Source organism: Micrococcus sp. PSi08, from assembly GCF_054960655.1.
In genome coordinates, this window is the sequence record NZ_JBHNYP010000007.1 from 1 (window position 1) to 57,671 (window position 57,671).

Annotated in this window: 48 protein-coding genes and 1 other annotated feature (1 of these 49 running past the window's edge); of the genes, 22 read left to right on the plus strand and 26 right to left on the minus strand. The window is 71.0% G+C overall.

Features of this window, described 5'->3' with window-relative positions:
• Positions 1–106 precede the first annotated feature (106 nt).
• From ACFI33_RS03360 to ACFI33_RS03370, 3 genes are all read left to right on the plus strand, one after another.
• Entirely contained in the window at positions 107–1,117 is a 1,011-nt protein-coding gene (locus ACFI33_RS03360) for a GIY-YIG nuclease family protein (protein ID WP_052001142.1), read from the plus strand.
• 45 nt (positions 1,118–1,162) lie between these two features.
• Positions 1,163–2,248 carry an endonuclease NucS domain-containing protein gene (locus ACFI33_RS03365; RefSeq protein WP_127434990.1) on the plus strand — a complete coding sequence of 362 codons (1,086 nt, stop codon included), beginning with the start codon at positions 1,163–1,165 and terminating at the stop codon, positions 2,246–2,248.
• Positions 2,249–2,478: 230 nt separating this feature from the next.
• On the plus strand, positions 2,479–2,988 hold the full coding sequence (locus tag ACFI33_RS03370; RefSeq protein ID WP_036338511.1) for a hypothetical protein: 510 nt from the start codon (positions 2,479–2,481) through the stop codon (positions 2,986–2,988).
• 7 nt (positions 2,989–2,995) lie between these two features.
• Here ACFI33_RS03370 and ACFI33_RS03375 read toward each other — a convergent pair whose 3' ends face one another.
• Genes ACFI33_RS03375 through dnaB form a run of 5 tightly spaced genes read right to left on the minus strand, consistent with a single transcriptional unit; the run spans position 2,996 to position 10,953 of the window.
• The gene (locus ACFI33_RS03375) at positions 2,996–6,448 is read right to left on the minus strand and encodes a DEAD/DEAH box helicase family protein (RefSeq protein WP_238692746.1); all 3,453 of its coding nucleotides are present in this window, start codon (positions 6,446–6,448) and stop codon (positions 2,996–2,998) included.
• A 56-nt stretch (positions 6,449–6,504) separates the two neighbouring features.
• Complete coding sequence (locus ACFI33_RS03380; protein WP_127445767.1) at positions 6,505–7,650, minus strand: restriction endonuclease subunit S domain-containing protein; 1,146 nt, start codon at positions 7,648–7,650, stop codon at positions 6,505–6,507.
• Positions 7,647–9,119, minus strand: a complete 1,473-nt coding sequence (locus ACFI33_RS03385) for a type I restriction-modification system subunit M (RefSeq protein ID WP_127434988.1) — start codon at positions 9,117–9,119, stop codon at positions 7,647–7,649. The genes ACFI33_RS03380 and ACFI33_RS03385 overlap by 4 nt, the downstream gene beginning before the upstream one ends.
• 3 nt (positions 9,120–9,122) lie before the next feature.
• A complete protein-coding gene (locus tag ACFI33_RS03390) occupies positions 9,123–9,554 on the minus strand; it encodes an ABC transporter permease (RefSeq protein WP_127434987.1) in 432 nt (143 codons plus the stop codon).
• 10 nt (positions 9,555–9,564) lie between these two features.
• Entirely contained in the window at positions 9,565–10,953 is a 1,389-nt protein-coding gene (gene dnaB / locus ACFI33_RS03395; RefSeq protein ID WP_010079804.1) for a replicative DNA helicase, read from the minus strand.
• Between the two features lie 732 nt (positions 10,954–11,685).
• Here dnaB and ACFI33_RS03400 point away from each other — a divergent pair.
• Entirely contained in the window at positions 11,686–12,861 is a 1,176-nt protein-coding gene (locus ACFI33_RS03400; RefSeq protein ID WP_127434986.1) for a CaiB/BaiF CoA transferase family protein, read from the plus strand.
• Between the two features lie 25 nt (positions 12,862–12,886).
• On the plus strand, positions 12,887–14,113 hold the full coding sequence (locus ACFI33_RS03405) for an acyl-CoA dehydrogenase family protein (protein WP_127434985.1): 1,227 nt from the start codon (positions 12,887–12,889) through the stop codon (positions 14,111–14,113).
• Positions 14,114–14,128: 15 nt separating this feature from the next.
• Here ACFI33_RS03405 and rimK read toward each other — a convergent pair whose 3' ends face one another.
• Complete coding sequence (gene rimK / locus ACFI33_RS03410; protein WP_123243984.1) at positions 14,129–15,364, minus strand: 30S ribosomal protein S6--L-glutamate ligase; 1,236 nt, start codon at positions 15,362–15,364, stop codon at positions 14,129–14,131.
• Between the two features lie 27 nt (positions 15,365–15,391).
• Here rimK and ACFI33_RS03415 point away from each other — a divergent pair, with 27 nt between their 5' ends.
• From ACFI33_RS03415 to ACFI33_RS03425, 3 genes are all read left to right on the plus strand, one after another.
• Positions 15,392–15,922, plus strand: a complete 531-nt coding sequence (locus ACFI33_RS03415; RefSeq protein WP_036314387.1) for an ATP-dependent zinc protease family protein — start codon at positions 15,392–15,394, stop codon at positions 15,920–15,922.
• Positions 15,919–17,034, plus strand: a complete 1,116-nt coding sequence (locus ACFI33_RS03420) for a succinylglutamate desuccinylase/aspartoacylase family protein (protein WP_127445768.1) — start codon at positions 15,919–15,921, stop codon at positions 17,032–17,034. The genes ACFI33_RS03415 and ACFI33_RS03420 overlap by 4 nt, the downstream gene beginning before the upstream one ends.
• Positions 17,035–17,239: 205 nt before the next feature.
• Positions 17,240–17,983, plus strand: coding sequence for an MBL fold metallo-hydrolase (locus tag ACFI33_RS03425; protein ID WP_462623765.1), 744 nt, complete (start codon positions 17,240–17,242; stop codon positions 17,981–17,983).
• Between the two features lie 14 nt (positions 17,984–17,997).
• Here ACFI33_RS03425 and ACFI33_RS03430 read toward each other — a convergent pair whose 3' ends face one another.
• From ACFI33_RS03430 to ACFI33_RS03465, 8 genes are all read right to left on the minus strand, one after another.
• Positions 17,998–18,948 carry an MFS transporter gene (locus ACFI33_RS03430; protein WP_238692793.1) on the minus strand — a complete coding sequence of 317 codons (951 nt, stop codon included), beginning with the start codon at positions 18,946–18,948 and terminating at the stop codon, positions 17,998–18,000.
• Positions 18,938–20,163, minus strand: a protein-coding gene (locus ACFI33_RS03435; RefSeq protein WP_127435427.1) for an IS3 family transposase whose coding sequence is annotated in 2 segments (ribosomal slippage) — positions 18,938–19,890 and positions 19,890–20,163 — 1,227 coding nt in all. Because the reading frame shifts where the segments join, the coding sequence is not laid out codon by codon here. The genes ACFI33_RS03430 and ACFI33_RS03435 overlap by 11 nt, the downstream gene beginning before the upstream one ends.
• Positions 19,758–19,891, minus strand: a sequence feature (AL1L pseudoknot). Its footprint overlaps the gene before it by 134 nt.
• 14 nt (positions 20,164–20,177) lie before the next feature.
• Complete coding sequence (locus tag ACFI33_RS03440; RefSeq protein ID WP_238692792.1) at positions 20,178–20,525, minus strand: MFS transporter; 348 nt, start codon at positions 20,523–20,525, stop codon at positions 20,178–20,180.
• A gap of 103 nt (positions 20,526–20,628) precedes the next feature.
• Complete coding sequence (gene rplI / locus ACFI33_RS03445; RefSeq protein ID WP_127435426.1) at positions 20,629–21,090, minus strand: 50S ribosomal protein L9; 462 nt, start codon at positions 21,088–21,090, stop codon at positions 20,629–20,631.
• A 28-nt stretch (positions 21,091–21,118) separates the two neighbouring features.
• Complete coding sequence (rpsR, locus tag ACFI33_RS03450; protein WP_002857788.1) at positions 21,119–21,358, minus strand: 30S ribosomal protein S18; 240 nt, start codon at positions 21,356–21,358, stop codon at positions 21,119–21,121.
• Between the two features lie 232 nt (positions 21,359–21,590).
• Entirely contained in the window at positions 21,591–22,190 is a 600-nt protein-coding gene (locus ACFI33_RS03455; protein ID WP_036338481.1) for a single-stranded DNA-binding protein, read from the minus strand.
• Positions 22,191–22,322: 132 nt separating this feature from the next.
• A complete protein-coding gene (gene rpsF / locus ACFI33_RS03460; RefSeq protein ID WP_002857790.1) occupies positions 22,323–22,628 on the minus strand; it encodes a 30S ribosomal protein S6 in 306 nt (101 codons plus the stop codon).
• Positions 22,629–22,945: 317 nt separating this feature from the next.
• The gene (locus tag ACFI33_RS03465; RefSeq protein ID WP_363932707.1) at positions 22,946–24,433 is read right to left on the minus strand and encodes a M18 family aminopeptidase; all 1,488 of its coding nucleotides are present in this window, start codon (positions 24,431–24,433) and stop codon (positions 22,946–22,948) included.
• Positions 24,434–24,539: 106 nt separating this feature from the next.
• Between ACFI33_RS03465 and ACFI33_RS03470 the strand changes: the two genes are divergently transcribed.
• Positions 24,540–24,869, plus strand: coding sequence for a hypothetical protein (locus ACFI33_RS03470; RefSeq protein ID WP_462623769.1), 330 nt, complete (start codon positions 24,540–24,542; stop codon positions 24,867–24,869).
• Here ACFI33_RS03470 and ACFI33_RS03475 read toward each other — a convergent pair.
• On the minus strand, positions 24,860–26,383 hold the full coding sequence (locus ACFI33_RS03475) for a glycosyltransferase family 87 protein (protein WP_127445923.1): 1,524 nt from the start codon (positions 26,381–26,383) through the stop codon (positions 24,860–24,862). The two genes, ACFI33_RS03470 and ACFI33_RS03475, sit on opposite strands and share 10 nt — an antisense overlap.
• Before the next feature lie 169 nt (positions 26,384–26,552).
• On the opposite strand from ACFI33_RS03475, the gene ACFI33_RS03480 reads away from it, so the two are divergent.
• Positions 26,553–27,638 carry an inositol-3-phosphate synthase gene (locus ACFI33_RS03480; RefSeq protein WP_127435535.1) on the plus strand — a complete coding sequence of 362 codons (1,086 nt, stop codon included), beginning with the start codon at positions 26,553–26,555 and terminating at the stop codon, positions 27,636–27,638.
• 106 nt (positions 27,639–27,744) lie between these two features.
• On the opposite strand, the gene ACFI33_RS03485 is transcribed toward ACFI33_RS03480, so the two are convergent.
• The 3 genes from ACFI33_RS03485 to ACFI33_RS03495 form a co-directional block, all read right to left on the minus strand.
• Positions 27,745–29,883, minus strand: a complete 2,139-nt coding sequence (locus ACFI33_RS03485) for an acyltransferase family protein (RefSeq protein ID WP_235188211.1) — start codon at positions 29,881–29,883, stop codon at positions 27,745–27,747.
• 143 nt (positions 29,884–30,026) lie between these two features.
• Positions 30,027–30,326, minus strand: coding sequence for a DUF7218 family protein (locus ACFI33_RS03490; protein WP_115165600.1), 300 nt, complete (start codon positions 30,324–30,326; stop codon positions 30,027–30,029).
• A gap of 52 nt (positions 30,327–30,378) precedes the next feature.
• Positions 30,379–31,830: a CCA tRNA nucleotidyltransferase gene (locus ACFI33_RS03495; protein ID WP_127435323.1), complete on the minus strand. Its 1,452-nt coding sequence runs from the start codon at positions 31,828–31,830 to the stop codon at positions 30,379–30,381.
• Between the two features lie 65 nt (positions 31,831–31,895).
• On the opposite strand from ACFI33_RS03495, the gene ACFI33_RS03500 reads away from it, so the two are divergent.
• From ACFI33_RS03500 to trxA, 5 genes are all read left to right on the plus strand, one after another.
• A complete protein-coding gene (locus tag ACFI33_RS03500; RefSeq protein WP_041102508.1) occupies positions 31,896–32,507 on the plus strand; it encodes an NUDIX hydrolase in 612 nt (203 codons plus the stop codon).
• A gap of 46 nt (positions 32,508–32,553) precedes the next feature.
• A complete protein-coding gene (gene murJ / locus ACFI33_RS03505; RefSeq protein WP_002857806.1) occupies positions 32,554–34,398 on the plus strand; it encodes a murein biosynthesis integral membrane protein MurJ in 1,845 nt (614 codons plus the stop codon).
• 65 nt (positions 34,399–34,463) lie between these two features.
• Positions 34,464–36,587 carry a hypothetical protein gene (locus ACFI33_RS03510; RefSeq protein ID WP_462623766.1) on the plus strand — a complete coding sequence of 708 codons (2,124 nt, stop codon included), beginning with the start codon at positions 34,464–34,466 and terminating at the stop codon, positions 36,585–36,587.
• A 148-nt stretch (positions 36,588–36,735) separates the two neighbouring features.
• Entirely contained in the window at positions 36,736–37,737 is a 1,002-nt protein-coding gene (gene trxB, locus ACFI33_RS03515; RefSeq protein ID WP_101967584.1) for a thioredoxin-disulfide reductase, read from the plus strand.
• 31 nt (positions 37,738–37,768) lie between these two features.
• Entirely contained in the window at positions 37,769–38,158 is a 390-nt protein-coding gene (gene trxA / locus ACFI33_RS03520) for a thioredoxin (RefSeq protein WP_323662986.1), read from the plus strand.
• 117 nt (positions 38,159–38,275) lie between these two features.
• Here the strand turns inward: trxA and ACFI33_RS03525 are convergent, their stop codons facing one another.
• From ACFI33_RS03525 to rpmH, 8 genes are all read right to left on the minus strand, one after another.
• Positions 38,276–39,598, minus strand: a complete 1,323-nt coding sequence (locus tag ACFI33_RS03525) for a ParB/RepB/Spo0J family partition protein (protein WP_095347379.1) — start codon at positions 39,596–39,598, stop codon at positions 38,276–38,278.
• Between the two features lie 2,515 nt (positions 39,599–42,113).
• Positions 42,114–43,058: a ParA family protein gene (locus tag ACFI33_RS03530; protein ID WP_049145027.1), complete on the minus strand. Its 945-nt coding sequence runs from the start codon at positions 43,056–43,058 to the stop codon at positions 42,114–42,116.
• Between the two features lie 74 nt (positions 43,059–43,132).
• Positions 43,133–43,861 (minus strand): 16S rRNA (guanine(527)-N(7))-methyltransferase RsmG, encoded by a 729-nt coding sequence (rsmG, locus tag ACFI33_RS03535; RefSeq protein WP_127435143.1) that lies wholly within the window; start codon positions 43,859–43,861, stop codon positions 43,133–43,135.
• Positions 43,854–44,438, minus strand: coding sequence for a Jag family protein (locus ACFI33_RS03540; RefSeq protein ID WP_095347377.1), 585 nt, complete (start codon positions 44,436–44,438; stop codon positions 43,854–43,856). The genes rsmG and ACFI33_RS03540 overlap by 8 nt, the downstream gene beginning before the upstream one ends.
• Positions 44,439–44,440: 2 nt before the next feature.
• Positions 44,441–45,439, minus strand: a complete 999-nt coding sequence (gene yidC, locus ACFI33_RS03545; RefSeq protein ID WP_049145020.1) for a membrane protein insertase YidC — start codon at positions 45,437–45,439, stop codon at positions 44,441–44,443.
• A gap of 5 nt (positions 45,440–45,444) precedes the next feature.
• Positions 45,445–45,813 carry a membrane protein insertion efficiency factor YidD gene (gene yidD, locus ACFI33_RS03550; RefSeq protein WP_002856440.1) on the minus strand — a complete coding sequence of 123 codons (369 nt, stop codon included), beginning with the start codon at positions 45,811–45,813 and terminating at the stop codon, positions 45,445–45,447.
• Complete coding sequence (gene rnpA / locus ACFI33_RS03555; RefSeq protein WP_002856442.1) at positions 45,814–46,212, minus strand: ribonuclease P protein component; 399 nt, start codon at positions 46,210–46,212, stop codon at positions 45,814–45,816. It lies immediately after the preceding gene.
• Positions 46,213–46,240: 28 nt separating this feature from the next.
• On the minus strand, positions 46,241–46,378 hold the full coding sequence (rpmH, locus tag ACFI33_RS03560) for a 50S ribosomal protein L34 (protein WP_002856443.1): 138 nt from the start codon (positions 46,376–46,378) through the stop codon (positions 46,241–46,243).
• Positions 46,379–46,720: 342 nt separating this feature from the next.
• Between rpmH and dnaA the strand changes: the two genes are divergently transcribed.
• The 7 genes from dnaA to ACFI33_RS03595 all read left to right on the plus strand — a co-directional run.
• Positions 46,721–48,268: a chromosomal replication initiator protein DnaA gene (dnaA, locus tag ACFI33_RS03565; protein WP_095347376.1), complete on the plus strand. Its 1,548-nt coding sequence runs from the start codon at positions 46,721–46,723 to the stop codon at positions 48,266–48,268.
• Positions 48,269–49,018: 750 nt separating this feature from the next.
• A complete protein-coding gene (gene dnaN / locus ACFI33_RS03570; RefSeq protein ID WP_170747710.1) occupies positions 49,019–50,134 on the plus strand; it encodes a DNA polymerase III subunit beta in 1,116 nt (371 codons plus the stop codon).
• 21 nt (positions 50,135–50,155) lie between these two features.
• On the plus strand, positions 50,156–51,370 hold the full coding sequence (recF, locus tag ACFI33_RS03575; RefSeq protein ID WP_036337311.1) for a DNA replication/repair protein RecF: 1,215 nt from the start codon (positions 50,156–50,158) through the stop codon (positions 51,368–51,370).
• A complete protein-coding gene (locus ACFI33_RS03580; protein WP_095347374.1) occupies positions 51,363–51,926 on the plus strand; it encodes a DciA family protein in 564 nt (187 codons plus the stop codon). The genes recF and ACFI33_RS03580 overlap by 8 nt, the downstream gene beginning before the upstream one ends.
• A 369-nt stretch (positions 51,927–52,295) precedes the next feature.
• Positions 52,296–54,446 (plus strand): DNA topoisomerase (ATP-hydrolyzing) subunit B, encoded by a 2,151-nt coding sequence (gyrB, locus tag ACFI33_RS03585; RefSeq protein ID WP_170747709.1) that lies wholly within the window; start codon positions 52,296–52,298, stop codon positions 54,444–54,446.
• Between the two features lie 66 nt (positions 54,447–54,512).
• Positions 54,513–57,209, plus strand: coding sequence for a DNA gyrase subunit A (gyrA, locus tag ACFI33_RS03590; protein ID WP_095353489.1), 2,697 nt, complete (start codon positions 54,513–54,515; stop codon positions 57,207–57,209).
• Positions 57,206–57,671 carry the 5' portion of a DUF3566 domain-containing protein gene (locus ACFI33_RS03595; protein ID WP_049145010.1) on the plus strand. Its footprint extends 35 nt past the window's final position, so only the first 466 of its 501 coding nucleotides appear in the window; it begins with the start codon at positions 57,206–57,208; its stop codon lies beyond the right edge, outside the window. The genes gyrA and ACFI33_RS03595 overlap by 4 nt, the downstream gene beginning before the upstream one ends.

The following is a 57,671-nucleotide window of genomic DNA, read 5'->3' on the forward strand; positions in this document are numbered from 1 at the left end:
GTCAGTTCGTACGTCATGGCTCCATGGTGGCGAACAGCCGGACGCGTTAGCGGCCCACAGCTGTGCTCGGGGTGCCCCGCTCGCCACAGCACGGCATCATGGCCCCATGGTCTCCGCCCCGTTGCCGTTCCGCCGCTGGGAGACCCCAGCAGGGCTGGCACCTTCGCTGATCTTCGAAGACGGGGTCGGCCCTGGGATCTACGTCCTCGAGTTCTCGAACGGGGATCAGTACGTGGGCCAAAGCATCCATCCCGCCACCCGGTTCGCGAGCCACCGCCGGCGGTGGCAGGACATCGTGGCCGTGAACTTCACCCCGGTGCCTCCGGAGGAGTTGGATCGGGTCGAACAGGCCATGATCACGGAGAAGCGACGCGCAGACGTCCGCCTTCGCAACCGCACGCTGCTCGCCCAGCCATTCGGAGACTCCCCCCTCGACTTCATCGTCACCCAGGAGGAACAGGCCGCGTGGATCGGGGATGATCCCATGAACGTGGAGCGGGAGATCGCCCCGCAGCGGATCGTTGAGGCCCGCGCCCGACGACGCACGGACAGAGGGCGCCTCCCTGAACCGGTCCGGGAGCACCCGCATCTCGCGGAGGCCGTCGACTCGATCGCCGGCTACCTGTACTACGTGATCCCCCTCCCCACGGAGACGGAAGGGCGCGGATGGGTGCTCAGCGCGTGGCCCTCCACGAACCGTGCGCGGAGCCACCGCCGGTTCGCGACCCTGAGCATCCAGAAGGTGGAGATGCTGTACCTCTACGAGGCCCGGACCGAGGACGGCGAGTGGGAGCAGACCATGGTTCTGAACGTCCACGACTCCTTGGAGATCGACGACGAACTCCGCCCCCTCTTCTTTCAGACCGCTTATCGCACGACTGGCCCGGTGTGGACCACCGCCGTTCACGGGTGGGAGGACATCGGCGTTCTCCTCGGCCACCCCGCAGTGCTCCTCGCCGCACGCAAGCTGGCTCTCTCGCAGCTGCGGAAGGGACGGGCGATGTTCTCTCGAGCCCACAGCTGGGCCCTCGCCGACGCGGCGTTCGCGCACATCGGGGACGTGCTGGACGAGTGGGCCACGGCCGGAAACGACCGAGCGGCTCGCCCCGGCTCGTGATTGGATGAAATTCGATTCCATGCAGCGGACTGAGGAGTAACCACCATGCCCGTCGAGATGAAGATGTGGCGCATGGACCAGCACGGTGCACCCCGTCCGCTGGACCAGGCCCGCATGCCTTCGGAGGCCGAGCTCCAGCGGTTCCTCGTCAAGGACCCCACGCTCCTTGGTGAGCCGCTGCTGGTGATCGGACGCGAGGTTCCCACGCCCTACGGCACCCGCATCGACATCCTCGCGATGGACGGGGAGGGCAATCTCCACGTCCTCGAGCTGAAGCGCGACCGCACTCCCCGAGCAGTGGTGGCCCAGATCCTCGACTACGCCTCGTGGACCTCCCAGCTCCCGCGAGAGGAGATCCGGGACATCGCACGGCGTCACCTCGGCACGGACCTGGAGACCGCCTTCGACGAGACCTTCGGTTCGAGCCTTCCGGACGAGCTCAACGGCGAGCAGCGCCTGACCATCGTGGCCGCCACCCTGGACAGCAGCTCCGAACGGATCGTGGCCTACCTGCGCACCTTCGGGGTCCCCATCAACGCCGTCTTCTTCTCCTATCTCGAGGACGAGGATCGCCGGTACCTCGCCCGTTCGTGGCTCGTCAGCTCCGACGAGACGACCGCTGCGTCCACCGCCGCCACGGACCGCGCGAAAAAGGCAGCATGGAACGGGGTCGACTGGTACGTGGTCTACGACCGCGAATGGGAGGACGCCCGCCGCTACGGCTTCGTCTCTGCTGGCGGCGGGCGATTCTACACACGGACCCTGCGCAACGTCCCTGTGGGCGCCCGCATCTGGGTCCACATCCCGCAGACGGGCTACGTGGGTGTCGGGAAGACGACGGGGCCCGCGATGCGCTTCGACGAGGCCATCCTGCCCACAGCCGAGGGCGAGCAAGCACTTGATGCTCTCCCCCTGAAGGGCGAGTACCGCCACGCCTCCGAAGCTAGTGACGACAACACCGAATGGGTGCTCCCCGTGCGGTGGATCGACACCAGGCCCGCCTCGGAGGCCTACTGGGAGAAGGGCATGTTCGCCAACCAGAACAGCGCCTGCAAGCTCCGCCAGGAGTTCACGCTTGCTCGCCTGGCGGAGGAATTCGACGTTGAGAGCCCCCAGTCCCGGCGGGGGTAGACCACCCGACGTGACCACGGCGACAGATGGCCTTGACGCCTCGAATGTGAGCGATCCATGTCCGAGGCCCCGCAGCTTGCCACTGCCACACGGGGGGACCTCAGGTCTGACTGGCACCATGTAGGAGGCCGAGTGTAGGCCGCGCATCCTGACACTCGTCCCTTCAGCCCGTTGCTGAGCAGGTGCCACAGCTGGTACCCACGCGCCGAGCCCTGCGGCATGCTTGGACCATGACGCGAACGGACGGCGAGCAGCCGGAGGACACCTCCGGCGACGACAGGCCTCAGGGACACCTCGACCCTCGGGAGTGGCGGATTCGCCTCGAGAATGCCCTCGACTTCCCTGCCACTGTGCGCGAGGCCCTGGACGCCGTGCGGGCAGCGTCCATCAAGACGCTGGAGACGAATGAGCAGAGCCGTCAGACACACGACTGGCTTCTCAGGAAGAAGATGGAGGTCATCGAAAGGGAGCTCGACAAGCCGGACCTCACGCGGGAGGACCGCGACCATCTGATGGCCATGGTGGACGACCTCATTGAGCGCGCCAACGCCAAAGATGAAGAGAACCGGCGCTTTCTCGCCGGCCTGACGCATGGGGGAATGAACGCGGCCGTAACTATTGCGGGCCTTGCCATAGGCACAGCCGGCGTCGTCGCAGTTACTGCCATCGCTGGCCCAGACGGTCTTAGGCAGGTCGGCCAGCTTCTGCCACAGATCGCTCAGCGGGCCCTCCGGAAGTAGTCACCCGCTACGCCGCGCTTCCTGCCTTCGACGGCGCCCCGGTGCCGTTTTCCACCTCGGCCCGCCGCCGGACGTCGGCCAACACGGCCACCACGGCGTCGGCCGCCTCGCCGGGATACACGGCGTCCACCCCACCCATCGCCAGATAGGGGTCCTCGTAGAGGCGCCCAGGAGACACCACACCGTTGCGGACCAGGTCGTCCACGAGCATGCGAGTGAAGTGGATCTGGTCAGCGTTCCACCGCCCCTCATCCAGGAAGCCTGCCAAGGCCTCCTCGGCGGCGCTGCGGTCCAGGCCGACCAGGCCTCGGATGAACACACCGAGTTCGTCCCCGGCCTGGTCGCGGACCCAGTCCAGTTCGGGACGCTCCGACCCGCCTGCCTCCACCAGCATGCGGCCGAGCTCGTCCAGGTCCGCCTCCGTCAAGGGCTGATTGCCGCGAAGCTTCCGCAGAGCCAGGGTGTCCCGCTCGCCCTGCAGGAAGGCCCTCGCCTTCCGCCGGTAGCGCTCCCAGTCCATGCCGGGCCTGGACGGCACGATCACCACTTCACTGGAGTCCAGGAGGGTGTCCACGAAGTCGGTGTAGACGGGGGACGAGGTTCGCCGGGGCAGCAATGCCACGAGGTCACGCAGACCCTCGCGCAGGGCCTCGACGTCTGCGAGCCCCGCGTCCTCCCACCAGAGGTCTTCGGCCACGCGGGACAGCAGGTCCTCCTTCTGCTTCACAGCGGGGATGCGCACCTGGCTCAACACAGCCCCGGCGATGTCCTGGATCGCCGTTCGGCACCGTTCGGCCGTGGTGAGGTCCTGGTCCAGGTCGGCGAGCTGCCAGCGCAGGGTGAGTAGATCGAAGCGTTTGGCGGCCTCGTCGGGGTCGCGCACCGCGGAGGGCAGTCCTGCCACGTGCTCGGCGAGTTCCTGGACGTCCTCGGCGCTCACGCGCCCCCAGGCTGCGGCGTCGGACCAGCGCTCCACCTGACGCCGGTGCTTGCGCACCAGGAGGTTCTGCCCGGGCATGGCCGCCACATAGGAGTGCAGCCAGTCGGCGTGACTGCGGCGCACGGCGTCGGCTGTCGCCTCCCGTTCGCTCCCCGGTTCGGTCTGTGCATCCAGAGCCGCGACGACGGCGGCCCGCGTCTCGAAGATCTGCTGGGTGAGGGGTTTCGGCTGGGATGCTTCCCGTTCGGGAAGGTCCTGGTTGAAGTACTCGAGATTTCCGCCGACGTCGATGACGGTGAAGGAGGTCTTGTCCCGCCCAGGACCGAAGAGGTCAGGGCGCAGGCGGGTGCCGCGGCCGAGCATCTGCCAGAACTTAGTCTTGGAGTGGACCACCTTGAACAGCACGAGGTTGACCACGTCGGGGATGTCCACGCCGGTGTCGAGCATGTCCACGCTGATGGCCATCTGGGGCATCTTGTCCGGGTCGGAGAAGTCGTCCAACAGGGCGCCGCTGTAGGCGGTCTTGCTGGTGATCACGCGGGCGAAGCCGCCGCCCAGTTCGGGGAAGCGCTCGTTGAACCGGCGCTCGATGAACTCGGCGTGCCGCTGGTTCTTGGCGAAGACGATCGTCTTCCCCAGCCGGTCTCCATCGGCCACCTTCTGCCCGCGCTCCATGAGCAGCTCGAGCACCTTGTCCACGGTGTCGTCGTTGAAGAGGAAGGCGTTGATCTCCTGGGAGTCCACGTTCTCCGGAGGTCCGTCCTCGCCCCAGTCGAGGGCATCCCACTCGGCCTTCTCCTCCTCGGAGAGGTCGTCGTAGCGGATGCCCCGGCGGAGGAACTCGGTCCCGGCAGACACCCCCTCCGGCGGCACCAGGTAGCCCTGCTCCACGGCCTCGGCGAGGTCGAAGGCGAAGGTGGGGACGCCGTCTTCGAGGTGGAAGAGGCGGTAGGTGTTGCGGTCCACCTCGTCCTTGGGGGTGGCGGTGAGGCCGATCAGGAGGGAGTCGAACCAGTCGAAGATGGCCCCGTACTTCTGGTAGACGGAGCGGTGGGCCTCGTCGATGATCACGAGGTCGAAGTGCCCCGCGCCGAAGCGGCGGGGTCCGTCCTGCCCGTCGCGCTGGAGCAGGTTGAGCATGGTGGGGTAGGTGGCGGCGTAGATACGCCCTTCGGCGGTCCTGTCATTGAGCAGGTTGACGACGGTCTCGTGCGGCAGGTGCCTCGTGAAGTTCTCGGCGGCCTGTTTCACCAGGGCGGTGCGGTCGGCGAGGACGAGGACGCGCTTGACCCACTTGGCACGCAGCAGCTGGTCGACGAGGGCGATGGCGGTGCGGGTCTTGCCGGTTCCGGTGGCCATGACGAGCAGGGCGTCGCGTTGGCGGGCGGTGAAGGCCTCGCCGACGGCGCGGATCGCCTCGAGCTGGTAGGGGCGCCCGGCGATCTCGGTTTTGGGAAGCACGGTGGCGAGGTCCTGGCGAGCGGTGCGGCGCTGGATGAGCCGCTCGAGTTCGTCTGCCGTGAGGAACCCCTCGATCTCACGGGGTGGGTAGCCCCCAGCGGGGCCGAAGGCGGCGTCATCCCAGAGCCAGTGCTCGTAGCCGTTGCTGTAGAAGATCAGCGGACGGCGGCCGTACTGCGCTTCGAGGGCGTCCGCGTAGCGGCGGGCCTGCTCCTGGCCTTCGTGGGGGCTACGGGTGGTGCGCTTGGCCTCGAGGACGGCAAGGGGAAGGCCGTCGGCACCCCAGAGGACGTAGTCCACCCGGCCGGTGCCGCCCTGGGTGGGCAGTCCGGTGACGGGGTATTCGCGGTCGCGGTCCTGGTCGAGGGGCCACCCGGCTTCGTGGAGGAGCAGGTCGATGTAGAGGGTGCGGGTCTCGGCCTCGGCGTAGTCGTAGGCGTGGAGGTCGGTGAGCTCACTGGCAGCCGCGGCTGCCTGGGCGGCGGCGATCTGCTCCCGCAGGGCGGCGATCTCCGCTTCGTAGGCAGCGGCCTGCTGCTCGCTCTCCTCGCGAAGGCGGGCGTTGGCCTCGTCCTGGGCCTTGAGCCGGGCGATGACCGCGTCGAGCTGTTCGACGGGCATGGCTGCCTGGCGCGGGGCCCGTGCGGGGTCGAACTGCGCCTTGGTGGGGACGGCCTCGGGGTGGGGGCCGTGGTGGAAGGCCGTCCAGACGAGCACGTGGAAGAGCTCACGGAGGATCGTCAGGGCAGCCCGGGAGTCCAGGGCGAGGTCCTTGTGGACGGCGTTGTTCCCCGCCTTGCGGAGGAAGTTCAGCTTGTCCACGATGCCCCGCCCGGCAAGCGTGCTGAAGGCGGGGGCGTTGATGCGGCCGGCGAGGTCGGTGCTGTAGGGGTCGTCCAGGCCACGGGTGGCGTAGAGGAACTCCACGATCCGCTCGACGGAGCGTCGGGCGTAGAAGGCGGCGGCGCGCGGGTCCGTGGTGAGGTAGGCCTCGGCCTGGGCGGCATCCCGATGGACGGCGGGGAGCGCCTGCGCCACCCAGTCCATGTTGCTTGCCATCGGCTCCTCCTTCGGTGCACGCCGCCACGCTGCGGCTGGGCTCTATCCTGCCGGGTTCACAGCTCGCCGCGGAATGCCCGGTACTGCAGGGACGCGAACAGCTCGTCCTCGAGGGCCAGCGCCCGCTCGATCCGCTCCCGTTGCGCGTCGATCTTCGCGACGACGGCGGCGAACTCGCGCTGGACGGAGACGGGTGGGATAGGAATCATGACCTGACCGAGCGCCTTCTGATTGACCTTGAATGTTCCATTGGTCGTCCGGGCCGCAGAAAGGATCTGCCGACGAACAAAGGGTTGACCCCACGCCGCCTCGAAAAATCGAGGATCCACTCTCGAAGTATCCAGCTCGGCAGCGATCACCGTATCCGGAAAAACAATCCCCTCGCCAGATTTCCCAGAAAATACCCCCACGCCGACAAGATTTTTATTTCCATTCCCACGCGCCAGGAGAAAATCATCAAGATGGACACGTTTCGCCCCTGAGGGAACCTCTCTAAATGCCCCACGCTTGATAAGCCTTGGATCAAATCGAGATTGAGTAACCGATGAGAGCGTGAGAACATCTTCTTCATGCAGTCCCCCTCGGTCGGGTGACTGCCCATTGCGAAGAGACAACCATGCTTCAGAAGCTGGCACCAGTTCCCCCGGAGCCTGTCGGGAGAAATCCTGGAATACCGCATGTATGAACAGATTCAGCCCTCGCAATTGCGCACGGCGACGCGACCGCCGCGCATCGGCCCGGTCCAGGATCGCCGCGATGCGCCGCTGCTCATCGAGTGACGGCAGTTCGGGAACGTGGAGACTCACAAAATCTTTTACCGATGTGCGACGCCTCCTCGGCACACTGCCAAATGCAACTGAATCATACCTCGCCACCATCCCTGGAGCAGAGAGAATCCTGTAGACATAGGATTCATCCAGCCCCTCTCGCACCCTAAATGTCGGATAGAGGGGGCTCGCCACCCCACTGAAACCTAGGTCATTCATTGCGAGAGCGCCAGCCCACAGCAAGTATGGATTAAATGCAAAAGTCCCAGGCTGGATAAGCTTATATCTTGAGGTGTCCTCTGTCGCAAGCCTTTTGCTGAAACGCTCACCCTGAAGAACGAACCCCCTCTTCTCCGTCAGAGTAAGAACCGGAATTTCCTCATGACCCCCGGGGCGTTCCGAAATTTCAAAGAGCAGATCTCCCACCGTCTTCACTGCAGCATCGCCTTCAGCTCGGCGGTCCCCGCGGCGATCTCCGCGTCGAGCTTCTCGAGGTCCGCGAGGATCTCCAGCGGGTCCCGGTGCTCGACCTCCTCGACCTCGATCTCCTTGTACCGATTGATCGAGAGGTCGTACCCCTGCTCCACGATGTCCGCCTTGGGCACCAGGAAGGACTGCGCGGTCCGCGGCCGGTCCTTCTCACCTGCCAAGTCCTGCCAGCGCTGCAGCACATCCGGCAGGTCGTTCGCCTCGGTCGGGTTCCGCTTGTCGTCCAGGCTGAACCCGTCCGCACGGACGTCGTAGAACCACACGTCGTCCGTGCCCCCGGAATCCGTGCGCTGGAAGAAGAGGATCGCCGTCGAGACCCCCGCATACGGCTTGAACACGCCCGAGGGGAGCTTCACCACAGCCTCCAGGCGCTGGTCCTCGACCAGCATCCTCCGCAGGTCCTTATGGGCCTTCGTGGAGCCGAACAACACCCCGTCCGGGACGATCACCGCCGCACGGCCCCCCGGCTTCAACAGCCGCAGGAACAGGGCCAGGAACAGCAGCTCCGTCTTCTTCGTCTTCACCACACGCTGCAGATCCGCGCTCACTCCCGCGGCATCCAGCGAGCCGGCGAACGGGGGATTGGCGAGGATCAAGCTGTACTTGCCAGCGTCGTCGTCGCTGGCCCCCTGCGCCAGGGAGTCCCGGTACGCGATGTCCGGGGCCTCCACCCCGTGCATCAGCATGTTCATGCTCGCGATGCGCAGCATGGTGCTGTCGAAGTCGTACCCGTGGAACATCCGCCGGTTGAAGTGCAGGCGAGCATGCGCGTTGTAGAACATGTCCGGGTGCGTCTCCCGGAGGTGCTCCGCCGCACCCACGAGGAAGCCCGCCGTGCCACAGGCCGGGTCCACGATGACGTCATCCGGGGTGGGTGCCGTCATCTGAACCATGAGGTCGATGATGTGCCGCGGCGTGCGGAACTGGCCGTTGACGCCCGCCGAGGCGATCTTCGAGAGCAGGTACTCGTAGAGGTCACCGGTGGTGTCTCGGTTGCCCATCGGCAGCTGGTCGATCAGATCCACCGCAGTGGAGAGCATGCGTGCGTTCGGGATGGTGAACCGGGCATCCCGCATGTGATGCGCGTACGTGGAGTCCTCACCGCCCACCTGCTGGCCCAGCTGCCGCAGGAACGGGAACACCTCCCGGTCCATGCGGGAGAACATCGTCTCCGCGGACTCGTTCTTCAGCTGCTGCCAGCGCAGATGCTGCTGCTCAGGGCCGAAGACCGGGTTCTCCACCGGCTGGCTCGTGCGCCGCGCCTTGGCCTCAGCCTGCGCCTGCCTCTCGTCCAGGCGACGGAGGAAGAGCAGGTAGGTGATCTGCTCGATCACCTCCAGCGGGTTGCTGATGCCGCCCGTCCAGAAGGCGTCCCAGACGCGGTCGACCTGGTTCTTGAGCGCTCCGGTAATCACGGGTCACATGCTACCGCGATTATCCCTGTCCTCAATCTCGTCTTCGTAGTCAGCCAGAACCTTTCTTAGGTATTCAGCCTTCTTACGATCCTTAAACTCTTTTCGGTTCCCAAGAGCGACCCCCCCGAAAATAGCTGCCAGGAGGAGAATGACACCGATGGCCCAGATGGCCTGCTGACCAGCAGGAAGGAAAAAACCAGAAAGCAACGCGAAGAGGCCGCTTGTAAAAGAGCTGGTAACGAAAGCAAGCGTCAGATCATAGCCCACCTTGGCGGATGCCTCAAGCGCGTCAAGCTGACGTCGGATGTGCCGTGCCTGAAGCTTGAGTCGCCTGCTATCAAGGCTCCTGGGGTCGGGGATCAGGTATCCGTGCTCATGGTGGCTATAATCAATAGCCTTCTCACTCGACTCGTTGTCGAACTTTTCGATCTCCACCCAGCTCCTCCTAGAACCCGCCCGAACCCCCGCCATCCTGTGCGAGGTTGCTGAAGCGACTGTAATGCCCCTGGAACCCCACCACAATCGTCTTCGTGGGCCCGTTGCGGTGCTTGGCCACGATCAGGTCGGCCTCGCCGGCGCGCGGGGACTCCTTGTCGTACACGTCCTCGCGGTGCAGCAGGATTACCATGTCCGCGTCCTGCTCGATCGACCCGGACTCGCGCAGGTCAGACACCTGCGGCCGCTTGTCCGTCCTCTGCTCAGACCCACGGTTCAACTGGCTCAACGCGATCACCGGCACGTCGAGCTCCTTGGCCAGCAGCTTCAAGGCACGCGAGAACTCGGCGACCTCCTGCTGACGGGACTCGACCTTCTTGCCCGAGCTCATGAGCTGCAGGTAGTCCAGCACCACCATCTTGAGGTTGTTCTTCTGCTTGAGCCGCCGGCACTTGGCGCGGATCTCCATCATGGTCATGTTCGGGGAGTCGTCGATGAAGAACGGCGCCTCGTTCAGCCGCCCCACGGTCGCGGCGATCTTGGACCACTGGTCGTCCCGGATGGTGCCCTTGCGCAGGTCCTGCAGCGCGATCGTCGCCTCGGCGCTCAAGAGCCTCATGGCGATCTCGTTCTTGCCCATCTCGAGGCTGAAGAACACGGTGGCCATGTTGTGGTGGATGGCCGCGGCCCGCGCGAAGTCCAGCGCGAGCGTGGACTTGCCGACGGCGGGGCGCGCCGCGATCACGATCATCTGGCCGCCGTGCAGGCCCTGCGTCAGCTCGTCGAAGTCGTAGAAGTCGGTGGGGACGCCCGTCAGGCCCTCCCCCTGGTTGCCGGCCGCCTCGATCTCGTCGACGGCGTGCTCCATGATCTCCGCGAGGCGCACGTAGTCCTCGGACTGGCGGTTCTCCGCCACCTTGTAGATCTCGGACTGCGCCTCGTTGACGATCTCCTCGACCTCGCCGTCTCCCTGATACCCCAGCTGGGTGATCTTGGTGCCCGCGGTCACGAGGCGGCGCAGGACGGCCTTCTCCGCCACGATCTCCGCGTAGAAGCTCGCGTTGGCGGCGGTGGGCACGGACTGGATGAGCTCGTGCAGCACGGCGGGGCCGCCCACACGGCTCAGCTCCTGGCGCTTGTTCAGCAGGTCCGCCACGGTGACGGCGTCCGCGGGCTCACCGCGGCCGTAGAGGTCGATGATCGCCTCGTAGATCATCTCGTGGCTGGGCCGGTAGAAGTCGTGGCCGCGCAACAGCTCCACCACGTCCGCGATTGCGTCCTTGGAGAGCATCATGCCGCCCAGCACCGACCGCTCCGCCTCCAGGTCCTGGGGCGGCAGGAAGCGTTCAGAGGAACGGCCGCCGTCGTAGGAGCCCGAGTCTCCGTAGTTCTCAGTCAACGTCCGGAGACTCCCTTCCCACAGCCCGCACGACGGCGGCCCTCGCCGGTCTTCCCGGCCCTGATTCCTCTGTTGTCACCGCCCGTGCCGCCGCATCCTCCTGCAGGCGGACGGTGCGACGGTCCCCGGGGCGACGGTCCGAGCGGATGCGCGCCTGTCAGTGGTCACCTGCGGCCAATACCCGCCCTCGCGTTGGGGATACCACGCGACACTACGCGCGCCGTGGAGGCTGGGCAACCGCGTTTCCCACAGGCCTTGTGGATAACGTGTGGATTCGGCGGCGTGTCGTGTGGATCGCCTGGGGACCGCGCTGGGGACAACCGCTCGACCGCTCCCATAATCCCGCTCTGACCTGGGACGATGCGATCCCCAGAGCTGTGGAGGAAGATTCTCCACCCCCCTTTCGGCCCCGTCAATCCAACTTGACAGCACCCTCGTTTGCACCCTCATCACACCGCCTGGTACACGCCTATCCACACCGTCGTCCACACCCTCCACATCTGTGGACAACTCCTGTGGACAAGGTGCCCCGATCTGGGGACGGCGAAGTTGACAGCGTCTGCGCACGGCCCCGGGTCCTCCCCGTGCCCACCTCTCCCGGCCGCCCCGGACCGCCCGGCACCGATGACTCACGCACGTCAGTGACCCGCCCCAGAGTCATTGGACGGAACGCGAGCACGGTGCTTGGGTGGAACCCGTCGTCGTGTCGTCCGCCACAGTGAGGAGTCCGCCGTGCCCCCGGCCACCACCGCCCCCTCCCCGGCCTCGCTCCCCCTCGACGGCGTTCTCGTCGCCGACTTCTCCCGCGTCCTCGCCGGCCCGCTCGCCACCATGACGCTGGCGGACCTCGGGGCGCGCGTCATCAAGGTGGAGCACCCCGAGCGCGGCGACGACACCCGCGGCTGGGCCCCGCCCCGCTCGGTGACGGGCGCCACCTACTTCGAGTCCGCGAACCGCAACAAGGAGTCGGTCGGCTGGGACCTGAAGGACCCCGAGGACCAGCGGCGGGCCGCCGCCCTGGCCGCCCGGGCCGACGTCGTGGTCCACAACCTCAAGCCCGGCACCATGGAGCGCCTCGGCCTGGGCTACGACGACGTCGCGCGGGAGAACCCGTCCGTGGTCTACGCCGCCGTCTCCGGCTTCGGCGACCGCGAGGGCCGGGACCTGCCCGGCTACGACTTCATCGTCCAGGCCGCGGGCGGGCTCATGAGCATCACCGGCGAACCGGACGCCCCGATGAAGGCGGGCGTCGCCCTGGTGGACGTGCTCACGGCCAAGGACCTCACCGCCGGCGTGCTCGCCGCCCTGCTGCGCCGCGAGCGCACCGGGGAGGGCGCGCACCTGCGGCTGAACCTGCTCTCCTCGCTGCAGGGGGCGCTCGCCAACCAGGGCCAGGCCTGGCTCGGCGCCGGCGTCGTCCCGCGGCGGATGGGCAACGACCACCCCTCGATCGCCCCCTACCAGCTGCTGGCGTGTCGGGACGCGCCGCTCGCCGTCGCCATCGGCAACGACGCGCAGTTCCGCACCTTCGCCGCGGCCCTCGGCGTCCCCGAGCTCGCCGAGGACCCGCGCTTCACCACGAACACGGACCGGGTCGAGCACCGCGAGGAGCTGCGCACCGCCCTGGAGGACGCGCTCTCGGCCGAGACGGCGGCCCACTGGCGGGACGTGCTGCAGGCCGAGCGGCTCCCGGTCGGCCTCGTGTCCACCGTCGCCGAGGGCGTCGAGCTGGCCGAGTCCCTCGGCCTCGAGCCGACCGTCGAGGTCCAGGACCGCTCCGGCGCCCCCGCCGGCCGGCAGTTCCGCCACCCGGTGCAGTGGGACCCGCCCGTGGCGCACCCGCGTCACGCGCCCCCCGCGCTCGGTGCGGACACGGCGGCCGTCAACACCTGGCTCGACGCCCGCTGACCACCCCGCAGAGAGGACCCCCGCCATGACCACCCCGTTCCACGCCGAAGCCGACTCGTTCCTCGGCCGCGCCGACGTCGTCGGCCTGGACTCCCTGTTCTCCGCCGAGGAGAAGGCCGTCGCACTGAAGGTGCGCGGTTTCGTGGACGAGCACATCCGCCCGCACATCGCCCGCTGGTACGACGACGCCGTGTTCCCGCGCGAGATCGTCCCCGAGCTGGGCCGCCTCGGCGTGCTCGGCATGCCCTACGAGGGCCACGGCATGCCCGGCCGCTCGGCGGTGGAGTACGGCCTCGCCGCCCAGGAGCTCGAGGCCGGCGACTCCGGCCTGCGCACCTTCGTCTCCGTGCAGGGCTCGCTCGCGATGGGCGCGATCCACAAGCACGGCTCCGAGGAGCAGAAGGCGCAGTGGCTGCCGCGCATGACCATCGGCGAGGCGGTCGGCTGCTTCGGCCTCACCGAGCCGGGCGCCGGCTCGGACCCGGCCTCCATGACGACGACGGCCCGCCAGGAGCCCGGCGGCGACTGGGTGCTCGACGGGGTCAAGCGGTGGATCGGGCTGGCCACGCTGGCCGACGTCGCGATCATCTGGGCGCAGACCGGTGAGCCCGGCGACGGGCGCGGGGTGCGCGGTTTCGTGGTCCCCACGGACACCCCCGGCTTCCGCGCGGAGGCGATCACCCAGAAGCTGTCCATGCGGGCCTCGGTGCAGTGCGAGATCCACCTCGACGGCGTGCGCCTGCCCGCCTCGGCGATGCTGCCGGCCGACTCCGCCGTCGGGCTCAAGGGCCCCTTCCAGTGCCTCAACGAGGCCCGCTACGGGATCATCTGGGGCGCGATGGGCGCCGCCCGCGACTCCTTCGACGCCGTCCTCGACTATGCGATGCAGCGGCAGCAGTTCGGGGTGCCGCTGGCCTCCCACCAGCTGACGCAGGCCAAGCTCGCGGACATGGCCGTGGCCATCGGCAAGGGCTACCTGCTGGCGCACCAGATCGGCCGCGCCAAGGACGCCGGCCCGCTCACCCCCGCCATGATCTCCGCCGGCAAGCTGGACAACTGCCGCGTGGCCATCGGCATCGCGCGGGAGGCCCGCGAGATGCTCGGCGGCAACGGCATCACCCTGGAGCACTCGCCGCTGCGGCACGCGAACAACCTCGAGTCCGTGCGCACCTACGAGGGCACGGACGAGGTCCACCAGCTGACGCTCGGCCGGCACCTCACGGGCATCGGCGCGTTCGCCCCGGCCCGCTGAGCCCCGCGCCCGGGCTCAGGCGTCGTCGGCGGGCGCCTCGGGCGCCGGGGCCTCCTCGGCGACGGACGCGAGGATCGGGGTGGCCGGCAGCTTCCGCACGCGCTTGGGGCGGCGGGCGCGGGCGGGGATGAGGGCGCGCATGTTCTCGGTCTTGCCGAAGCAGAGCAGCCGGTCGCCCTCCTCGAGGACCTTGGTGTCCGCGGGGTTGGGGAACACGCAGGTGCCGCGGTGCAGGGTGAGCACCTGCAGGTCCTTCGCGAGCAGCCCGGAGTCCTCGATGGACTGGCCCACCCAGCCGGAGCCGGCGTGCACGGTGATCTCACCGACCCCGTACCCGGTGGACACGGCCAGGCGCTGGCGCACGTCGATGTCCGGGAAGCCGGCCTGGTCCGCCACGTAGTCGATGATCGCGCCGGCCACGTCCAGGTCCGTGGCGGCCTCGATGCCCTGCAGCCCCGGCGAGGAGTTCACCTCCATGACCAGCGGGCCGTGCTCGCCCTCGAGCATGTCCACGCCGGCCACCCGCAGGCCCATGATGTGGGCCGCCCGCACGGCGGTCTCCGCGTACTCGGGCGAGAGCTCGACGCGCTCCACGGTGCCGCCGCGGTGCACGTTGGAGCGGAACTCGTCCCCCTGGGCCCGGCGGCGCATCGCGGCCACCACGCGGTCCCCCACCACGAGCGCGCGGATGTCCGTGCCCTTGGACTCCTCCACGAACCGCTGGATGAGCACCTGCTGGTTGGTGCCGTGCAGCGTCTCGATGATCGCCTCGGCCACCTTCTTGGTCGGCGCCAGGATCACGCCGATGCCCTGGGTGCCCTCAAGCAGCTTGATCACCACGGGCGCCCCGCCCACCATGTCGATCGCCGTGGACACCTCGCCGCGGTTGCGCACGAACACGGTGGCGGGCATGTCGATCTCGTGGCGGGAGAGGATCTGTGTGGCCCGCAGCTTGTCCCGCGAGTTCATGATCCCGGCGGCCGTGTTGGGCGTGTAGACGTCCATCTGCTCGAACTGGCGCACCACGGCGGTGCCGAAGTAGGTCACCGAGTTGCCGATGCGCGGCAGCACGGCGTCGTAGCCGGACAGGGGGCGGCCGCGGAACATCAGATCGGGCTCGTCCGAGCTGAGGTCGATGCCGAAGCGCAGGGTGTCCAGGACCTTCACCTGGTGGCCGCGCTCGAGCGCCGCGGTCTTGAGGCGCTGCGTCGAGTAGGCGCGCAGGGAACGGGAGAGGATGGCGAGCTTCATGACCGCTTTCCTGGGAGGATGAGGGGCGTGTCTGAATCTAAGCACACGGCCCCGGCCCCCCACGGCGTGCCCCCCACCGACGACGGCGCCGCTCGCCCGGGGCTGGTGGGCTGGCGCGAATGGGTCGGCCTGCCTGCCGCCCACACCCCCTGGATCAAGGCCAAGATCGACACCGGCGCCCGCACCTCGGCGCTCCACGCCTTCGGCATCGAGCGGTTCACCCGCGACGGCGCCGCCTGGGTCCGGTTCGAGGTGCACCCGTGGCAGACCTCGGCGGCGGACGCGCGGACGGCCGAGCTGCCGGTGGCCGACCTGCGCACGGTCCGCTCCTCGAACGGCGAGGCGCAGGAGCGCGTCGTCGTCGTGATGCCGCTGACCTTGGCCGGCCGCACGATCGAGGCGGAGGTGACCCTGACCCACCGGGACGAGATGGGCTTCCGCATGCTCGTGGGGCGCACCGCGCTGGCCGCCGGCGGCCTCCTCGTGGACCCCGCCGCCTCGTACGTGGGCGGGCAGCCGCCGCGCGGCGTGCGCCGCCGGAACCGGGGACGCGCGTGAGCCCTCGCCCCGCCCGCGCCCCCTTCGCGTTCGGCGGGGTCGAGATCCCGGCCGGCCGCCGCCACGAGCTGTCCCTGCCGATCTCCCAGCTCGTCACCGGCGCGGACGTCACCCTGCCCGTGCACGTGCTGCACGGCCGCGAGGACGGGCCCACCGTGTGGGTCTCCGCCGCGATCCACGGGGACGAGGTGGCCGGCGTCGAGATCGTCCGCCGCGTCCTGGAGCGCCTGCAGCCCACGCAGCTGCGCGGCACCCTGCTGGCCGTGCCCATCGTCAACGTGCTCGGCGTGATGGCCGGGGACCGCTACCTGCCGGACCGCCGCGACCTGAACCGCTCCTTCCCCGGCTCCGCCCGGGGCTCCCTGGCCTCGCGCATCGCGCACCTGATGATGACCGAGGTGATCGGCCGCTGCACCGTGGGCATCGACCTGCACACCGGCGCGGACCGCCGCTCCAACCTGCCGCAGATCCGGTGCGACCTGGAGGACCCCCGGACCCGCGCGCTCGCCGAGGCATTCGGCGCCCCCGTGCTCTTCCATGCCCGCCTGCGGGACGGCTCCCTGCGCGCCGCGGCCCGCGAGACCGGCGCGCGCGTGCTGCTCTACGAGGCCGGTGAGGCCTGGCGATTCGACGAGTACGCGATCGCCCCCGGCGTGGACGGGGTCCTGCGTGTGCTCGCCGCCCTGGACATGGTGGATCCCGCGGACGTCGGGCTCACCGAGCCCGGGCCGGACGCCGTCGTCGACGCCCCCGGTCCGCTGCCCGGCGAGGTCCCCGAGGAGCGGACCACGGACGTGCCCGAGGCGACCGACGCCACCGGCGAGGACACCGCCGCCGTGCACCCCGACGTCGTCGACGGTGAGCAGGACGCCCCCTACCTGGTGTGGCAGTCCACGTGGGTGCGCGCCCGCGCGGACGGCCTCGTGCACCTGGACGTCTCCCTCGGCGAACGCGTGAGCGCCGGGGACCGGATCGGCGCGCTCTACAACTCGTTCGGCCGCCGCCTCGCGCACGTGAAGGCCGAGCTGACCGGCGTGGTCATCGGCCGCACCGAGGCACCCCTGGTGCACCGCGGCGATGCCCTCGTGCACATCGGGGGATGGGACGCATGAGCACCCCCACGACGACGGCGGCCCCCGGCGCGCCCGCGCGCTGACACTGGGGCCGCCGCAGGGCTCACCGGGGCCGCGGGGCGGCGTGGGACGCTGAGCCCTATCGCGGCCACGCGCGCCGATGCTCCACTGGGGGTCCGAACCGCCCGCCGAGGCCCTCGCCGGGCCGGCGGTGCGGACCGCTCACCGTCCTGGAGGTTCCGTCATGACCGCCCGTCCCGTCGCCCCCGGCATCCACCTCGTGCAGCACGCCAACGTGAACTGCTATCTCATCGAGGACACGGACGGGCTGACCCTCGTGGACGCCGGCCTGCCCGCCGTGTGGCGTCCGCTGGGGCACGCCGTGCGCGCGCTCGGGCGTCGCCCGGAGGACATCAAGGCCCTCGTGCTCACGCACGCGCACTTCGACCATGTCGGTGCCGCGCGTCGCCTCGTGGAGCGGCTGGGGGTCCCGGTGTACGCCCACCGCGCCGAGCACTACCTCGCCGCCCATCCCTACTCCTACGCGCACGAGAACCCGCGCGCGCTCTACCCGCTCCGCCACCCGGCCGCGCTGCCGATCCTGGGCTCGATGGTGGCCGCCGGGGTGCTCGCGGTGAAGGGCGTCAGGGCGACGGCCGAGCTCACCCCGGGGGAGACGGTGCCCGTCCCCGGGCGCCCCGTGGTGGTGCCGAGCCCGGGCCACACGCACGGCCACTGCGCCCTGCACCTGCCCGACCGGGACGTCCTCATCTCCGGCGACGCCCTCGTCACCCTGGACCCCTACACCGGTCGCCGCGGCCCGCGCATCATCGCCGGGGCCGCGACCGCCGACAGCGGCCTCGCCCTGCGCTCGCTGGACGCCCTCGCCGCGACGGGGGCCGGCACGGTCCTGCCCGGTCACGGCGAGCCGTGGCACAGCGGCGTCGCGAGCGCCGTCGAGGAGGCGCGCCGGCACGGGCCCGCCTGAGCGCGCCGCCCGGTTCAGGCCGGGGGCGGGCGCCGGGCGATGGCCCGGCCGCCGTGCACGAGCCGGTAGTAGAGCAGCAGCGCCACCCCGACCCCGCCGGAGAGCAGGTACATCACCGGGATCCCGACGGCGGCCACCACCGCGCCGAGCACCATGGGGCCGAGGCCGGTGCCGAGGTCCAGGAGCAGGAAGAACGTGCCCGTGGCGACGCCGATCTCGGTGGGCCGGACCACCTTGATCGCGATGGTCTGGAACACGCTCACCACGGGCCCGTAGGTCAGCCCCAGCAGGGCGCCGGCCACGAGCATGCCCGCCGGCTCCCGCCACAGCGCCAGCACCGCGTAGGAGACCGCCATCCCCGCGAGGATCGGGTAGACGACGGCGTTGTCCCCGTGCCGGTCGTGCAGCACGCCCAGGACGGCGCGGCCCACGATGGTGCCCGCGGCGAAGAGCAGGAAGAACAGGCTCGGCACCATCGCCGGGTAGCCCTGCTGCTGCGCGAACGTGGCCATGAACGCGAGGATGCCGCCGTACATGAACCCGGAGGCCAGGGCCACGCCCGCCGCCGGCGCCACCTCCGCGGAGAACACGTCCGCCCGGTGCAGCCGGAACCGGCCCGTCAGCGGCGGCTCGGGCACGCGCAGGAACAGGGCGATCAGCAGGGCCATGCCCGTGAAGCCGATGCACGCCCAGAACAGGGCGTCGTAGCCGAGGGTGGTGCTCAGCTGCAGGGCCACCATCGGCCCGACGGCGCCCGCGAGCGTCATCGACGTGGAGAACCAGCCGGTGCCCTCGGAGCGGCGCACGGGCGGGACGATCCGCTGCACGGCCGTGGCCAGCACGGTGCCGGCCGCGCCGAAGCACATGCCGTTGAGCAGGCGTACCGCGGTCAGTGCGGCAAGGGAGTCCGCCCAGAGGTACGCCGCCTGAAGCGCCCTGGGTTTCGTTCCGGGGTCAGGACGCAACGGGCGCTGAATCCTGATCGTGAGTGTAAGCCGCCTCGACCTCCGCTGGGGGGCGGTAGCCGAGGGCTTCATGGAGGCGGGTGGTGTTCCACCAGTGCACCCACCCCATCGTGGCCAGCTCCACCGCCTCGACGGACTCCCAGATCCGCTTGGCATGGATGAGCTCGGCCTTGTAGAGCCCGTTCACGGTCTCGGCTAGGGCGTTGTCGTAGGAGTCGCCCACGGTGCCCACCGAGGCGCTCACCCCAGCGGTGATGAGCGCGTCCGAATACGCCAGAGAGACGTACTGGGAGCCGCGGTCCGAATGGTGCATCAGTCCCTGCCGGCTACGGCTAGCTCCCGTGCTCAACAGGGCGTGCTCCAGGGCCAGCAGCGGCAGCCCGACCGTGTGCAGGCTGCCTGAGACGGCCCACCCGACGATGCGCCGGGAGTAGACGTCGGTGATGAACGCGACGTAGCAGAACCCGCCCAGGATCCTGACGTAGGTGATGTCAGCGACCCACAGCTGGTTCGGGCGCTCCGCGGCGAAGCGGCGCTCGACCATGTCAGGACGAGCATCCGGCTCACCTGCCGGCTTCGTCGTGATCGGCTTGCGGCCAGGCCGCACTCCCTGCAGGCCGGCGGCACGCATGAGGCGGGCTACTTGGTCCCGGCCGATCTCCCCGCCGGCCCGGGCCATCGCGTGGTGCATCTTGCGCACCCCGTAGACGCTGTAGTTCTCCGCATGGATCCGCTTGAGCTCCTCGATGAGGATCGCATCGCGCAGAGCCCGAGCGGACACCGGCCGACTCTTCGCGGCACGATAGCCGCGGGAGGTGATGAACCCACATTCCGTCGTGTTGAGCACACGGCAGATGGCCTCGACCCCGAACTGATCACGGTGTTCGTTGATGAACGCGATCATCTCGTCGTGGGGCGGTCGAGCTCCGCTGCGAAAAAAGCCGAGGCGGCTTTGAGGATCTCGTTCGCTCCCCGGGCTTCAGCAAGCTCGCGCTTGAGGCGCTTGTTCTCCTGCTTCAGATCCTCTCCCGCCGGTGCCTGGGTGATCTCGTGGCCGTGGCGGTTGCACCACATGCGTAGAGTCTCCTCGCCGACGCCGACCTGCGGGGCGATGGCCCGGATCGAGTACGCGCGAGGCCCACCCTCAGCGGCTTGGCGTTCGAGGACCATCCGCACGGCACGCTCACGCAGCTCGGGGCTGAACTTCTTGGGCATGTTCCGATTCTCCTTCAGTTGGATCGGAACGAAACCCAGGGCGCTTCAGCCGTCGTGAGGACGTAGCAGGCCAAGGCGACGAGCAGGACCCGCCGCCGCCCCCACGCGAAGGTGGCGGGCGTCGTCGTCATGCGGGTGAGGACCGCGCCCAGCACGAACGCCCCCACCACGACGCCGGCCTCCGCGTCCGACGCGCCGAAGGACGTGACGGCGTAGAGCGCCATGGCGGTCATGAGCGTGTAGAAGATCATCGCCACGAACAGGTAGGTGGCGCTGACGAGGATGAACGGGCGCGTCCACAGGGGCGGGCGCGGGGCCGCCGTCGAGCCGGCGGGGTCGGAGGACGGTGGGGCGGAGGGCATGACCTCCATGTTCCCCCACGGCACGAGGCCCCGGCCCGCTCGTGAAGAGCGGACCGGGGCCTCGGGTGAGCGTCGCGTACGCGACGGGCTCAGAAGCGGATGATCACTTCTTGGCCTTGGCGGCCACGACCTGCAGCTGGACGGTCGCGATGACGTCCTCGTGCAGGCGGACCTGGGCCTCGTGGTTGCCCACGGACTTGATGTGCGCCGGCAGGGTGATCGAGCGCTTGTCCACGGAGCCGAGGCCGGCGGCCTCGATCGCCTCGGCGACGTCGGCGGTCTGGACGGCGCCGAACAGGCGGCCCTCCGCACCAGCGGTGCGCTCGAGCTTCACGGTGGCGGACTGGAGCTGCGCGGCCTGGGCCTGCGCGTCCTCCAGGCTCGCCGTGGCGCGGGCCGCGCGGGCCTTCTGCAGGGACTCGACCTGCTTCTCCCCGCCCTTGGTCCACACGGTGGCGAAACCGCGCGGGAGCAGGTAGTTGCGGGCGTACCCGTTCTTGACCTCGACCACGTCACCGGAGGTGCCGAGACCGGCCACTTCCTGGGTCAGGATGAGCTTTGCCATCTGGGTGTTCCTTCCTTCGCTCGCTCGATCAGCCGCGGCCGGCGCCGGCGTAGGGCAGCAGGGCCACCTCGCGGGCGTTCTTGACGGCCTGGGCGATCTTGCGCTGCTCCTGGACGGTCACGCCGGTCACGCGACGGGCACGGATCTTCCCGCGGTCGGAGATGAACTTGCGCAGCAGGGCCACGTCCTTGTAGTCGATCTCGGTGATCTTGGCGGCCTTGAGCGGGTTGGACTTCGGTTTGGGCTTGCGGAGTTCAGCCTTCGCCATCGTGGTGCTCCTTCAGAGTTCTCTGGAGCCCGCAGAACGGTTCTGCGGGATGGGATCACGCGGCGTCCCGTACGGGGCACGGGGCCGTGTGCAGTGCGGCCCGGCGGTGCCGGGTCGCGGGTGGGATGGGCCACCGGGGGGCGGCCCTCCGGGCGAGATGCGCCCGGACGGAGAGGTCCGTGGTGTTCCGTGTCCGTCGCGGCCGTGGGGGCCGCGCCCGGTCAATGCAGGATCAGAACGGGGGCTCGTTGGAGGACGGGGTGTCCCATCCGCCGCCACCGCCGCCGGACCAGGGGTCCTGCGGTGCGGCCTGGCCACCGCCCTGCTGCTGGCCGCCCCAGCCGCCGCCCTGCTGGGCGCCGCCGAAGCCGCCGTCGTTGTTCCCCCCGAAGCCGCCGCCGGCCGGGGCGCCGCCGACGCCGCCCCCCTGCTGGCCGCCGCCGAAGCCACCGCCGCCACCACCGCCGCGCTGGGCGCGGGTGACCTTGGCCGTGGCGAACCGCAGCGCCGGGCCGACCTCGTCCACGTCCAGCTCCCAGCTGGTGCGACGATTGCCGTCCCGGTCGTCGTAGGAGCGCGCCCTGAGGCGGCCCTGCACGATCACGCGCATGCCCTTGGTCAGCGACTCCGCCACGTTCTCCGCGGCCTCGCGCCAGACCGAGCAGCGCAGGAACAGCGCTTCGCCGTCCTTCCACTCGTTGGTCTGGCGGTCGAACGTGCGGGGCGTGGACGCGACGGTGAAGTTCGCGACGGCCGCGCCGTTCGGGGTGAAGCGCAGCTCCGGGTCGGCGGTGAGGTTGCCGACCACGGTGATGACGGTCTCGCCTGCCATGGTCACTCCTGTCTTCGGGGGTTCTGCCGGTCAGTGACCGGATCCGGGGATCCGGGACTGCTCAGCGGGGTTCCGGTGGGGGCGTCGGGGACTGATCCGATGCTCTCAGACCCTCCGGACACGGTACGAGGATCACTCAGCGGTGATCTTCTGCTCCTCCGGACGGATGATCTTGGTGCGCAGGATCGTCTCGTTGAGGTTCAGCAGACGGTCCAGCTCCTGGGTGGCGGCCGGCTCCGACTGGAAGTTGACGACCACGTAGATGGCCTCGGACTTCTTCTGGATCTCGTAGGCGGTCTTGCGGCGACCCCACACGTCGATGTTGTCGACGGTGCCGCCGGCGTTCGTGACGACCTCGAGGTACTTCTTCAGGGTCGGCTCCACGGTGCGCTCGTCGACCTCAGGGTCGATCAGCACCATCAGCTCATAAGCACGCATGCGAACCCACCTCCTCTGGGCTTGCGGCCGCGGTCTCTCCGCGGCAGGAGGTTCTGTGCTCGTCGTCCGTGTGATGCTCCGCGCTCTTCGGCGGCACACAGACAACCTGATCCATCCTAGCAGTTCGACGAAGGGGCGCTGGCGGGGCGCTGGCGCCGCGTCCACGCGCGCGGGTGCCTCCCGCGCCGACGCCTCCCGCGCGTCGAGTCCGCGAGCCAGATGATTCAGTCGTTTTCCGGCCGCTTCTACGACCGAAATCTCTGGCTCACGCCCGTCCAGGAGCAGAAATCTCTGGCTCGCGCCCCCCACGCGCAGCCTCACACCCCGCGGAAGAACTCCCGCACGGCCGCCGTCAGGTGCTCCACGTCCCGCACGCCGCACATCTCGCGCGCCGAGTGCATGGACAGCAGGCCCAGGCCCACGTCCACGGTCCGGATGCCCAGGCGGGTCGCCGAGATCGGGCCGATGGTGGAGCCGCAGGGGACGTCGTTGTGGGAGACGAACTCCTGGAACGGCACCCCCGCCACGCCGCACCAACGGGCGAACGCGGCCTCTCCCCCCGCGTCGGTGGCGTAGCGCTGGTTGGCGTTGATCTTCAGCAGCGGGCCGTGGTTCACGCGCGGGTGGTTCACGGGATCGTGCCGCTCGGCGTAGTTCGGGTGCACCAGGTGGCCGGCGTCCGCGGACAGCAGCCAGGACCCCGCGATCGCCCGCGCCCGGCCCTGCCCGGCCACGCCGAGCGCCTCGAGCACGCGCCCCATGACCTCCTCGAGCAGCGGGCCGGCCGCCCCGGACCGCGACGCCGACCCCAGCTCCTCGTGGTCGAACGCGGCGAGCAGCGGGATCACCGGGGCGCCGGCCGCCTCACCGGCCACCCCGCCCGCGACGGTCCCCTCGTACGCGATCGCCCCCTCGGCGCCACCGTGTTCGCGCGCCAGCTCCTCGAGCGCCACGAGGCCCGCGTGCACCGAGCTCAGGTTGTCCAGCCGGCCCGAGGCGAAGAACTCGCCCGCCAGCCCGAAGAGTCCGGGCGCCTGGGCGTCGGCCACCACGACGTCGTGCCCGCGCACCGCGGCCGGGTCCACACCGGCGGCGGCCGCGAGCGCGGTCAGCACGTCACCGGGCACGCGGGCGGCCAGACCGTCGGCCTCCGCCTCGTCGGCGCCCTCGCCGCGCGGGTCGAGCGCCCCCACGACGGGGTTCGTGTGCCGCTGCCGCTTCAGCGTCAGCCCCTCGTTGACCTCGCGGTCCAGGTGGATGGCCAGCTGCGGGATGCGCCCCACGGGCCCGGTCGCGGCGAGCACCTGCGTGCCGTCGTCGAGGGCGAGGCGGCCGGCGAACCGCAGCTCGCGGTCCAGCCACGAGTTCAGCAGCGGCCCCCCGTACACCTCGACGCCGGCCTGCACCCAGCCGTCGGCCGTCACGGTGGCCGGGTTCGGCTTGAGCTTGAACCCGGGCGAGTCCGTGTGCGCGCCGAGGACGCGGAACACCGGCACGACGGCGGCGCTCGGCCCCGCCTCGTCCGGCCCGGCCGCGCGCGCCTCAGCACCCTCGTGGCGGCCCAGCGCCCCGGCGCCCATCGGCACGATCCAGGCCACCGCCGCGCCGTCGCGCACCACCACGTAGCCGCCCGGGGCCGACGGGAAGTCGGCCGTCTCGTCCAGACGGGTGAAGCCGACGGCCTCCAGGCGGCGTGCGACCTCCTCCGCGGCGTGGTAGCTGGAGGGCGAGGCGGTCACGAACTCGGCCAGGTCCCGCAGGTGGGCGGGCAGCTCGGCGGCGGTGTCACGGGTCACGGGGGTCATGCCCCGACCGTACCGCCCCCACCACCCCGTCCGACTACCCTGGCCCGCAAGCGGGCCCGCCGCATCGCCCGCCCCGTCAGCGCAGGAGGAGCCCGCCGTGGACATCATGATCGCCGTCGCCGTGGGGGTCTTCCTCCTGGTGGCGTGGACCGTGGGCGGCTGGGCCATCGTGCGGATGGGCTTCACCCGGGACGGGGACGCGGCCCGCGCCCCCGCCCACGACGACGGCGCCGCGCGTCCGGCGCACCCCGGCGCGGCCGCGGACCCGGCCACCGACCCCCACGTGATGTGGCGCGAGCAGATGAAGGCGGCCACGGCCGCCTCCGGGGCGCAGTGCGTCTGCCCGCCACCCCGCGAGGGCGGCGCCGCCGCGGCGGGGACGACCGCGCCGCCGTCGTCCCCGGACTGCCCGATCCACCGCTGGGACTACGCCTGAACCGCGGCCGGCCGGTCTGAGCGCCCCCGGGCCGGGCCGGCGTACGCGCCGGCGAGCGGGTCGGTGTCCGGGTGGCCGCCGTGGTCGCGCTTCACGAGGTCTTCTGCCGGGTGCAGCATCTCCCACACGACGCGCCCGCACAGCCACAGCAGCGCGAGCATGTGGGCGAGGATCGCGGCCACGTAGACGGAGTCGTCCATGGAGTGCTGCGGCGGGGTCTCGGCCACCCCCTTGGCCAGGTACATCCACACGGCGAAGAAGTGCAGCGCCTCCACCGTCTGCCACACCCAGAAGTCCCGCCAGCGCGGCAGGGCGAGCGCCAGGAGCGGGATCAGCCAGACCACGAACTGCGGTGAGTACACCTTGTTGGTGAGCACGAACGCCGCCACCACCAGGAACGTCAGCTGGGCCAGCCGCGGGGTGTGCCGCACCCGCACGCCGAGCACGAAGATCCCGAGGCAGCACACCGCGAAGGTGCCGTAGGCCAGCAGGGTCAGGGAGTCCTCCGGCACGAACGCCCACCCGGCCTGCGCGGCGGTCACGTCCCACGCGTGCCACACGCTGGACAGGCCCGGCCCGCGCTCGCCGGAGAAGGTGAAGAACACGGACCACGCCTGGACGTTCACGACCATGAGCGGCACGTTGACCGCCGCCCACGCCGCCACCGTGCCCCCGGCCGCGAGCAGGAACGGCCGCCACCGCCGCGAGCGCACCGCCAGGATCAGCAGCGGCCCCAGGATCAGCAGCGGATACAGCTTCATGGCCGCGCCGAGGCCGAACAGCACCCCCGCCGTCAGGGACCGGCCGCGCGACCACGCGTACATGCCGCACGCCAGCAGGGCCACGGCCCACAGGTCCCAGTTGATGGTGCCGGCCAGCACGATCCCCGGGGCCACGGCCACCATGAGCCCGTCCATCCACCGACGCCCCGCCATCCGGACGGTCAGCACCGCGACGACGGCCCACAGCACCACCACGAACCCGAGGTTCACGAGCCAGAACACCACCGTGCCCTGCTCCGGCGAGAACGGCAGCGCCTGCGTGATCCAGGCCGCCACCGAGCCCACGACGGACATCAGCACGGGGTACTCGAACGTGGAGCCCGCCCGGAACGGCGCCCACGGGTCCGCCGCGAACCCGCGCCCGCCGTAGAGCGCGGCCCAGTCCGAATAGCAGCCCGCGTAGTAGACGTCCGGGGCGCCCCAGCCGTGCAGCAGGCACGGCGACTTCTGCAGCACGGCCACGACGGCGGCCAGAGCCACCAGCAGCCCCGTCAGCGCCACGGGCCCGGCCCAGGAGCCGGTCCCCCGTCCGGGGCCGTTCGCCGCGAGGCCGCCGGCGAGCTGGAAGCGTCCGCCGCGCTCGCCGGGGGCGGGCAGGGTCCCGGACGGTGCGCTGTCAGCGGAACGCCCGGCGGGGGCGCCCGGGGCGGTCACGGCGTCGCTCGGGGCGCCGTCCGCGGCGTGAGTGGGCGGCTCGCTGGGGGTCGCGGCGTGCGCGGGGGCCGGTCTCATGCCCCCATCCTAGGAAGCCGCCCGGACACCGGACGGGCGGGGCCGCCGTCGTCGGTCGTAGACTGGCGTGGTTGATCCCCGGGTGAGCGCCCCGCCGAACGGTGTGGGCCCCCTGTGCGCGCCCCGCGTGCCCGCACCCGTTCCGGACAGTCGAGGAGAGAACCAGACCGTGGCCACCAATCCCATCCGCGTCGCCATCGCCGGCGTGGGCAACTGCGCAACATCCCTCATCCAGGGTGTGGAGTACTACCGCGAGGCGAAGGCCACGGACACGGTCCCGGGCCTGATGCACGTGCAGTTCGGCGACTACCACGTGTCCGACCTCGAGTTCGTGGCCGCGTTCGACGTGGACGCGAAGAAGGTCGGCCTGGACCTGTCCGAGGCCATCACCGCCTCCGAGAACAACACCATCAAGATCGCGGACGTGCCCCACGCGGACGTCACCGTCCAGCGCGGCCCCACCCTGGACGGCCTCGGCAAGTACTACGCCGAGACCATCGAGGAGTCGGACGCCGAGCCCGTGGACGTGGCGCAGGCCCTCCGCGACGCGAAGGCGGACGTGCTGGTCTGCTACCTGCCCGTCGGCTCGCAGCTGGCCACCGAGCACTACGCCCAGGCCGCGATCGACGCCGGCGTCGCGTTCGTGAACGCCCTGCCCGTGTTCATCGCCGGCACCCCGGAGTGGGCCGAGAAGTTCACCGCCGCGGGTGTGCCGATCGTGGGCGACGACATCAAGTCCCAGATCGGCGCCACCATCACCCACCGCGTGATGGCCAAGCTGTTCCAGGACCGCGGCGTCACCCTGGACCGCACCTACCAGCTCAACGTGGGCGGCAACATGGACTTCAAGAACATGCTCGAGCGCGAGCGCCTGGAGTCCAAGAAGATCTCCAAGACGCAGGCCGTCACCTCCAACACCTCCGCGCAGCTGGGCGAGAAGGACGTGCACATCGGCCCGTCCGACTACGTGGCCTGGCTCGACGACCGCAAGTGGGCGTTCGTGCGCCTCGAGGGCCGCAACTTCGGCGACGCCCCCGTCTCGCTCGAGTACAAGCTCGAGGTGTGGGACTCCCCCAACTCGGCCGGCGTGATCATCGACGCCGTGCGCGCCGCGAAGATCGCCCTGGACCGCGGCATCGGCGGGCCGATCCTCTCGGCCTCGTCCTACTTCATGAAGTCCCCGCCCGTGCAGCACAACGACGACGCGGCGCACGAGCTCGTGGAGGCCTTCATCCGCGGCGACATCGAGCGCTGACCCGCCCGGTCCCCGCGGACCGCGCACGACGCCGGCCCGTCACCTTCCCCGTGGAGGTGACGGGCCGGTGTCGTCGTGGGGGCGCGTGCCGCCCCGGCCACCGCGCTCAGCGCCGCGTGCCGAGCCGGTCCTCGATGGTGAGCCGGACGAGCTGGGCGTATATGGCCTGGCCGTCGGCGCGGGGGTGCACGCCGTCGGCGGAGAAGTCCGTGACGTGCTGCTTCGCCGCGGCGTCCCAGTCCGCCAGGACGATCCGGTCCGGGTGGGCCTTGGCCTGCGCCTCCATCTGCACCTGCACGTCCGCGATCCAGTCCATCGGGCCGTGCGGCACCACGAGCACGAGCAGCCGGTCCTCGCCGACGGCCGCCAGGATCTTCTCCCAGTCGCCCCGGTGGGTGGTGCCGTTGGCGCCCAGGGCCACCACGACGACGTCGCTCAGCTGGCCGTCCGCCTTGAGCTTCTCGATCTCGTCCGCGGCGTCCCAGATCTGGTAGCCCACCTCCGCCTCGAGCAGCATCCCCGGCAGCTGCTCCAGGAGCGTGGGCGCGGCCGAGAGCGAGACGGAGTCGCCGATCAGGGTGACGTCCGGGCCGAGCTCGGACGGCGGCAGGGCCGCGGTGAGCTGCTCCTTGGAGTACGTGGGGCGCGTGACAGCCGGGTCGCCGAGCCCGAGCCCGGACGGCTCGGCGGACGACCCGGGCGAGGACGTCGCACCGGCGGAGCCCTCCGCGTCCCCGGGGGCGGCCGAGCCGGGCGAGGCCGAGGCCGATGCCTCGGCCCGCTTCGACTGCTCCGCCGCCCGGGACTCGCGGGCCGCCTGCTGCGCCGCCTGGGCGGCCTTGAGGGACTCCTCCGCCTGGGCGATGTCCTGCTCGAGCTGGGTCTGCGCGGGCGAGTGCACCACGGCGGCCACGGCCGCCGCGGGGACGGCCACGAGCCCCAGCGCCGTGGCGGCGGCCGCGAGCCGGCCGATCGGCCCGGCCCCGCCCGTGAACGCCCGCCGAGCGGCTGCGCCCCAGCGACCGAAGGCACCCGTGAACCCCTCGTGGAGGATGGGCTCCTCGATCAGCCGGGTGCTCAGGTCGGCGATCAGGGCGGTCAGCAGCAGGATCGCGCCGGCGGCCACGGGCTCGACCCACCCGGGGGCGTCCACGGGCACCATCACGCGCATGATCACGAGCAGCGGCCAGTGCCACAGGTACGCGGCGTAGGAGCGGCGCCCCCACCAGCGCAGGAACCCGTTGCCCAGCGCGCGAGAGAGCGAGTCGCGCCGGTCGCCCTGCACCACGTGCCAGACGATGAACGCGACGACGGCGGACAGGCCCGCCAGCACTCCGCGGTACGTGCTCGCGTGGCCGCCGTCGACCAGGGCGAAGCCCGCCGCGAGCACCGCGACGGCGCCCCACGCGACGGCCACCCGCGTGGCCGAGGTCCGCGGCTCGGGGCCGCCGTGCTCGGGCCGGGGCACATGGGCCAGGCCGATCGCCACGCACGCGCCGAACAGCAGGCCGAAGGCGTGGGTGTCCGTGCCGAAGTAGAGGCGGGCCTGTTCGAACCCGTGCCACGAGCCCCAGGCCATCCACGCCGCGGAGGCCACGGCCGCGACCGCGACCGCGAGGATACGACGTCGGTCCGCCACCCGCCCCGAGTTCACCGTGCTGCGCGGCGGCCAGGTGAGCAGGAGCAGCCCCCAGAGGAGCAGGGGCCAGAGGATGTAGAACTGCTCCTCGATCGCCAGGGACCACAGGTGCTCGAACAGAGGCGGCGAGGCGCGGTTGAAGTAGTCCCCGCCCTCGAGGATCATCACCCAGTTGCTGGTGTAGGTCAGGGCGCCGAACCATTGGCGACCCAGGCCCGCGGGGAACTCGTCCACCGCCAGCCACGCGAGCGCGGTGGTGCCCACGAGCGCCATCAGCATGGCCGGGATGAGTCGTCGGACGCGCTTCATCCAGAAGGTGCCCAGCGCCACGCCCCGGCCCGCGTCCACACCACGGACCAGGCCGGTGGTGATGAGGAAGCCGGAGAGCACGAAGAACATGTCCACGCCCACGAACCCGCCGCGCAGGAACGTGGGCCAGGCGTGGAAGACGAGCACGGCGAGCACCGCGATCCCCCGCAGCCCGTCGAGGGCGGTCACCCGGCCGGGGCCGCGACTGACCCGCGTGCCGACCTTGACGGCGGGCACGCCGTCCTCGGGCGACAGGGCATGGCGGGGCACGGACGCGGTGCGCTGGTCGGAACTCACAGCGGTCGATCATCCCATCCGGACCTGGATGGGCCAAAGCCTCCGGCTATCCCCGCCCACCCCACCGGGTTGGGGGCGGTTTCCGGCGGTATTCCGCTCCCAAAGCACCGGTTTCCGCCCCGGAAGCGGGGGGCGGGCGCCGGTCAGTGGTCGCGCAGCGCCTCGATGAGCTCGTCCTTGGTCATGGTGGAGCGGCCCTCGATGTCGAGCTCGCGGGCCCGCTTCGCGAGCTCGTCCTTGGTCCAGTCCTCGTAGGAGCCGGCCTCGCCGCCGCGCTCGGCGACCTCGTCCCGGCCGTCCCGGGCGGAGGCGTTGGCGATCCGCGCGGCCTTCTCCTCGCTCGCGCCCTCGCGGCGCAGCGTCTCGTAGACCTCGGGGTCCTTGATGTTGGAGGTGCCGGGGCCCATGGGGGCGCCGTTCTTCTCGGTCTTCTTCTCAGCCATGCGGCCAGTGTGGTCCCGGCCCGACGACGGGTGGAAGGTCCGCCGCGCCGCCTCAGTCCTGCTGGGCCTCCGGCTGCTCGGCCCACCAGCGCCGCAGCTCCGCCTCGGCCTCGGCCGGCTCGTGCGGCCCCTCGTCCAGGCGCCACTCGAGCAGGTGGGTGTACGCCCGGCCCACCACCGGGCCCGGGCGGATCCCCAGCAGCGCCATGATCTGCTGCCCGTCCAGGTCCGGCCGCACAGCCGCGAGCTCCTCGGCCTCGGCGATCTCGGCGATGCGCCGCTCGAGGTCGTCGTACGCGTGGGCCAGCCGCTCGGCCTTGCGCCGGTTGCGGGTGGTCACGTCCGAGCGGGTCAGCGCGTGCAGGCGGGGCAGCAGATCGCCGGCGTCGTGCGCGTACCGGCGGACGGCGGAGTCGGTCCAGCCGGCCTCGCCGTAGCCGTAGAACCGCATGTGCAGCTCCACCAGACGGGCCACCGCCTTGATCGTGTCGTTGTCGAACTTCAGGGCACGCAGCCGCTTGCGGACGAGCTTGGCCCCCACGGTCTCGTGGTGCCGGAAGGTGACGGCCCCGCCCTTCTCGAAGCGGCGCGTGGCCGGCTTGCCGACGTCGTGCAGCAGCGCCGCCAGGCGCAGCACGGGGTCGGGGGTCGACGGCGCGTACTCACCCTCCAGCTCCATGGCCTGATCCAGCACGGTCAGGGAGTGGGCGTAGACGTCCTTGTGGCGGTGGTGCTCGTCCGACTCGAGCTGCAGGGCGGGCAGCTCGGGCAGGACGTGGTCGGCCAGGCCGGTGCGCACGAGCAGGTCGAGGCCGGCGCGCGGGTGCGCCCCGCAGACGAGCTTGACGAGCTCCTCGCGGACGCGTTCGGCGGAGACGATCGTGATCCGCTCGGCCATCGCGGCCATGGCCTCCTCCACCTCGGGGGCCACGGCGAAGCCGAGCTGGGAGGCGAACCGGGCGGCGCGCATCATGCGCAGCGGGTCGTCGGAGAAGGAGTCCTCGGGGGTGCCGGGGGTGCGCAGCACGCCGGCGTGCAGGTCCCGCATGCCGCCGAAGGGGTCCACGAGCTCGAGGGCGGGCAGGCGCAGGGCCATGGCGTTGACGGTGAAGTCGCGGCGCAGCAGGTCGTCCTCGAGGCTGTCGCCGAAGGCCACCTGCGGCTTGCGGCTGGCCGGGTCGTACTGCTCGGCCCGGTAGGTGGTGACCTCGAGCTGCCAGCCGGCCTTGCGGAAGCCGATAGTCCCGAACCGCCGTCCCACGTCCCACGTGGCGTCCGCCCAGCCGGCGCCCACGGCCTCGGACGCGTCCGGGTCGGCGTCCGTGGTGAAGTCCAGGTCCGGCGACGTCCGCCCCAGGAAGAGGTCGCGGACCGGGCCGCCCACCAGGGAGAGCTCGTGGCCGGCGGCCTCGAACCTCCGCCCCAGCTCCACGACGACGGCGGGCAGGGTGGCGTCCGCGGGGAAGCCGGGGGGCAGCGCGTGGGTGGCGGTGGTCAGATCCATGATGCCTACAAGGGTGCCAGACGGTCCCGGCACGGGCCCGCGCGGGCCGGGCTAGAGTTGACGGCATGACCCGCCCCGATCCCTCCGCGCACCGGGGCGCCCCCCTGCCCTCCGCGCTGGGGGCGTGGCGTCGCCGGCCGCAGCCGCCTCTGCGCCCCGTCACCCCGGCCCCCGCGGGACCCCGTTCCGCCGCTGCCGCCTCCCTGCCCACGGTGGAGGAGGTCTCCGCCGGCGGCGTCATCGTCCGCGAGCACGACGGCGGCCTCGAGGTGGCCGTGATCGCCCGCTACAACCGCGGTGGCCGGCTCGAGTGGTGCCTGCCCAAGGGCCATCCCGAGGGCGAGGAGGACCACCGGCAGGCGGCCGTGCGCGAGGTGGAGGAGGAGACCGGGATCGCCGGCCACATCCTCGAGCCGCTCGGCGCGATCGACTACTGGTTCACAGTCGCCCGGCACCGCGTCCACAAGACCGTGCACCACTTCCTGCTGCGCGCCACGGGCGGCGAGCTGACCACGGAGAACGACCCGGACCACGAGGCCGTGGACGTCGCATGGGTGCGCCTCGAGGACGTCGCGCGCCGCCTCTCCTTCGCCAACGAGCGCCGGATCGTCGACCTGGCCCGCCAGGTGGTCGACCAGCACTTCCCCCCGGGCGGTGCCCGGGGCCCCCGCCCCTGATCCACCGCCCCCGGCACGGGGCCTTCCGACCACGATTGGGTGACCCTTGAGCAGCAGACCCGCCCCGCGCCGAGCGCAGGACCCCGCCCACGCCGGCGTCGCCGACGAGGAGCCGACGACGACGGACCCCGCCCCCGCCACGGATCCGGCCGCCGTGGACCCCGCGGACGAGACCCCCGAGGGCGAGCGCCGCGCCGGCCGGTCCACCGCGATCATGGCCTCCGGCACGCTCCTCTCCCGCGTGCTGGGCCTCGTCCGTGCGACGCTGGTGACGGTGGCGATCGGCCTGTCCGCGGACATGGCCGACATCTTCGAGATCGCCAACTCCCTCCCGAACGTGATCTACCTGCTCCTGGTGGGCGGCGTGTTCAACGTCGTGCTCGTGCCGCAGCTGATCAAGCACGCCCGCGACGCCGACCGGGGCGCGGACTACACCTCCCGCCTGATGACGCTCGGCACGCTCGTGATGCTCGCCGGCACGGTGGTGGTCATGCTGGCGGCGGCCCCGCTCATGACGGCCCTGACCCGCGGCTGGTCGCCGGAGAAGCTCGAGATGGCCACCGTGTTCGCCCTGTGGTGTCTGCCCCAGGTGTTCTTCTACGGCATGTACGCGCTGGTGGGGCAGGTGCTCAATGCCAACGGGCGCTTCGGCGCCTACATGTGGGCGCCGGTGCTGAACAACGTCGTCGCGATCGGCGCGATCGTGCTGTACCTGGGCATGTTCGGGGCGTACCGGGCCGGGGACGACCTCGCCGGGTGGACGAGCGCACAGACGGTCGTGCTGGCCGGCGGCCACACCCTGGGCGTCGTGCTGCAGGCCGTGATCCTCTTCCTGCCGCTGCGCGGGCTCGGCCTGGGTCTGCGCCCGCGGTTTGGCTGGAAGGGCATCGGCCTGCGGGACACCGGCCGGATCGCCGGGTACACCCTGATCACGATGGTCGCCACGAACGTGGTGCTCCTGCTGTGCCAGCGGTACGTCACCTCCGCCACGGAGGCCCGCGACCGCGGCGAGCTGCGCATCCCCGGCACGGAGACCTGGAGCGCCGAGATGGCGCAGGCGGCCATCCCCGGTGTGGCCGCGTACAACATGGCGATGCTGATGGCCGTGCTGCCCCATTCGGTGTTCGTGCTCTCCCTGGCCACCGTGCTCTTCAACCGGCTGGCCCGCGCCATGGGCCGCCAGGACATGTCCGCGGTGCGACGCACGACGGCGCAGGGTCTGCGCGCGTTCACCGTGCCGCTGATGTTCTGCCTCGCCGGCGTGGTGGTCCTGGCGGGCCCCCTGGGCCGCGTCTTCGGCTCGACGGCCGAGACGGCGATGGTGGCCGGCGTCGCGGTGGGCTCGGTCCTGCTCGCGCTGGCGCTGTCCATCCCGTTCCGCTCGGGCTCCTTCTACCTGCTGCGCGTGTTCTACGCCGCCGAGGACGCCAAGGTGCCGATGGTGGTCCAGGTCAGCGGCTCGCTCCTGATGCTGCTGCTCTCGTGGGCGGGCGCGATGCTGCTGCCGCTGTGGTCCATGGCCCTGTGGGTCGCGGTCGCCTCGTCCGTCTCGTACGTGTACCAGTTCGTCCTGACCCATGTGCTCACCGTGCGCCGGTTCGGGGACTACGGCCTCGCATCCGTGCTGCGTGCCCACGTCCAGACCGGCCTGGCCGCGCTGGCCGCGGCGGCCGCGGGCGTCGTCGTCGTGTGGCTGCTGGGCGGGTACACCGGCGGGTTCGCGTGGAACTCCATCGGGACGGCGCTGCTTACGTGCGCGGTGGCGGCCGTGGCGATGGGTCCGGTGTACCTGATGGTGCTGCGGGCCATGCGGTTCCCCGAGCTGGACGACGCCCTCCGGCCGCTCGTCGCCCGCGTGCCGGCGCTGGGTCGTCTGCTGCGCGTCGGCTGATCTCTGGCCGCGACGGCCACGCCACGTATCATCGGATTCCGACCCCGTCGTCAGGAGAAGAGCCCGTGCCCCAGCCCATCGCCGTCGGCGCCGTCCTGGGCGGCCGCTATCGCATCACCCAGCACGTGGTGACGTCCGCGGACCAGGACATGGTGTTCCTGGGCACGGACCAGGTGCTCAACCGCCGCGTCACCGTGCTCGTGGCCTCACGTGAGAACGCCACGCAGGTGGCCTCGTCCGCGCGGGAGCTGGCCACGGGCGAGCGCACCGACGACGTGCAGGTGCTCGACCTGGGGCTGTCCGAGGGCCGCACGTACCTGATCGCAGGCGGGGACCCCGACCCGGACGTCCTGCTGGGTCTGGCGTACCCGCAGGAGCTGTACGTGGAGCCGTTCCAGACGGACAGCCTCGGCTCCGAGCTGTTCGGCGAGTCGCGGACCGGAGACCCCCACGCCTACGACGACGACGAGGCGTACTACACCGACCTCGACCGCCGGCTCCGCGCGGACGAGGACGAGGCCCAGCGTCGTCCCGGGTTCCTGAACCGCCTCTCCGAGCGCCTCGCCGAGCGGGTCCGTCCCTCCGACGGCACCGCGGCGAAGGCGGCCGCCGGGGCGTCGGCCCTGGCCGCGGCGGACGCCGCCACCCGGAAGCAGCAGGAGGAGCGCGAGCGGGCCGAGCGGGAGGCCGCCGAGCGGGCCGAGCGGGAGCGCAAGGAGGCTGAGGAGAGGGCCCGCGCCGAACGGGAGGCCGCGGAGCGGGCCGAGCGGGAGCGCAAGGAGGCCGCCGAGCGCGCAGAACGCGAGCGCCGGGAGGCGGAGGAGCGTGCCGAGGAGGAGCGCCGCGCCGAGGCCGAGCGCGCCCGTCGCCAGGCGGAGCAGGAGGCTGAGGATCGGGCCGCGCGCGAGCGAGAGGCCGAGCAGGCCCGGCTGGCCGCGGAGCGGGAGGAGGCCGAGCGCCGCGAGCTCGAGCGCCGGACCGAGGCCCGCCGTCGTGCCGAGGAGGAGCGGGCCCGGGAGGCCGAGCGGCGCGAGGCTGAGAAGCGCGCGGCCCAGGAACGCGAGGCCGCGGAGCGCGAAGCTGAGAGGCGCGAGGCCCAGGCGGGCACCGCCGCACTCCCGGCTGTCGCGGCGGGGGCCGCCGCCGCGCAGACCACCGACGCCGATGCCGACGGGGCCACGCCGCCCACCGAGCCCGTCGAGCCCGTGGCGGCCGAGAAGACCGACGCGCCGGAGCCGGTCGCCCCGGACACCGAGGCGATCCCCGTGCGGCGCCAGCGTCCCGTCCCCCGCCGAGCGATCGTGGCCGAGTCCGCGCCGCCCGTCCACGAGGAGTCCCGCAGCACGGCCGCGCCGGTGGCTGCCGGGGCCGGGGCCGCAACGGCGGCGGGTGCCGCGGCTGCCGGTTCGACGGCCGCCGCCGCGGCTCCGGATGTCCTGACCGCCCCGGCCACCACCGGGGGCGACGAGGGCGCCACGGTGGCCGACCCGGGCGACGGCAACGGCCGCACGCGCGGCGGCGGTCCGCTGGCCCTGCTCCTCATGCTCGGCCTGCTGGCCGCACTCGTCGTGGGCGGGGTGCTGCTGGCCCAGAACCTGCGCGGCGGGCCGACCCCGCAGGCCGCGGCCGCGTCGTCCGGGTCCGGGTCGTCCGAGTCCGCATCGGACACCCCGTCGCCGTCGGAGAGCACCAGCCCCTCCCCCACCCCGACCAGCGAGAGCGCCGCGGCCGCCCCGCAGCCCGTCCAGGCCCTGCGCTCGGTGCCGGACCTGCCGGAGCACGAGGCCGAGCACGACGCGGACCTGAGCAACCTCATCGACGGCGACCCCACCACCGTGTGGCGCACCTTCGCCTACGCACGGCCGAACTTCGGCGGCTATGTGGAGAGCATGAACCTCGTGGTCCAGCTCGAGGAGCGCACCGAGGTGAACGAGGTGACCCTGCAGAGCACGGGGGCCACCGGTGGCGCCTGGTTCGCCTACATCGCCGACTCCCCCGAGGGCGCGAACGCCCAGGAGATCGGCAACGGCACCTTCGACCAGGACACCGTCTCCATCCCCGTGCCGTTCGAGGGCACCGAGGCCGAGGCCGAGTACGTGATCGTCAGCCTCACCTCGCTGCCCCAGCTGGAGGGCACGACGTCGGACCTCCCGTTCGGCCTGCGCCTCGGCGAGATCGCCGTCCGCTGACCCCGCGCCCGGGCGACGGCGCGCCGGACCTTCCGGCCGCCGTCGCCGGACGTCGTCGCACCGCGGCCCCGGCACCGCGGAATACCCGCCCGTGGCTCCGCCGTTGTCCTGGAGGAGCGTCCACCACCCCGATCCACTGGAGGAACCCGTGGCCCCCACCGCCCAGGACCAGAGCGTCCACAACGTCGTGATCGTCGGATCCGGCCCCGCCGGATACACCGCGGCGATCTACACCGCCCGCGCCGAGCTCTCCCCGGTCCTGGTGGCCGGGGCGGTGACCGCGGGCGGCGAGCTGATGAACACCACCGAGGTGGAGAACTTCCCGGGCTTCCCGGAGGGTGTGCAGGGGCCCGAGCTGATGGCGAACCTCGAGGCCCAGGCCCGCCGGTTCAACACGGAGGTGGTCTACGACGACGTCGTGCAGGCCGACCTGACGTCGAACCCCAAGGTGCTCACGCTCGGCGACGGCACCCAGCTGCGCACCCACGCGGTCATCCTCACGACCGGCTCCGCCTACCGGAAGCTCGGCGTTCCCGGCGAGGAGCGCCTCTCCGGCCACGGCGTCAGCTGGTGCGCCACGTGCGACGGCTTCTTCTTCCGCGAGCAGGAGATCGCGGTCGTGGGCGGCGGCGACTCCGCCATGGAGGAGGCCCTGTTCCTCACGAAGTTCGCGTCCAAGGTGACCGTGCTGGTCCGCAAGGACGAGCTGCGCGCCTCCAAGGTGATGGCCCACCGGGCCATGGAGAACGAGAAGATCGAGTTCCGCTGGAACACCGAGGTCACGGAGGTGACGGGTGACGACAAGGTCAACACCCTCCGCCTGCGGGACACCCGCACCGGCGAGGCGTCCACGCTGGACGTGACCGGCCTGTTCGTCGCCATCGGCCAGGACCCGCGCACGGACCTGGTGCAGGGCCAGGTGGAGCTCACGGAGCACGGCACGATCCGCATCGACCATCCGTCCTCGCGGACCTCCCAGCCGGGCGTCTTCGCCGCCGGCGACGTCACGGACCACACCTACCGCCAGGCCATCACCGCCGCCGGCTCGGGCTGCGTGGCCGCCCAGGACGTGGAGCACTACCTCGCGACCGTGGCCGACGTGGAGGAGGCCGCGCCGGCCGGCCCGGAGTCGGACGCGAACCCGGCATGAGCCACTAACTCATGACCCCTGACGGAGCGTCATGAATCATGTCGATAACACCCCTGTCCACCCTCGTCAGACACAGAACAAACCCCAGGAGGCTGCCATGAGCACCATCACCGTCACCGACGCCGACTTCGACCAGAAGGTCCTCCAGTCCGAGCTGCCCGTCCTCGTGGACTTCTGGGCCGAGTGGTGCGGCCCGTGCCGCATGCTCGGGCCCGTCCTGGAGGACATGGCCGTGGAGCACGAGGGCAAGGCCGTGATCGCCAAGCTCAACGTGGACGAGAACCCGGCCATCGCCGCGCGTTACGGCGTCACCTCCATCCCGCTCGTCGTGGGCTTCCAGAACGGCGAGAAGGTCGCCGAGTCCGTGGGCGCCAAGCCCAAGGCCGCGCTGGAGAAGGAGTTCTCGGCCCTGCTCGGCTGAGCCCCTCCCCCACTCACCACGACGGCCCCGTCACCCCAGAGGGTGACGGGGCCGTCGTGCGTTGATCTTCAGGACCAGCGGCGGGTGCCCGTGGACGCCGTCCGCGGGAACTCCGGATCAGGACTTCTTGCCCTTCCCCTTGCCGTCCTGACCGCCCTGGATGAGGTCCATGATGCGGTTCAGGTCCTCCACGGTGGTGAAGTCGATGGCGATGCGGCCCTTGCGCGCGCCGAGGGTGATCTTCACGGCGGTGTCCAGGCGGCTGGTGAGCGCGGTGGCGTAGTGGTCCAGGCGCTCGTGGCGGGCGTCGTCCGTGCTGCGCCGCGGCGTGCGGCCCGGCCGGAGCCCGCCCTGCAGCTGCGCGACCGCCTCCTCCGTGGACCGGACGGACAAGCCCTCCGACTGGATCCGCTGCGCCAGACGCTCCATGTCCGACGGGTCCGTGAGACCGAGCAGCGCACGCGCATGGCCGGCCGAGAGCGTGCCGGCGGCCACGCGGCGCTGCACGAGGGGCGGCAGCTTGAGCAGCCGCAGCGTGTTGGAGATCTGCGGACGAGAGCGGCCGATGCGCTGGGACAGTTCCTCCTGCGTGCAGGCGAAGTCCTCCATGAGCTGCTGGTAGGCGGCGGCCTCTTCGAGCGGGTTCAGCTGGGAGCGGTGCAGGTTCTCCAGCAGAGCATCCCGCAGGAGGTCCTGGTCCGGGGTCTGGCGGACGATCGCCGGGATGGTGTCCAGGCCGGCCTTCTGGGTGGCGCGCCACCGGCGCTCGCCCATGATCAGCTCATAGGGGGTGGGGCCGTCCACCTCGCGCACGACGATCGGCTGCAGGATGCCGACCTCGCGGATCGAGGTGACCAGTTCCGCCATGTGGTCCTCGTCGAACACCTCACGCGGCTGCCGCGGGTTGGGGTGGATGTCCCCCACCGGGATCTCCCGCAGGACCGCGATGTCCGCGGACACGGTCCCCTCGGTCGCGGCGGACTCAACGCTCGAGTCCCCCGGTTCCTTCCTCGACGACGTCGCGGAGGTGGCACGCTTGCTGGGCGCCTTCACCGTCGGCATGGCCGGACGCCCCTTGGTCGGCCGCGCCGCGGGTGCATCCTCGGACTCTGCGGAGAAGAACACGTCGACGGGACGCTGCGCGGGTCGCGAGGCACGCTTCGACGAGGTGGTCCCTGCCTTCGTGGCGGACGCGGCGTTCCGGCCAGTTGTGGACGTTGATTTCGTGACCTGAGCGGTGCGGCCCGTGGTCTTTTGCTGGGAGGCCGACGGGACCGGCTCGCCGGACTCCCCCGGCGTCTCGGTCTTCGGGCCGCTCTTCGCCGGCGTCGGAGAGTCCTCCGGGGAGGGTGCCTCGGCGTTCTCTTCCGGGGCTTCTACAGTGCTCTGGATCAGGGCGCCGAGGCCTCGCCCCAGGCCTCCTCGACGGCTCGTCTTCAACGGGTCCTCCTGCAGTGAGTGGGTCTGCGATCAGTGTAGGTGAGCGGCCTGGTCTCGATGATCCTGGGCGACGTGAGGACACCCCGCACGTTGTGCTGGCCCCGACTGCCGGTGGCCACGCGAGGGCCTGAGCTGCAAGGGGTGCGGTGATATTCGGGTCTCGGTTCTGGCATGCACGTCCGTGATTGGACTCGGACGACGGGGGGGTGGGCGCGCGGGTGGACGCCTGCCGCGAGCGTGAGTGTTTCACGTGGAACACTCCGAGTTGGAGCGCTCCAGGAGGGTTGCCGCTGCAATCATCAGAACCCTCACATGCATCCCGTAGGGTCCACTCGTTTCACATGAAACGCGATCCCTAAGCTGGCGAGTGGGCGATTGTCGAATCGCAGATATACCGGCTTGTGTTCTCGGTGTACCGGTACCGATCAACCTTCCGTGCGGACGGTACTCAGTCTGCCGGCCACCCGCATCATGCTGCGGATCGTCGAATCGAAAGTGGCGGACCAGGATCGAAACGCCGCTCCACTCCCCGCGGTGTGGTGTGGACACTCGAATCGCCGAACGGCCGTGCTCGGACTTCTCGTCGTTTTGTGTTCAGTGCTTCCTCACCCCCGCGCGGCTCACGAATCGAACGTTGCGTCGGTGACCGTGTTTCACGTGAAACACGAATGAGTCTGTCGCAGAGAACACGGACGGGGGCCCGATGGTTGTCGTGGTTGCTCCTCACGAACCAGTGCCTCCTTGTCGTGTCGTTCTCTGTCACCCCATTGGCGGCATTGATGGTGTGTTCCATGGATAACCTGAAGTGGTTATCTCACGGTACGGCCCCTTCGCCCGAGGCTCGTTTCACGTGAAACGTCCCGTTCGAAGATTCGACCGTGCACTGGTGCCACGGAAGTCCGCCCACGAGCGGGTTGCATTCAGATGCCGGCGTCCATAGGGGCGTGAGATGCGTTCGAGGTTCAGACTCCTCGCGTTGCTGACGTTGTGACCCGGGCGCGTCGAGCGCCGGACGTCGGTCGTTCGGTTTCACGTGAAACGTGGCGGCGTACTGGACGCGAACGCCGGGTCGCGGGTCCCATGTCGCGCGGCTTGCACCGACTTGTGCCGTTGACCGTACTGTTCGATGCAGTCGCTGCCGTCAGCAGCGGCCGTACAGTCATATGGCAGGCCCTTCCGCCCGACAGACCGGACCCATTCCTCCCGTCTGCCCATTCCGCCCATTAAGGTTCACGTCCGACTCGTGTGGAACCGGGTCTTCACCCGTCCGTCCGCACGCGGCTCCCTCCAGGGATCGACGCTAGACCTACGCGCGAGCATCGTGTTTCACGTGAAACCCCCGGCCACCACCTGAGTGATCGACGTCCTGCTTCCACGTCGTTGCAGGGGTCAGAACCGTGCGGCCTGACCGTCCCGCACTGAGCTGATGCGGGTTTCCCGGGGGAGGGGACCCAGGCTGACTCAGCATTCCCCCTGCCGACCCCGTACCTAGCCGTCGGGCCACGCTGGGGATTCGCCAGACCAACCAGCGCCATGGTGGCACCCACGGCCACCTACCCACGACGTCCCCTTGTCCACAGATCTTGTCCACATATCAACATCGACGATAGCCGCTAACCACTGCTGACTCCGCAAAGTGCCAGCTCACATGCGTGTCTCTGTATACATTGGGGGCGTGCGGCCGCCCCTCTTCGCCGGAGTCTCTCCTACTCCGCACACAGGAATGCACAATAGAACTGTCCTTCTGGCGCCGCCGTTCGGCCCCTCCAACTCAGACGAATCACAGCAGCCCACCATCGCCGCTGACGTCTGCTCTCGCACACGCTGACGGCAGACCGGCCGCGCGCCTCGCGGCGACACCACGGCTCGTGCTCCGCTCTGGCCCCGATTCCCTGCACGTCACCGACGGCGAGGAGGTCTGACCGTGGGGGAGAGGGGGCACCCACTCACAGCACCCGGCCTGCTCGCTGGCTGCATCCTCGAGGCTGCAGCGCACCCGGGTGAAGGAGGAGGGACGGACCATACCCTGCACGGCCGCGCCCGGCGGCCAGGACGTTCCCCACGCGTCGCGCAGCCCTCGCGGAGCACTTCAACGCAGCGTGCACCGCCGGCCCTCACAGCCGCCGTTGCCGCCCCGCCGCCATGCCGTTCACCCCGTGAGTTCGTGCGTCGCCGCCCGCGGCTCCACCCAGGCCTCGCGACAGGTGCGCCTGGCCGGCGGCGGAGGGGCCGGCCCAGGAGAGGAGACGGGAGCGTGTCAGACGGAGGCGGTCGACCACGGACACCCCTCCCCGTCGTCCCGCCGAGGCGGCACCACGCTCGCCCCACGGAGACCGTCGTTTCACGTGAAACACGAACTTTCGACATGCCCAGCGATTCCGCTTGTCTTACCATCCCACATCTTTGGGGGCCGCAATCACTCACGACGAAACCCGCCGGGGGATCACTCCCTCCGGCGGGCTTCGTCGTCGTCAGCAGCGCAGCCCGGCGACGACCGCAGCAGACCGCCTGCGCGTCAGCCCTTCACGGCCGGCGCACCGCGGCCGGCGATCTCCGCGGCCGCCTCCCGGTACGCCACGGCGCCGGCCGAGGCCGGGTCGTAAGTCAGCACCGTCTGCTGATAGCTGGGGGCCTCGGAGATGCGGACGTTGCGGGGGATCGCGGTGTTCAGCAGCTGCTCCGGGAAGTGCGTCCGGACCTCCTCCGCCACCTGCACGGCGAGGTTGGTCCGCGCGTCGAACATCGTCAGCAGGATGGTGCTCACCTGGAGGCGCGGGTTCAGGTGTTTCTGGATCATCTGCACGTTCTTGAGCAGCTGGGAGAGGCCCTCGAGGGCGTAGTACTCGGCCTGGATCGGGATGAGCACCTCCTCAGCCGCCACGAACGCGTTGACCGTCAGCAGGCCCAGGGATGGCGGGCAGTCGATGAACACGTAGTCCAGCCGCTCCTGGCCGTCCTCCTCGCGCCAGGCGGTGTACGCCTCCAGCGCCCGAGACAGTCGCTGTTCGCGGGCCACCAGCGAGACCAGCTCGATCTCGGCACCGGCCAGGTCGATCGTCGCGGGCACCACCTGCAGGCCGTCCACGTCCGGGGCGTCCTGCACGACGTCCTGGATCTCCATCTCGCCCAGGAGCACGTCGTACACGGAGGCGACGTCTCCGGTGTGGGGGATGTTCAGCGCGGTGGACGCATTGCCCTGCGGGTCGATGTCCACCACCATCACCCGCATGCCCGCGCGGGCGAGGGCCGCGGCCAGGTTGACCGTCGTCGTCGTCTTGCCGACGCCGCCCTTCTGGTTGGACGTCGTGAACACGCGGGTGCGGTCGGGGCGCGTCAGACGGCGACGCTGGAGCCGCGCGGGCTCCTCGGCGTCGGCGCCGCCCTTCTCGGCGGTCCGGCCGGTCCACTTCTGGCGCAGGGCCCTCCAGGCCCCACCCCGGCTCTCCTGCTCCTGCGCCATGCGGCTCTACCTCCTGGGTCGCGGGTGTGCGGATCTGCTGCCGCCCGGCCCGTCCCGTCCCGGTGGGGGAGGGGTCAGCGGGGACGCGCGCTGACGCGCACGACGGTGGTGGTCTCGGGCAGCAGGCCCTCGCCCACCGTGAGGATCTCGGGCTCGGCACCACCATACTTGCGCAGGACCTTGCGGGCGGCGGCGATCTCGTCGGCCGCGGAGCGGCCCTTGATGGCCAGCAGCTCCCCGGCGCCCTGCAGCATCGGCATGGTCAGCGGCACGAGGGTCTTCAGCGCGGACACGGCGCGGGCGGTCACGACGTCGACGTCGAGGTTCCCGGAGACCTGCTCGGCGCGGCCGCGGATCACGTCCACGTTCTCCAGGCCGAGGTCGGCGACCACCATGTCCAGCCACTCCACGCGCCGCTCGAGCGGCTCGATGAGCAGGAACTGGCAGTCGGGGCGCGCGAGCGCGAGGCACAGGCCGCCGGGCAGGCCCGCGCCGGAGCCGACGTCGGCCACGAGCGCGCCCTGCGGGAGGAGCTCCTCGACCACGGCGCAGTTCAGGACGTGGCGCTCCCAGAGACGGGGCGCCTCGCGCGGGCCGATCAGGCCCCACTCGATGCCGGTGTCCGCCAGGTGGGCCACGTACGCCTCGGCCCGGGGGAGTGCCTCGCCGAACAGCTCGACGGCGGCCGGCCGCAGCGCATCGGTCAGCGGCGGTGCTGACTGCCCCACGGGCGCGGGGCGCTCGCCCCGGTCCTGTGGATCCAGCCCGGGGCGCCGCTCGTAGGCCGAACCCTGCTCAGTCATCGGCGGAGATGACCACGTGCCGGCGGGCGCCCTCGCCCTCCGACTCGGAGGTCAGGCCGGCGTCCGCGACGACGTCGTGGACGATCTTGCGCTCGTACGCGCCCATGGGCTCGAGGTGCACGGAACCCTCGCCGGCGCGGACGCGCTCGACGGCCGCCTGGGCGGCGGTGCGCAGGGCGACGTTGCGGCGCTCCCGGTGCCCGCAGACGTCCAGGATCAGCCGGGAGCGGTGCCCGGTGGCGGCGAGCACGGCCAGCCGGACGAGCTCCTGCAGGGCCTCCAGGGTGCGGCCGTCGGGGCCGACGAGGCCGTCCAGGCGCTCGTCGTGGTCCTCGGAGACGACGGACACGTACGTGCGCCCGTCGCGGACCTCGATGTCGATGTCCCCGTCCAGGTCCGCGATGTCGAGCAGCTCCTCGACGTAGTCCGCGGCGACGTCGCCCTCCTGCTCGAGGCGGCGCACCGCCTCCGAGACGGCGGCATCGTCCTGCTCCGCGACGCGAGAGCCCTGGCCCGCGGGGGTCTCGACGACGGCGTCCTCGGCCTCGGGGGCCGGGGTCACGTTCTCGGCGGACATGCTCACTTCCTCCTGCGGTTCTTGCGCTGGGGCTGGACGCGCTGACCCGACTGGCGGACGACCTCACCGTTCAGCACGGCACCGCCGCGGCCCGCCTGGGTGTGCGCGGACGAGGGCGTGGCCTCGGCGTTCGACACCTTCTGGCCCACGGGGGGCAGGCCCTTGGCGGCGCGGCGCTCGTTGAGCTCCTTCTCGGCGAGGGAGCCCGGGGTCGGGTTGTTGCGGATGATCCACCACTGCTGGCCGACGGCCCAGAAGTTGGAGTAGGTCCAGTACAGGAGCACGCCGATGGGGAAGTTGATGCCGCCGATGCCGAAGATCAGGGGCATGGCGTAGAGCATGATCTGCTGCGTCTGCATCATCGGGCCGGAGAGGGCCTGCTGCGTCATGTTCTTCGTCATGAGCATCTTCTGCATGAAGAACATCGAGCCCGACATCAGCAGGATCAGCACGATCGCCGTGACGATCACGGGCGTGCTGCCCGGCGCGCCGAGCGAGTTCATGAAGGTGTCCGACATGCGGGCGCCGAAGATCGTGGAGCCCTCGAAGGAGCGGATCTGGTCCGCGGACAGGGCGTCCATGGCCTCGCCGCGCTCGGCCGCGCCGCGGGCGCCGATCAGCACCTGGTACAGCGCGAAGAAGAACGGCATCTGGATCAGCAGCGGCAGGCAGGCGGCGAACGGGTTCGCCTTGTGCTCCTTCATGAGCGCCTGCTGCTCCATGGCCATGGCCTGGCGGGAGAGCTGGTCCTTCTTGCCCTTGTACTTGGCCTGCAGCTTCTGCAGCTCGGGCTGGATGGCCTGCATGGCGCGCTGCGCCTTGATCTGCTTGACGAACAGCGGGATCAGCAGGGTGCGGATGAGCACCACCAGCAGGAGGATGGACAGGGCCCACGTCCAGCCGGAGTCCGCGGGCAGGCCCGCAAACTCCAGGATGCTGTGGAACGCCCCGAGCAGCCAGGACATCAGCCAGCGGAACGGGGAGAGGATGGCTTCGAACATGGGGGTCAATCCTCCTGCGGGAGATCAGGTGGGATGGGAGGGTGGTTCAGGGCGAGGATGCGCGGCTGCCGGCCCGGCGGCCAGCGTCGGTGCCCGGGCGGGACCGGGTCCACGCCGCCGTCGTTCCAGGGATGGCACCGGCCGATGCGCCGCGCGGCGAGCCACGACCCCTTCACCGCGCCGTGCACGTGCACGGCCTCCAGCCCGTAGGCGGAGCAGCTGGGGAAGAACCGGCACACGGGTCCGTACAGCGGGGAGACCACGGCCCGATAGACCGTGAGCAGGCCCGCCAGCAGGGCGGACGGCAGCGCGCGCAGCGGCCCCCACTCACGGGAGGGCTCGAGCACGACGAAGGGCGAGGGCGTGACGGTCATCTACGCGTGCTCCGAGGCGGCGGGCAGGTGCGGCTTCAGGGCCTTGCCGAGCGCGCCGACGGTCTCGCGGCGCAGCAGCGCGTAGTCCGCCTCGGCGGCGGCCGGCAGCGCGCGGACCTGCACCAGAACCGGCAGGTCGCGCAGCGGGGGCAGGCGCATCTGATCCGCGACGACGGCGCGCAGCCGCCGCTTCACCCGGTTGCGGGTCACCGCGTTCCCCACGGCCTTGGACACGACGAACCCGGCCCGCGGCCGAGGGGCGCTCGGCGACGTGGACCGGGTCTGATCGGGGTCCGTGGCGACGCTCACCACGACGGTGCGCCGACCCGCGCGGGTGCCGGTGCGACCGAGGTGACGGAACTCCGCGGGCGTGCGGACGCGACGGTCACGGGGCAGCACGGGGCGCGCCGTCCCTGGACCGAGGTCCTCAGGCGGACAGCTCGGCGCGGTTCTTGCCGCGGCGAGCGGACAGGATGGCGCGGCCGGCGCGGGTGCGCATGCGGGCACGGAAGCCGTGCTTGCGGGCACGACGGCGGTTGTTGGGCTGGAACGTGCGCTTGGTCACTGTGATCTCTCCACGACGTGTTGTGTGCCTTCGACCGTCGACCTGAGCAGGTGGACCAGGGGGAAGGACCGGTGAGGCTCTGACATGAAATCCCCGGCGGGCACGATCAACCAACACCCGGGGGACCAGACAACTCTAGTGGCCGGGGTACGCAGGGGTCAAACGGGTGCGCGCGGATCCCGGACGCCCGTGGGCGCCCGGGACGGTCGTCCACAGGATGATAGGGGTTGTCCACCGTCTGTGCACAACCCTGTGGACAACCGTTAGACTCCGAGCACCGTCGTCCGTCTCGCGCAGCCGCCCCCGTCCTCGGGGACGTCTGTCCCAGGAAAGGAAGCCTCCGTGGTGGCAGACCAGGCCGTGCTCAGCTCGTGGCGCTCCGTCGTGGGCTCCCTCGAGGACGACGCGCGGGTCAGCGCCCGCCTCATGGGCTTCGTCTACCTGGCCCAGCCGCAGGGCCTCATCGGCAACACGCTCCTGCTGGCCGTGCCGAACGAGACCACCCGCGAGACCCTCCAGGGCACCCAGGTGGCCGACGCCCTCACGGACGCCCTGACCCAGGAGTTCCGCGAGGAGATCCTGCTGGCCATCTCGATCGATGCGAACCTGCAGCCGCCGCGGACCCCCTCCTCCGAGGCCCGCCGCTCCTCCCTCGCCGGCGGGCCGTCCGACGCCGCGGCGCCGGACGTCGAGCTGCCCCCGGCCGCGACCGCCGCCACCTCCCGCCGCGCCGTCGCCGAGGAGCTGCCGGGCTTCCGCATCGAGCCGCCGGCCGACGTCGTGCCCGCCGCGAACGCGGCCCCGAGCGGGAACGGCAAGCCGACTCCCGCGCCGCCGTCGACGTCCGCGGAGACCAGCCGCCTCAACGACCGCTACCACTTCGAGACGTTCGTGATTGGCTCGTCCAACCGGTTCGCGCACGCCGCCGCGAACGCGGTGGCCGAGGCGCCGGCGAAGGCGTACAACCCGCTGTTCATCTACGGCGAGTCCGGCCTGGGCAAGACGCACCTACTGCACGCGATCGGGCACTACGCCCGCCGCCTCTACCCGGGCCTGCGGGTGCGGTACGTGAACTCGGAGGAGTTCACCAACGACTTCATCAACTCCATCCGCCACGACGAGGGCGCCTCGTTCAAGCAGGTCTACCGCAACGTGGACATCCTGCTGATCGACGACATCCAGTTCCTGGCGGACAAGGAGGCGACGGTCGAGGAGTTCTTCCACACCTTCAACACGCTCTACAACAACAACAAGCAGGTGGTCATCACCTCGGACCTGCCGCCCAAGCAGCTCTCCGGGTTCGAGGACCGGCTGCGCTCCCGCTTCGAGTGGGGGCTGATCACGGACATCCAGCCGCCGGACCTCGAGACGCGCATCGCGATCCTCCGGAAGAAGGCGGAGGCCGAGGGGCTCGTGGCCCCGCCGGAGGCGCTGGAGTACATCGCCTCGCGCATCTCCACGAACATCCGCGAGCTCGAGGGCGCGCTGATCCGCGTGACCGCGTTCGCCTCGCTCAACCGGCAGACCGTGGACATCGAGCTGGCCGAGCATGTGCTCAAGGACCTGATCACGGACGAGACGGCGCACGAGATCACCCCGGAGCTGATCCTGCACGCCACGGGGGAGTACTTCAATCTCACCCTCGAGGAGCTGACCAGCAAGTCCCGCACCCGCACGCTGGTGACGGCGCGGCAGATCGCCATGTACCTGCTGCGCGAGCTGACCGAGATGTCCCTGCCCAAGATCGGCCAGGTCCTGGGCGGCCGCGACCACACCACCGTCATCCACGCGGACCGCAAGATCCGCGAGCTGATGGCCGAGCGGCGGACGATCTACAACCAGGTCACCGAGCTCACCAACGAGATCAAGCGGAAGCAGCGCGGCGCCTGAGCCACCCGCTGTCCCACCCTCGAGTCCCGGTTCGAACCTTCGACCGGGACTCGAGCCTTCTTCCACATTGTCCACCGGTGTGGACAACTCTGTGGAGAACCCCCGGTGCTGTGGACAACCTCCGCCCCTGTGGATGGCGGAATCAGGCCGCTCACGCCGCGTCCACACCCCTGGGGACGACGACGGTGCACAGGCTGGTGAATCACACGGGTGTCATTCGATGGTCCACACGTATCCACAGATCTCCACAGCCGAAAACCGCATGATCTCGCGGATTTCGACGGGTGTGGACGTGCCCTGTGGACAGGAATGTGGACAACTGGGGGGTGGATCCGGGGACGAGTCTGGACAACTCCGGTCGGGCCTGTGCAGAGCGGGGGAGGGCCTCCGGGGCTCGTCCACACCGGATGCACACCCCGAACGAGCGGGCGTCCACACGGTTCCCCCAGCCGAATCCGCATGGTGACGCGGCAGAACGGCGTTCTCCACAGGATCCACACCCGCTACCACTCCTTCTGATCCCCCTGGAGAGATCCCGCCAAGCAACATCATCTCCGCCGCCCCTCACCGAGCTGAGCGCCTCGAGGGCCCGGGCTGCGCCCGGGCGCCCGAGATCCGTGGAATCACACCGCTGTCATTCGTCGGCGACCTGACACCCGCCGCGCGGACCGCCTATGCTGAGGCCCGCGTGTCGCCGTTCCCCCCGGGCCCGCAACCCCCGTCATCACCCCCAGAGAGGCAGTGCAGCTCGTGAAGTTCACCGTCGAACGCGACATCCTCACCGACGCCGTCTCCTGGGCCGCACGCTCCCTGTCCCCGCGCCCGCCGGTGCCGGTGCTCTCGGGCCTGCTGATCACGGCCGAGGCCGGCGTCGTGTCCATCGCGAGCTTCGACTACGAGACCTCCGCGCGCCTGGAGATCGAGGCCGACGTCGAGACCGCGGGCCAGGTGCTCGTCTCCGGCCGCCTGCTGAACGACATCGTCCGCTCCCTGCCGCAGGCCCAGGTCACGGTGGAGCTCGACGGCGGCAAGGTGCTCGTCACCTGCCGCTCCTCCCGCTTCGCCCTGGCCACGATGCCCGTGGGCGACTACCCGGCCCTGCCCGAGCTGCCGGCCCCCGCGGGCACCGTGGACGGCGCCGCGTTCGCCCACGCCGTCGCCCAGGTCACCGTCGCCGCCTCCAAGGACGACACCCTGCCGATCCTCACCGCCGTGAAGGTGGAGATCGAGGGCGACACCATGACCTTCCTGGCCACGGACCGCTACCGGCTGGCCATGAAGGAGATCCGCTGGACCCCGGCGGACCCGTCCCTCTCGACGTCGCTGCTCATCAAGGCGCGCACGCTCACCGAGGTCGCCAAGTCCCTCGGCTCCGGCGGCGACCTGGAGATCCTCCTCGGTCAGACCGCCGACCTCGTGGGCTTCGCCTCCGGTGGCCGCCGCACCACCTCCGTGCTCGTGGACGGCGAGTACCCCAAGATCCGCTCGCTCTTCCCCGAGTCCAGCCCCATCCAGGCCGTGGTGGACACCGCCGCCCTGGTCGAGGCGTCCCGCCGCGTCGCCCTCGTGGCCGAGCGCAACACCGCCCTGCGCATGGTGTTCACGGAGGGCCAGGTCACCCTGGACGCCGGCACCGGCGATGACGCGAGCGCCAACGAGTCCGTGCCGTGCACGCTCGAGGGCGAGGACATCACCGTGGCGTTCAACCCGTCCTACCTCTCCGAGGGCCTGGCCGTGGTGGACCAGCCGCAGGTGCGCTTCGCCTTCACGTCCGCGCCCAAGCCCGCCCTGCTCACCGGCGTGAACCAGGAGGACGGCGTCGTCTCCGACTACCGCTACCTCGTGATGCCGGTGCGCATCGCCTGACGCAGGGGGCCGGACGCACCCGTGTACCTGTCCCACCTCACCGTCGCGGACTTCCGGTCCTACCGCTGGGCCGACCTGGAGCTGACGCCGGGGTCCACGGTGCTGCTCGGGGCCAACGGGGTGGGCAAGACCAACCTCGTGGAGGCGATCGGCTACCTCGGCGCCCAGCAGTCCCACCGGGTCAGCTCGGACGCGCAGCTCGTGCGCTTCGGCCGGGACCGGGCCCGGATGGCCGGGCGCGTGCACCGCGGTTCCCGCACCGTCGCCCTCGAGCTGGAGATCCTGCCGGGCCGGTCCAACCGGGTGGCCATCAACCGCGGCGCCCCCGTGCGGGCGAAGGAGGGCCTCGGGATCCTGCGCACCGTGGTCTTCGCCCCGGAGGACCTCAGCCTCGTGACGGGGGAGCCGGGCGGCCGCCGTCGTCTCCTCGACCAGCTCATGGTGCAGCTGCGTCCGGCGCTCGGCGAGGCCGCCGCCGACTACGAACGCGTGCTGCGTCAGCGCAACGCCCTGCTCAAGTCGGGCCGCGGCTCTCGCCGCTGGGGCCCGGAGGAGGACGCGACGCTCGCCGTCTGGGACGAGCACCTCTGCGCCGCCGGCGCCCGCCTGCTCCACGGCCGCCTGCACGTGCTGCGCCTGCTGGCCCGCCCCCTCCAGGAGATGTATGCGGCGCTGACGAACGGCTCCAAGGCCGCGGCCTACGCCTACGAGTCCACCGTCCCGCTGGCCCGCGGCACCCACGCGGAGGTCCCGGCCGTGGCGGACCTGGCCGCGGACATGCGCCGGACGCTCGAGGCCCAGCGGGAGGAGGAACGGGCACGGGCGCTGACCCTGGTGGGCCCCCACCGGGACGAGCTCGCCCTCTTCCTGGGCCCGGCGCCCGCGCGCGGCTACGCCTCCCATGGGGAGACATGGTCGCTGGCGCTCGCCCTGCGCATGGCGGCCTACGACGTGCTCGTGGCCGACGACCCGGACCCCGACGCCCGCCCCGTCCTGATCCTGGACGACGTGTTCGCGGAGCTCGACGCCGCCCGTCGTCGCCGCCTCGCCGCGCTCGTCCACCGGGCCGAGCAGGTGATCGTCACGGCCGCCGCACTCGAGGACGTCCCCGAGGAGCTCACGGCCCACCGCGTGCTCATCCGCCAGGACGCGGAGGGCTCCGAGGCCGTGGCCGCCGCGGCCCCCGTGGAGGGCGACATCCGCGAGCCCCGGCGCGAGGGCGGGGCCGATGGCTGAGACCCCCGCCCCGTTCGAGCCGGACCGGCCGGACCTGGCGCTCGTACAGCTGCGCCGGGTCCGCGAGGCCGCCCGGGAGCGGGGCGAGGCGCCGCTGCGGGCGCGGGGGACGGGCGCGGGCCTGGCCGGGGCCATGGCGGGCACGACGGCGGCCGGCCGGGAGCGGCAGGACCGTCGGCGCCCGTTCGGGGGTGCGGACCGGGACCCGGCCACGGTGTCCACCGTGTTCGGCCGACTGATCCGCGATCGCGGCTGGTCCACCCCCGTGGCGGTCGGCTCCGTGCTCACCCGCTGGGCCGAGCTGGTGGGGCCGGAGATCGCGCTGCACTGTCGCCCGGAGAGCTTCGAGGACTCCGTGGTGCGGGTCCGGACGAGCTCCACCGCGTGGGCCACGCAGCTGCGCCTGATGAGCCCCGTGCTCCTGCAGCGCTTCGACGAGGCGCTCGGGCCCGGCGTCGTGACCCGCATCGAGGTGGCGGGGCCCCAGGCCCCGAGCTGGCGCAGGGGGCCGCGCACCGTGCGCGGCGGACGCGGGCCGCGCGACACCTACGGCTGAGTCCGCGGCCATCCGCGCGGCGCCCGACGACGACCCGGACGCGGCGAGGCCATGGGCGCCGCTCTAGCGCGGTCACAGGGTCGGTGACGGCCCGGGAGGCATAGGCGGTCTCCTGCGCGCGTCCTGAGCCGTGTCCCTGGCCGCTGAGCGGGTGTTCTCCCGCGGCGGACCCCCGTCGATGCGGGCCCTCGGGGTGTCAGGCGGTACACTGGGACCAGTGAGAGGGGGCCGGCCGTCGTCCGTCCCCCGCCCCCGTGGATCTGCGGGAGCGTGTCGCGTGCCGGTCCTGTCCGGGCGGCGTCGCGCGCCTGCGCGCGGGTCGACCCTGCCGCCGACGTCCGAGGAAGTGAGCCACCCGTGGTTGACGCCATGCCCGAGAACCCCGCGGAGGAGCCGACCGCCGCGTCGGCCGCGCCGAACCCGGAGGCCGTGCCGGACGCCGTCGGGCAGCCCGAGGCCCCGGTGAAGGACCGGAAGGTGCCCGGTGAGTACGGCGCCAGCGCCATCACCGTGCTCGAGGGCCTCGAGGCCGTCCGCAAGCGCCCCGGCATGTACATCGGCTCCACCGGCCCGCGGGGCCTGCATCACCTCGTGTACGAGGTCGTGGACAACTCCGTGGACGAGGCGCTGGCCGGCTACGCCACCGGCATCGACGTCACGCTGCAGGCCGACGGCGGCGTGCGCGTGGCGGACGACGGCCGCGGCATCCCCGTGGACCTGCACCCCACCGAGGGGAGGCCGACCGTCGAGGTCGTCATGACGATCCTGCACGCCGGCGGCAAGTTCGGCGGCGGCGGCTACGCCGTCTCGGGCGGCCTGCACGGCGTGGGCATCTCCGTGGTCAACGCGCTCTCCCGCCGCGTGGACACCGAGGTCCGCCGTCAGGGGCACGTGTGGCGCATGTCCTTCGCGGACGGCGGCGTGCCCCAGGGCGAGCTGGTCAAGGGTGAGGCCACGGACGCCACGGGCACCGTGCAGACGTTCTACCCGGACGCGGAGATCTTCGACTCGATCGAGTTCGACTACGAGACCCTGCGCGCCCGCTTCCAGCAGATGGCCTTCCTCAACAAGGGCCTGCGCATCACCCTCACGGACGAGCGCGTCCAGGAGTCCAACGAGGTCGTCGACGACGAGATCGCGGGCGAGGGCGCCGCCGGCGAGGACGTCGCGGAGAACGGCCTGGCGGAGGACACGGAGCAGGAGCCCCAGCGCCGCTCCGTCACCTACCTGTACGAGAACGGCCTGCTCGACTACGTCCAGCACCTCAACTCCGCCAAGAAGGTCGAGTACGTCCACGACGACGTCATCGCCTTCGAGGCCGAGGACTTCTCGGACGGCCGCTCCATGGCCGTCGAGGTGGCCATGCAGTGGACCTCCGCCTACTCGGAGTCCGTGCACACCTACGCGAACACGATCAACACCCACGAGGGCGGCACCCACGAGGAGGGCTTCCGCGCCGCGCTGACCTCCTTGGTCAACCGGTACGCGCGGGAGAAGGAGATCCTCAAGCCCAAGGAGGACAACCTCTCGGGCGAGGACATCCGCGAGGGCCTGACCGCCGTGATCTCTGTGAAGCTCTCCGAGCCGCAGTTCGAGGGCCAGACCAAGACCAAGCTCGGCAACTCCGAGGCCCGCGGGTTCGTGTCCAAGGCGGTCACGGACCACCTCGGCGACTGGTTCGAGCGCAATCCGGGGCCGGCCAAGGAGATCATCCGCAAGGCCATCATGGCCTCGCACGCCCGCCTGGCCGCCCGCAAGGCCCGGGACAACGCCCGCCGCAAGTCCCCGCTGGAGTCCTTCGGCATGCCCGGCAAGCTGGCCGACTGCTCCTCGAAGGACCCCGAGCGCTGCGAGGTGTACATCGTGGAGGGCGACTCCGCCGGCGGTTCGGCCAAGCAGGGCCGCAACCCGGAGACGCAGGCCATCCTGCCGCTGCGCGGCAAGATCCTGAACGTGGAGCGCGCCCGCCTGGACAAGGCCCTCGGCAACGCCGAGATCCAGTCGATGATCACGGCGTTCGGCACCAACATCGGCGAGGAGTTCGACATCTCCAAGCTGCGGTACCACAAGATCGTGCTCATGGCGGACGCGGACGTGGACGGCCAGCACATCACCACGCTCCTGCTGACCGTGCTGTTCCGGTACATGCGCCCGCTCATCGAGGCCGGCCACGTGTTCCTCGCGCAGCCGCCGCTGTACCGCATCAAGTGGTCCAACGCCCCGCACGACTACGTGTTCTCGGACGAGGAGCGCGACGCCGCCGTCGAGGCCGGCCTGGCCAAGGGCTGGCGCTACCCCAAGGACAACGGCGTGCAGCGCTACAAGGGCCTGGGCGAGATGAACTACCAGGAGCTGTGGGACACCACCATGGACCCGGAGCACCGCACCCTGCTGCAGGTGACCATGGAGGACGCCGCCGCCGCGGACGCCGTCTTCTCCATGCTGATGGGCGAGGACGTGGAGTCCCGCCGCAGCTTCATCCAGCAGAACGCCAAGGACATCCGCTTCCTGGACGTCTGAGCCGGACCCGCAGACCTGCCTGAGTCGACCACCCTCCCCGCCTGAGGGGAGCACGAGAGGACCCGCGTGAGCGACGAGACCACCCCCCAGACCCCGGACGAGCCCGTCGAGGGCGCCCCGACCCCGCAGCCCCCGCAGACCGGCCTGGACATCGAGGTGGAGCACTACGTGCTCCCCGAGGGCGCCGCCGACAAGGTCGAGCCCGTCGACCTCGAGTCGGAGATGAAGCGCTCGTACCTGGACTACGCGATGGCCGTGATCGTCGGCCGCGCGCTGCCGGACGTGCGCGACGGCCTCAAGCCCGTGCACCGTCGCGTGCTCTACGCGATGTACGACGGCGGCTACCGCCCGGACCGCGCGTTCAACAAGTCCGCCCGCGTGGTGGGCGACGTGATGGGCAACTACCACCCGCACGGCGACACCGCGATCTACGACGCCCTCGTGCGCCTCATCCAGGACTGGGTCCAGCGCTACCCGCTGGCGCTCGGCCAGGGCAACTTCGGCTCCCCGGGCAACGACGGCGCGGCCGCCCAGCGCTACACCGAGACCAAGATGGCCCCGCTGGCCATGGAGATGGTCCGGGACATCGACGAGGACACCGTCGACATGCAGGACAACTACGACGGCAAGCAGCAGGAGCCCGTCGTCCTGCCCGCCCGGTACCCGAACCTGCTGGTCAACGGCTCCTCGGGCATCGCCGTCGGCATGGCCACGAACATCCCGCCGCACAACATGCGCGAGGTGGCCGCGGGCGTGCAGTGGTACCTCGAGCACCCCGAGGCCACTCGCGAGGAGCTGCTCGAGGCGCTCCTGGCCCGCGTGCACGGCCCCGACTTCCCCACGGGCGCCCAGATCCTGGGCCGCAAGGGCATCGAGGAGGTCTACCGGACCGGCCGCGGCCCCATCACCATGCGCGCCGTGGTCAACGTGGAGGAGATCCAGGGCCGCACGTGCCTCGTGGTCACCGAGCTGCCCTACATGACCAACCCGGACAACCTGGCCGCGAAGATCGCGGAGATGGTGCGGGACGGCAAGATCAGCGGCATCGCGGACATGCGCGACGAGACCTCCGGCCGCACCGGCCAGCGCCTGGTGATCGTGCTCAAGCGCGACGCCGTCGCCAAGGTGGTGCTGAACAACCTCTACAAGCACACCGAGCTGCAGTCGAACTTCTCGGCCAACATGCTCGCGCTCGTGGACGGCGTGCCGCGCACCCTGTCCCTGGACGGCTTCGTGCACCACTGGGTGAAGCACCAGATCGACGTGATCGTGCGCCGCACCGCGTTCCGCAAGCGCAAGGCCGAGGAGCGCGCGCACATCCTGCGCGGTCTGCTCAAGGCCCTGGACATGCTGGACGAGGTCATCGCGACCATCCGCCGCTCGGCCTCGGCGGACGTGGCCCGCGAGGCCCTCAAGGAGCTCCTGGACATCGACGACGTCCAGGCCCAGGCCATCCTGCAGATGCAGCTGCGCCAGCTCGCTGCCCTGGAGTCCCGGAAGATCCAGGACGAGTACGACGACCTCATGGCGAAGATCGCCGAGTACAACCGGATCCTGGAGTCCCCGCAGCGTCAGCGCGAGGTCATCTCCGAGGAGCTCGCCGAGATCGTGGCCAAGCACGGCGACGACCGCCGCACCGAGATCATGGCCGGCTTCGACGGCGACATGTCCATCGAGGACCTGATCCCCGAGGAGGAGATGGTCGTCTCCATCACCCGCGGCGGCTACGTCAAGCGCACCCGGATCGACCAGTACCGGTCCCAGGCGCGCGGCGGCAAGGGCGTGCGCGGGGCGACGCTGCGCGGCGACGACGTCGTCGAGCACTTCCTCACCGTGTCCACGCACCACTGGCTGCTGTTCTTCACGAACTTCGGCCGCGTGTACCGCATCAAGACGTACGAGCTGCTCGAGGCCGGCCGCGACGCGAAGGGCCAGCACGTGGCCAACCTGCTCGCGTTCCAGCCGGACGAGCGGATCGCCCAGATCCAGCCGCTCGTGGACTACGGCCGGGCCCCGTACCTCGTGCTCGCCACGCGCGGCGGCCTCGTGAAGAAGACGCCGCTGCTGGACTACGACACGAACCGCACCGCCGGCCTGATCGCGATCAAGCTGCGCGAGGGGGACGAGCTGGTCTCGGCCCGCGTGGTCTCACCCGACGACGACCTCATCCTGATCTCGCACAAGGGCCAGTCCCTGCGGTTCACCGCCACGGACGAGGCGCTGCGTCCCATGGGCCGTGCGACCTCGGGCGTGACCGGCATGAAGTTCCGCGACGACGACTCCCTGCTGACGATGGACGTGGTGGAGGAGGACGGCTACGTCTTCACCGTCACGGACGGCGGCTTCGCCAAGCGCACCCACGTGGACGAGTACCGCCTGCAGAACCGCGGCGGCCTCGGCATCAAGGTCGCCAAGCTCGTGGACGACCGCGGCGAGCTCGCCGGCGGTCTCGTGGTGCGCGAGGACCAGGAGGTCCTCGTGGTGATGGCCTCGGGCAAGGTGGTGCGCTCCGCCGTCGCCGGCGTGCCGGCCAAGGGCCGCGACACGATGGGCGTGATCTTCGCCAAGCCGGACAAGCGGGACCGGATCGTCGCCGTCACCCTGAACAATGAGCAGGAGATGGAGGCGAAGGCGGACGCCGAGGCCGAGGCGGGGCCGGATGTACCCTTGGACGCAGACATCGACCCGACCGACCCCGTAGCCGCACCGGAGGACGCCCTGACGCAGGACGCCGGTGAGGGTGCAGACGGAGGAGAGCAGTGAGCACGTCCGCGTCGTCGCGTCCCGGCCAGGGGCGGAGCACCGGGAAGGCCGCCGAGCCGCGGTCCGGCCGCCCGGTGCGCAAGGCCAGCGGGTCCTCGCAGGAGGACCTGGTCCGCGCCGTCCCGAAGGCCAAGGTGCGCCGCGCCCGCCTGGTCCTGACCCGGGTGGACCCGTGGTCCGTGCTGAAGCTGGCGTTCCTGCTCTCGGTGGCGCTGGGCATCCTCACGGTGGTGGCGGCGGTGGCGCTGTACTCGCTGTCCGACGTCCTCGGGATCTTCGACAGGGTCAACGACGTGATCGGCACCGTGCTCGGCTCCGAGGCCGGGCGCTACACCGTGGCGTCCCTGGCCCCGCTGAGCACCGTGACCTCGCTGGCCACCGTGCTGGCCGTGGTCAACGTCATCCTGCTGACCGCCCTGGCCACCGTGGCCGCGCTGCTCTACAACCTCTGCGCGAGCCTCG

Coding starts and splice junctions, on each gene's coding strand:
- ACFI33_RS03540 (WP_095347377.1), bottom strand. CDS start 44,438: ATGTCCGCCGAGAACGTGACCCCGGCCCCCGAGGCCGAGGACGCCGTC.
- ACFI33_RS03530 (WP_049145027.1), bottom strand. CDS start 43,058: ATGGCGCAGGAGCAGGAGAGCCGGGGTGGGGCCTGGAGGGCCCTGCGC.
- ACFI33_RS03375 (WP_238692746.1), bottom strand. CDS start 6,448: ATGGCAAGCAACATGGACTGGGTGGCGCAGGCGCTCCCCGCCGTCCAT.
- ACFI33_RS03465 (WP_363932707.1), bottom strand. CDS start 24,433: ATGACCCCCGTGACCCGTGACACCGCCGCCGAGCTGCCCGCCCACCTG.
- yidC (WP_049145020.1), bottom strand. CDS start 45,439: ATGTTCGAAGCCATCCTCTCCCCGTTCCGCTGGCTGATGTCCTGGCTG.
- ACFI33_RS03495 (WP_127435323.1), bottom strand. CDS start 31,830: ATGGATCTGACCACCGCCACCCACGCGCTGCCCCCCGGCTTCCCCGCG.
- rplI (WP_127435426.1), bottom strand. CDS start 21,090: ATGGCAAAGCTCATCCTGACCCAGGAAGTGGCCGGTCTCGGCACCTCC.
- ACFI33_RS03455 (WP_036338481.1), bottom strand. CDS start 22,190: ATGGCAGGCGAGACCGTCATCACCGTGGTCGGCAACCTCACCGCCGAC.
- ACFI33_RS03365 (WP_127434990.1), top strand. CDS start 1,163: ATGCCCGTCGAGATGAAGATGTGGCGCATGGACCAGCACGGTGCACCC.
- ACFI33_RS03425 (WP_462623765.1), top strand. CDS start 17,240: ATGACCGCCCGTCCCGTCGCCCCCGGCATCCACCTCGTGCAGCACGCC.
- ACFI33_RS03500 (WP_041102508.1), top strand. CDS start 31,896: ATGACCCGCCCCGATCCCTCCGCGCACCGGGGCGCCCCCCTGCCCTCC.
- ACFI33_RS03440 (WP_238692792.1), bottom strand. CDS start 20,525: ATGCCCTCCGCCCCACCGTCCTCCGACCCCGCCGGCTCGACGGCGGCC.
- ACFI33_RS03360 (WP_052001142.1), top strand. CDS start 107: ATGGTCTCCGCCCCGTTGCCGTTCCGCCGCTGGGAGACCCCAGCAGGG.
- rpsF (WP_002857790.1), bottom strand. CDS start 22,628: ATGCGTGCTTATGAGCTGATGGTGCTGATCGACCCTGAGGTCGACGAG.
- ACFI33_RS03580 (WP_095347374.1), top strand. CDS start 51,363: ATGGCTGAGACCCCCGCCCCGTTCGAGCCGGACCGGCCGGACCTGGCG.
- ACFI33_RS03405 (WP_127434985.1), top strand. CDS start 12,887: ATGACCACCCCGTTCCACGCCGAAGCCGACTCGTTCCTCGGCCGCGCC.
- trxA (WP_323662986.1), top strand. CDS start 37,769: ATGAATCATGTCGATAACACCCCTGTCCACCCTCGTCAGACACAGAAC.
- gyrB (WP_170747709.1), top strand. CDS start 52,296: ATGCCCGAGAACCCCGCGGAGGAGCCGACCGCCGCGTCGGCCGCGCCG.
- rsmG (WP_127435143.1), bottom strand. CDS start 43,861: ATGACTGAGCAGGGTTCGGCCTACGAGCGGCGCCCCGGGCTGGATCCA.
- ACFI33_RS03475 (WP_127445923.1), bottom strand. CDS start 26,383: ATGAGACCGGCCCCCGCGCACGCCGCGACCCCCAGCGAGCCGCCCACT.
- ACFI33_RS03370 (WP_036338511.1), top strand. CDS start 2,479: ATGACGCGAACGGACGGCGAGCAGCCGGAGGACACCTCCGGCGACGAC.
- yidD (WP_002856440.1), bottom strand. CDS start 45,813: ATGACCGTCACGCCCTCGCCCTTCGTCGTGCTCGAGCCCTCCCGTGAG.
- ACFI33_RS03490 (WP_115165600.1), bottom strand. CDS start 30,326: ATGGCTGAGAAGAAGACCGAGAAGAACGGCGCCCCCATGGGCCCCGGC.
- rpsR (WP_002857788.1), bottom strand. CDS start 21,358: ATGGCGAAGGCTGAACTCCGCAAGCCCAAACCGAAGTCCAACCCGCTC.
- ACFI33_RS03470 (WP_462623769.1), top strand. CDS start 24,540: ATGATCGCCGTCGCCGTGGGGGTCTTCCTCCTGGTGGCGTGGACCGTG.
- rimK (WP_123243984.1), bottom strand. CDS start 15,364: ATGAAGCTCGCCATCCTCTCCCGTTCCCTGCGCGCCTACTCGACGCAG.